We start from the raw sequence: 51,103 nt of genomic DNA on the forward strand, positions 1-51,103 counted from the left end.
AAAACTATTTTTCCTGTATCTTCATTAAGCCATCTTCTTCGGGTGATATGAAGATATACCTGATGCCCGCGGATAGGAAAATCCTGAACCTTTATCTCTTCAAAGAATCCTTTTGAGCTTAATTTTGATTCTCTATGCTCTTTAGGTATAGAATTAATTTCTTTTAAATACAGATGCAGAGTTTCGTCTTCCTTTTTATAAGAAGTAAGTTCAAAGTAATCTACTATTATCTCAGGCAATAATAACTTAAGAAGGTCAATAAAAGAATCTTGCATTAGGGGGAATTTTAAAATACAAATATCTAGGTTTTAATATTTCCCCACAACAATATGTCTTGATCCGAATAAGTTCAGGTAAAAAATCTATTTTATAATTCAATCAACAGAACAAAATAAATGATTTTTTTGCAGTTTTATAGATATCAAGCTTAATATATCGACATCTCCTTTTTGTTAAAAACCTTAATTTAACATTTTAAAGTCCTGAAATATAATCTAGTATCTCATAGCGTTTATAAATTTGCAACTCCAAAATTTTAAATTTAATGCAATGAATGATACTAATATTCAAGATTCTTTACTGGTAAAAAAATATATAGAAGGTGACGAATCAGCGCTAGCGAAATTAATTAAAAGACATGAATCCAGAATATACGGATTTATATATTCTAAGATTAAGGATAAAGATATTTCAAATGATATTTTTCAAGATACATTTGTTAAGGTAATTAAAATACTTAAATATAAAAGCAATTTATACAAAGAAGAAGAAAGATTCCTTTATTGGGTTTTACGTATTTCTCACAATTTAATTGCCGATCATTTTCGAAAAACAAAAAAAATGCGAATGCGCAGGGACACAGAAGAATTTCCCATTTTTTCTCTAATGTCTGACAACTCTTTAAACATTGAAAGTAAAATAATTATAAGCCAGCTTGAAATTGATTTAAAAAAACTGATTGCAGAACTGAGTGATGATCAAAAAGAGATATTGACAATGCGAATATACCAAAACATGAGTTTTAAAGAAATATCTGAGGAAAAAGAAATTAATATAAACACCGCATTGGGAAGAATGCGTTATGCACTAAATAATTTGAGAAAAATTATAGAAAAAAACCAAATTAGTTTAGCTGAATAGTTTGATTATTGATAAATCCAATCAAAAGATTAACTATTGTGATAAAACGTGGAAGGATAAAAACAGTAAAATAAAATCGTTTTTTTTCTGTAGTAAACGAAAACAGTGTGCGTAAGTCTTATTTAATTCATTTTATAGTTTTAATGTTTATCTATTTAAAAAATAGTCATTTTTTATCTATTTTTTTTTAAAATCACAAAAAAACTCCTTAATCTCTTAAGGAGTTTTTGTTACATGAGTTTTTGTTATTTAAAAAACTCATCATAACGTTCTTTTTTTGATTCTTGATACGTTACAATATATATATCCAGAAAACCACTTTGTTTTAAAAATTGCATTGGATCTTTTATATTTAGTATTTCTTCAATCGCTTTTTGCTTGTCTTTTTGTTTGTTGAAATAAGATTCTATTATTTTATAACCAATCCAATATCCTAGATCATTTGGTCTGTCATCTTTTTTGGAAGTTCCGTATAACCAATCCTGATAATCAGCATTTTTTAATCTCCTTACAAATTCCTGACATAATTTATCCTTGTTTTGGTCTCCATATTTATATAAAAACTGATTTATTGATTCTCCCGAAATAAGTTCACCAACAAAGTCGGCGCCTCCTTCAAGCAAACACCATTTCAGCAACATATCTTTGCCTATTATATTTTGTTGATAATGTATAAGTTCGTGTGCTATTAAACCAGAAACACCATCCAGATTTTTAAGCATTTCAATTCCAACAATAATTCCCTCAGGAGATGAAGTTCCTCCAGAATTAAATCTTCCGTAAACAAAATAAATAGGAGGGAATTTAGCCTTTGGATACCAATACTTTAATGCACTATAAATTGCTCTTACTCTCTTTTCCTTAGAAGAAATATTGTCCAAAACATTTCTTGAAAGTTCATAATCAGCTTTTCTTTTCTTCACAACTATATAAAGAGAATCTGCATTGATTATTCTATTTTCAGTAAACCCTTTAACCCCCGGAGAACCTTTTTGCATGTATTCAATAAATGGATTTTGTTTTGATTTATCCATTTTGTCAAATGCTTCCCAAAAGTTTTTTGAGTCTTTGGTTTCAAAAACCGCATCATAAGGATTGTCTGAGAAATTACTTTGTCCAAAAAGAAAGTTGGAGAAAACAATGAAAAGTGTTGTAAGGGTAAGGTTTAACTTCATATTAGATGATTTTCAAAGCTTTTTTATGGAATATCTCACAATGTATTACGGCTTGTTGTTATTCCTTTAACGTTAAATTTCTTAAATTAATACTTCCACAAGGAATTTCTTTATCATTGATTTTATAAAAAAGATTTTGTTCTTTTAGATTAAATCCGGTTCGTAACGTACCATGTGCTCCATCAATAGGAGAGAGCAATACCACATAAAAACCCGTCGATTCTTTTGGTTTGACAGCTCTTTTGAACGAAGACGATTTTTGAATATCATTATCTAAAATACAGCATAAACATATACTTCACCATTAGTATCAGTATATTTCGTTCCCCCTCTGGGAAAGCTATTTTGTATTACTAAACTTGTACCAATAGAATCAGTATACTCATATTTGGTATAAATCAAAGATTTCTGATTTTGAGCTTTTTTTTGACGAATCTAACTTCACTTTATCAAAAGTACCACACTTTGATTTACTGCGTTGCTCACATGAAAAAAGTACTATTACTGTTATAATTAATATTGAAATACTTTTTCTCCTCTTTTTTAAGCTTGTATGCAAATCACTTTTACTTACTTTATATATTTTTTCTCCATCTCAAAATAAATTTACTAAGAAGCCAAATAGGTTTAAGTTGTAAATCTAAATAAAATAAGATTTGGATTATTTTCGATTGCATTGTCAAATTTCTTAAAATTTAATTTCTGAAGAAGTTTAATTGAGCTTTGATTATCTTTATGTGTCTGTGCATCTATCGTTTTTATACCATGTGTTTTAATTGCGTATTCTAAAACCTTATTAACAGCTTCGATCATAATTCCCTGACCTTGATATTGGGTAAGAAGTTCATATCCAATTTCGCATTTTCTGGAATCTTTTAAAAAGTCAAATAGACAAACTGTACCAATTAGGTTATCCTCGTCAGTTTTTGTAATTGCCCAATAAAAAAACTCATCACTTTCATTTTCGATTAAACTGTTGATGAAATTTAGTGCATCTTCTAATGTTTTGCTTGGTTTCCTGTCAAGAAATTTATTTATTTCTATGTCCGAACGCAATTGCAATATTTCATCGGAATCATTTTTTGAAAGTTTCCGAAGTGTAAGCCTTTCGGTAATCAATATTGGGAAGGTTTGCATATTCTTGTTTATTTTATTTTATGACGACTTGAGCAACTAGTTGCTTTTTCTTCAAACGAATATAAGAATATTTAAGTAGCAATCTTTAACTTGACTGAAACTGACATAAAGTGATTTCTTAGAGCGATTTTATTAAGATTTTCTTCAAATCACACCTAAAATGGTTTGCAAACTAGCTTACTCGGAATTTTTTACATCATTTATTTTGCCAGGTGATTTCATTATTTTCATGAAACATAGGGCAAAGAATTTTTACAATTTCACTTTTGTCATTAATCACGTACCAATCAGGACTATTAATTAAGTCAAGAAAATCATTTGCCTCCTCACACATCTTATCATAATTGTCATCATCTCCTTCATCCAAATATTTACTGGCTTTAACTGAATTTTCAATAAGGTTTAATAGACGTCTATTTTCAGAAGTCTCAATCAAAAAAGCAGGATTAAACAAAATATCTCCATAACTTCTCATTTCCCAATTAGTTTCAATCAGCGAACCAATATTATTATTTTTCCAGTAGAGCTCGTATTTTTTCATTTCTATTAATTTAACCGTCTTCTTTACCTACTTATTTATAACGTTACTTTAGCAAATAGTGGTTTTCTTCAAGCTAATATAAGAATATTAAAGTAGCAATCTTTAACTTGATTGAAATGATTTCTTGGACTTTTTTTATTGATTTTTTTTCAAATAGCACTAAAATAGTTTGCAAACAAGCTAAATATAAACCACAAAAAACTCCTTAATTTCTTAAGGAGTTCTTTTATATTTAAACTAAACTATTGAGCATCCCAAGCTGCGCTGGCATAATAAATAGAACTTGTTACCGGAGCTTTCCAATATTCCTGACTACCACCACGGAAGGTGTGCAAACTTACAGCATTAACATTTCGCTTAGAATCGTTAGTCACCCAACGAATTGTTTGATTCAATATCTCTGTACCATTTACATAATATTTGACATATCCGTCAGTATTTGAACCTGTATTTAACTTAACAGATATCTGACAGTTATAGGTAACTCCTTCTTGTATATAGTATTTTTTTCCAAAATCATTACCAAATTGTCCAGGTTGATCTTTATAATAAACGTATGGCTGAAGATAAGCTCCGCTTCCTTTAGCACTATTTGATCCATTTGGACAATACCACATAAATCGGGCACTACCGCCATTACCATCCCATCCTGGGTCGCCACCGGTATTTTGATCACCAATTAAGATGCCGTATCCGCATTTACCGCCTCTGCTCCAATAAAACCCAGAATTAAATTTCATCTGAAACCAAACCGTGTAAACGCCCTCTGACCAAACTCCATACGACGTACATAAACCACCAGGACACGATAATGTATTTGTTTGCAATGTGATCGTTCTGGCTCCGGTACCACCTCCTAACGCAGCTGCTGCTGAGGCAGTGGTCTTGTTCGTATTTTGCGATGCATCTTTCTTAGTACTTTGCAATACGTCTTTGCTGGCACTTTGCGGTTCATTTAAATCTTGTTCCTTTTCACAGGAATTAAATACTAATGCCGTAATAAACAGTAAACTTGCTAATTTTAAGATTTTTTTCATTTTTTAATGGTTAAGAGTTAGTAAATAATTAATAATCAGCAAATAATATTTATATTATTTGAAACTGACACTACAAAGTTGATTAATAACAATTAACACAGGGGGTAATAATGTACGTTTTTAGGCACAAAAAAATACAGTTTGTATATTTTTAAGATTTGAAAAACTCGTTTAATAACAAATAGGATCCAGTAAATTAAAATTGTACTTAAGAATTTAACTGCAATTGTTTTTATATTAGCATAAAATAAAAATGATAATTCATCCGATTCATTCATCCAAATCAGGATAACTAAAGATAATTTTTATCAAACTTTCACACTAGTTGAAACTTATATTAAAGAAGAGAACAAATGAGAATATTACTATTATTGACAATTGTTGTATTAACTTTTAGTTGTACTAAAAAGGATAAAACAAATATTGTCAAGAATATCCGTTTACAGAATCTGCCTAAAAGGCGAGAGGTAAAAATAGCTGCATTAAATGATAATGTCCATTATCTGGGATTTGCAAATAAATTTTATTTCTCAAATAAAAATGAAGCTTACATAGAGCTTTACTTCAATAAAGACGAAATTAATACAGAAGAGTATTATAAATTAGAAAAACTAACAGATTCATTGATTTATCAAGACGATGAGAACAGTAGGAGCAGGTTTCCGGCGAGCTTATCAGCAAAGCATTTTGATTTAAAAGGACTTTCAAAACTTGCAATCTATGACGACAATAATCAATTTGTTTGCAACGCAAATTTTGTTCGTGTAGAATATCTAAATCAAGATATTTCACCCTGTTTTATTGCTGTTTACAAGACTGATAAAAAAATCAAATCAGAAAATTGCTATGCTATTAGTAATTATGAAAAAAACCTTGAAACTGTAAATTATAAAATATCAAATGATACTATATTAACTCAAAAAATACTCACTAAACTTAATGTACCTAAATCTTATAACGGACTTGAGAACAATGGGACACATATTTTATTTGCTAAGGATAGTATCATATCAGTAGTTAATTCAGAGAATTCTGCTTACATAGTTTTGCTTAAAGGTGAAGAATTTAAAGTTCTGTATAAAAGCCCTGAACCCGCGAATATTAATAATTTAACGGTTGTACCAATAATGAAAAACAAGCTTCCTTATCTATTAGCAAGAAATTCAAAACCTGATACTGATATATTATGGGATAATGTATTGTACTACGACGGAACGAAATATACTAATGCCAAACGACAAAGAATAGAATAATTTATAACATAAAACCACTTCAAAAAAAGACTCCTTAGAAAATTAAGGAGTCTTTTTTTATCGAAAATTAAATGAATTAGGCTCATTATGTTCGACCTTTAATAAATTCTTATCTTTAATAAATTGCATCCACTCAGTCGCTCTATCTTTTGAAGAACAGGCATAAATTCTACTTGAATTACATAATTTTTTAGGATAACCTAAAGTTGTTTTATATTGTATCTCGAGAAGCTTTATTAGAGCGTACACTTCATTATTTCTTATTCCACCGCCTCCGCCAACGAAAGCAGTAGCTACATCATATTTCAACAATTCATATATCTTGTCATAGTTTAAAGAATTATCTTCATTCAAATAATCTATTCCTGATTGATTAAGATAATAAGAATAAAAATCATACTCGGAATATTTAGTATACATTTTGATAAATTCGAGCCTCTCATTTAGATCATCAAAATTTTTTATCCAAAAAAAGCCAAAATCGTCTTTTAAAAAGGAATATTTATATTTCCATTTTGTTTTAAATTTCACGTTTTCAATTAATTCCAATGCTTTTCCAATTTGATTATAATTGATCTTACTCAGTAAGTCAATTACCTTATCTTCATACTTTTCTATTGTATCATTCTTTATATTTGAAAAATTTCCTTCTAAATCGAATATTAAAAAATCTTTATTTCCCTCAAATTCTTTCTTTAAAATTTCAGGTTTTATATACGGAATCGTATAATTGTTTTTCACATATTCTCTTTGTTGATTTATGCCTGGATCTGTTTTTTCTAGTTTATTTAATTGGATAATTGTATAATCATTTGAATTTTCAAATTTCCTTAAGTAATTATTACAAATACCAATTATTCCCAACCTTTGAAAAAACAAGGTTTTCTTAATATATAATTTTAAATATTCTTTATTATTTAATAATTCATTCCAATTTTTCGAGTAAAAAACGTCTAAAATCCTTCCTGCTGAATGGGTAAGTTCCCAGTCTTTTTCATCTAATAAACATTGATATTCAAATGCAGTTATTTGATCTAATGTCAAATTCTCTATTAGTTTATTTTCGAATTTTCTTCTGTCTTTAAATGTAAGTTTTGTTTTTAGTAATTCAATATTCATTTTAAGCTCAGGTGAGCTTTCTAAATCAATGTTATTACTTTTGCAATAATCAGTTAACAACACTAATTGTTTTAAAAATCTAAAAGGAAACGTAGGAAGAGAATAATTAACCTTAATATCTGATTTCTCATATTCGCTAGCAATATTGACAACATTTTCTACATTGCAATTTGTTAATTGTTTGAAAGCATATTCCGCAATCGAATCATTTTTATTGCTTAGCAATTCGAAAAGCAATGTTTCTTTGTTCAATTGATTAACCGAAGTTTTTTTATTTTCAAAAATTGTTTTTTTATCATTCCATTTGTAATATTTATAATTATTTAAAAAATAAATTAATAAATTTAAAGAAGCTTTGGGATAAAATTCTTTCTCAATAAACCACGTTAGATGATTTTTTTCATCTTCTGTTGCTATTTCTGTTCCTGTTAATAGTCTAATTAAATCGATGTATTCTAACTGATCAGGAAATTTTTTATCAAATCGATATCTTACTTTATATAATTCTGACGCTATAAGTAAAAGTGCTTTCGGATTTTTTTCTTTTATAAGTAAGTTTATTTTATTTGATTTAACCCAATTTAGATTTAATAATGAATCCTTTTTTAGTATCAATTCTTGTTTTTTGACTTTAGAAATTTCTCTAATTTCAAATTTTACGGTTCTTTTTTCTAAAGGAGTCAAAAAAAATGCTTCAGCATAATTAGAAAATGAAATTTGATCTAAATTTTGATCTAAAAAAACTTTAAACTCATTTGCGGTTGTATTATCTGAAAATGAAACTTCACTATCAAGGAAGATGCAATTTTCTTCCAGAATTCCTTTTGCAACTACTGATTCAGTTGTATTTATGACATGATAACCTAAAAATACCGTCATTTTATTCTTACTATCAAAATAAGGAACCATGTCAAGTAGTGCTTTTTTATTTCCAAGAATTAATTCTTTTTCTATTTTATAAATACGACTTTCATCTCTTTGTATAAAATCACTTCCTTGTTGTGCAAACAAATTTATATTTGACAAAAGGCCTGTGAAAAAGAGGAACGTTAATTTTAATATACGTAATAGCGGCATTTTTTCTTTTTTAATAGTTATTCATTCCGAATTTAATTATCTAAATACTCGTTTCCGTTTAAATCCAGCCATCCTTTTTGTCCGTTTGGGAATTCAAAACGGGCAAAATTCTCTTGAAAATCTTCTAATATCTTATACTTTGGTTCTTTGTTTATGGGAAAATAACCAACCAAACTATTTTTCTTAATCTTGAAAAGTCCCTTATAATTAATCCCCTCTACCGATTCTAAATCTACCGGAAGATTCCTGACATTGTAGTAGGCTAAGTTTTCTGAATTTTTTAAAGGAAGTAAGAAATTTAAATTATAAATATTATACTTGCCGCTTTTCATTTTGCAATACACATAAAAATCATTTTGCCCCCCCCTTGCACTTTTAAACTTATCATTATTTGAGTTCGAATGAAAATATATCGCTTGTATACCAAGATCGTCTTTTAATGCAATTTTTTGATTAGGATCTACATATTGTTCTGCCATAATCGTGTTTTCATCTGAATACACATAAAACCTATCATTTTCTTTTGTCAAAAATATATTGGTAAGCCAATCAGATTCTAAATTGTCCTGACAAACAAAGCTATAGTGTGCAATTTCATCCTGATTCCCACTAATATCAATAGTTCTAAGTTCGTTTCCTTTTATTATTTGCGCTGTATAGTTATATCGATGCTCAATTATTGCTTTTACATTCTCAAAGTCAAACTTTTTGAAAGTAGGATTATATAGGTCTATAAAACCCTTTTTATAGCAAACTATAAACCTGTTAATTTTTATAGAATCATATTCCTTTTTAAAAACGGGTTGTTTTAAACTGTTTATAATTCTAACCTTTTTATTTTTTAAGGTATCAATTTTGTAAAACTCACTATCAAAACCAACTTTATCATAAAACGCATATAATTGCCAGGCATTTACTTTAATTTCTTCGGTAATAATCTTTTGATAATCAAAGGACTTTACTTCACTATAATCTTTATCTAGAAACGGAACCCAAATCATCATTTTATTTTTTATGGGAATTAAAAAACTATTCTCAAAATTTGAAAACGAACATGTAATTTTTTGATTATTACCTAAATCAAGAATGTAATAAGTAAAGCAAGTATTTAAACCAACAGGATAAGCAGTATATTCGAATTTTCTAGCTTTACAAAAAAGAGCAAAATATTCGTTATTAAATTGAAAAAACTCATAATTAATTCCTCCTTTTTCGAGAAGAAACTTCTTGTTTTTCAAATCTTTAAAATCATAATTCACAATTTGATTTGGAAAAATATTGTTTGGATTTTTTAATAACTCAGAAAATTTTAAAAATGAAACTTCGTCTAATTCCTTCCTGAAACCAGTTCCTTTTTTATCTGAATCAATATAAATTTTATAAGAATAATATTTATCCTCTTTCTGGATAACAACGCCAAGATTTGGGTTTATAAAAACAGCTTTTCCTTCAGTAAGTTTAAATACTTTTTGTCCAAAACAAAATTGAACCAATAGAACAAAGACGAAAAATGTTTTTCCTGAGTATTTTATATTCATCAATAATTAAACTTTAAATGGAGAAAGATACATTTTATAACATCTAATAACTATTCTTTTACCGTTAGTTATATGATGCTATTTTATATAATGATGACTATATAATTCAAAAGGTTGGGAGCGCAACGAAAAATAAATTTTCTAAAAAAAACAAGGAAACAATATACTATCAATCTTGTTTATATCTGGTTTTTACATATTGCTCTAACAATCTATTAAACCTGAGGTCTTCTCCAATAGCATAATTAGTTGGCAATCCAAATTTGATCTTGAAATCTATTTTAGGATAGGTATAAATTTGATCGCATCCTATAGAAGAAAACATGTTCCAAAACCAAAATCCGTAAATTCTTTTATTATTTAGAACCATTACAACGGGTAATCCGCTAAGTTGAATTGTTGTTTTCTTTATTTTTTGTTTTCCGGAATCGTTAAGAGTGATTTGTTGATTATCCCAATTAAAGCTTTCGAAATCACTTTCCTCTAAAATGGGCTTTTTAGACAATTCCACCAAATTTACATCAAAACACTTTGTGCAATTCTGAAAGGAACTTTCAAAACTTCCTTTCACACCATATATTTTAAGACCTGATTGATTTGGACCAATCGAGTATCCAAACGTAATAAATGAAAAAAAGATTATTATTAAATATTTCATGTTCTTAAATTCCTGTTTTTCTAATTGATCTAAGATGTTCCCTGTAAACAATTAAAAACTCTGTGATCCTTATTTCAATTCCATTCCATATCGAATCGCAGCTTCAAGTATGTCTATATTAATATCTTTTAGTGTTTTAAATTTGATGCAATATCCTGTAACGCTTGCCTTGCCAATATTTTTTCCAAATGTTTGAGTTAAAAATGTCTTGTCCTCAATACCGAGAATGTAAACGGAGATTCCAGTTGTATTTGCGCTCACACCAATACGAAAAAATTCTTTGATTTTTCCATCAGCGTATTTTAAAACCTGAAATCCATAACCAATAGTAGGGTTACTAACAGTTTTATTTTGGCCGTTTTTACCATCATCATACCATAATTTACATTCCGGACCCACGCGAAGTACAAGTTCGTGTAATTCTTGCATCTCATTGCGTTTTGGCTCAGGCTGACTGGCAATATATTCTTTAATTTGATCTTGTACCATTATTATTTAACTAATAAAACAATAATATTCGGAAATATAAATATTTACTTCAGATTGCGTTCCTTCAGAAGATTTTCCAATTCTACTTTATTGTATTTGGAGTTGTTACTCAATTTGTAAGCAAAAAACAAAGGAATTAAAGTCAAAAATCCTAAAGTATTTTTCACAACACTATAAAACACAACCCCTAGTAAAAATCCAATTAATAAAGCATTAATCATAGAAGTTGATTTCATTTTTTTTGCTTCTTGCAACAACTCTTGATCCGTTAATTGTGATAATTCTTTTTTTTCCATCTCGTTATGTTGATATTTAATTTTATTCTTTTGCTGGTATACAATAAATATCTTTATCGGCTTAATTTAAACTTACAGCCCTTGTTTTCTTATTTTGATAGTAATTTTTTTATTTCCGCAGCAATATTATCTAAATTACCCGGAGCATTTCCGGTCGCAACAAACTTTACAACTCCATCTTTGTCTATTAAAAAATTCTTCGGAATTGAATTCATTCCATACTCATTCCATATTTTTTCATTTGGATCAATTCCAAAATTAAAGTCAATTCCGTCCTTTCTTAGTTTCTCTACTTTAGTCAGTACTTTTTCCTGACTTTCTCCTATTGAAATTGCTAAAAACACAAAATCATTTTCTTTATTGGGTTCAATAATTTTTGATGGTATATCGTAGAACTCCATTAAGCAAGGCGCACACCAGGTTGCCCAAAAATTGATAAGAACAACTTTGCCTTTTAAATCAGAAAGTTTTACTTCCTTACCATCTACAAGCTTTAAAGTAAAATCTTTGGCTACATCATTTACTTTTAAAATATATTGTTCCGGTTTTACAGTGTTTTCACTTACTATGGGTAGAACCTGAGTACTATTTTTTTTGTCTATTTCTTTTTTTTCTTCTTCGGTATAAATCCCTATTGTCATTATAAATTCCTTGTCACCAATTTTATCTCCAAACTTATTGGCTAATTCATCTCTTTCTTTTTGCGAGACTCCCTTATTCATTGATTTAATATAACCTGTAGCCCCGTATTCTTCAAGTTTTTCTCTTGTAGAGATTTCATTATTAATTATAATTGTGTACTGAGGTTTATTGCCAATTTTTACTTGTGCATAAAAGGACTCGGCAATTATTAAAACTGCCAAAAGAAATAAGTTTTTCATGTTTTTTTGATTGATTAATTGATGATTATTTTGTTTAATAGTTAATATAAGAGAATTCTAACTGATGAAATTAAAATTACTATTAGCGAATATAAGAAATATCTTTATTTAAGCACTGTAAAAATCAACTTGTTAGAAAGACTTATTGGCTTTTTATAATTTCTTTTATTTCGTTTACTATTAATTTTGATCCTATAGGAGACCAATGTGTATCATCAAAAAAGTACAGATCTTTTTGACTTTTCAACTTTTGAGATAATATTTCTTTTGAATCAATGTAAATATAATTTTTACTTAATTTTTCAAAATTCTCAAAGAAGACAGGTTTTGTTAAGTTTTTTTTATCAACTATATAATCATAATACATATCATATTTATTTGGTGAGGGCAATACGATCAGTTTTATGTTTTTTTGTTTAAGCTTTCCAGATATAATATTTAAAATATCATTTAGTTTTTTCGAATTTTCAGGTAAATTATTTTTTTTGATTTTTACGAGATCCTGATAATAAAAAAACAACTTATCCGAATGATTACTAAATAAAGATTTTGTGTTTAATTGAACATTGTAAACAAATTTATTTGACAAGTAATTCTTTCGAAGAAAAAAATCAGCAGACGATAACGGAAATTTTAAAGTTGCACTAGAAAAGAATTCATATTTATAATCTTCTTGTTTTGGCATGTGATTATAAACCAAAGTATCTATTTGATTACAGTTCATTTGACTATTAAAATCAATATTCTCGGTATTATCTATAATATAACGCTCAACGTTTTGCAGTATAACGTAGTCTATTTTGTATTTATAGAAAAAATCCCCGTTAATTAAATTAATTAAGGTTTGAATTTGATTCTCTGATATAAATCTATCTACATGAAGAACACTAAAATCATCTGCAAGTATATTTTTATATCCTATACCGTATTGTTCTGAAAATGAATCTCCCACAGTAAGAACTTTAAAATTTCTATGCGAAGATTTTGATAATAATTCAAATTTTTCAGTCTTATTAAAATCAAAAGCTTTCCTGTAATCTTCAAAAATATTTGGTATATATCCCAGTCGCAATAAATCAGGACTCTCTTTTGTACTATAAAACAAATATGTAATACAATATAATGCCAAAAAAGGGACGATAAACATTAGAGTTTTGAAAACCAATTTTCTCATAGTTTAGAATTGAAAATAAATAAATTGAGATTCTTTGCCTCCAAACCAAAATATTGCAATAATAATGGCATAATACATTGCATATCTAAACCTTCTTTTCCATTTTAAACCCAAAGAAGCGATTGCATATTCTCTTTCTCTCCCAAACCATTCTATAAGTACAAATATTAATAATAAAAGAAACAAAAACGTTGGTCTTATTGTAGGAACGGAGAATAAGGATCTCGAGAATATTTTAGAAATGTAATCAATTGCATGATCTATGTTTTCGGCTCTGAAAAAAATCCAGGCAAAAACCGTCAGAGTAAAAGTAATTCCAATCGAAAATAAATCTTTTAAACTTGGCAGATGTCTTCCTTTGGCAACAATCTCAAGATTATTTCTATTCGAATTTAATAGTATTGAAGGCATAATATATAAAGCATTTAGAGCACCCCAAACGATAAATGTCCAATTTGCTCCATGCCACAATCCACTTACAATAAAAATAATAAAAACGTTTCTTACCTTCATCCATGTGCTTCCTTTACTTCCTCCAAGAGGGATATAAAGGTAATCTCTAAACCAGGAGGAAAGTGATATATGCCAACGTCTCCAAAATTCGGCTATATCTCTTGAGAAATATGGAAATGCAAAGTTTCTTAACAACTCAATTCCAAACAGACGGGCTGTTCCCAGAGCAATATCTGAATAGCCGGAGAAATCACCGTAAATTTGGAAAGTAAAAAATACAGCCCCCAATACAAGATCGCTTCCTGAATATCCTGCCGAACCATTAAAAATCTGATTAGCATATTCTGCACATTGATCTGCAATTACAATTTTCTTGAATAAACCCCATAAAATTTGCCTTAAACCATCTACTGCTTTTATATAATCAAAAGTTCTCTTCTCTTTAATTTGAGGCAAAAGATGCGTTGCACGTTCTATTGGTCCCGCAACTAACAATGGAAAAAAACTAACAAAGAGCGAATAATCAATAAAATTTTTCTCTGCTTTTATTCTGTCTTTATAAATGTCAATAACATACGATAAACCATGAAATGTATAAAATGAAATACCAACTGGTAAAATAATTTTTAATGTCCACACATTAAAACTTAAGCCAATTGTATTTAAAACACTAGAAAAAGATTCTATAAAGAAATTATAATATTTAAAAACACCCAGAAAGCCAAGATTAACAGATATACTTAACCAGAACCAGAACTTTTTTATTTTTTCATTTTTTGCATCAGACATCTTAATGCCTGTGTAATAATCTAAAAATGTCGAGAAAATTAGAAGTAATAGAAATCTCCAATCCCAACAAGCATAAAAAAAATAACTTGAAATAAGCAAAAAAATATTCTGAAGTCTTAAATTCTCTTTTGCAACATACCAGTACAATATAAAGACAATTGGTAAAAATATTACGAAGCTTAAAGAATTAAAAAGCATATTTCAGGTCTGTCTTTATTTTATTATTTGTTGGTTTGGTTATAATACCGTGTGTCTAAATTAACGATTAAATTAACTCTGAGAGCTCTGGTTTAGCCATCATTAAACATAAACAATATTGATATTTTTGGCTAATATAAAAAACATTAACCAAGTAATTCAAATACATAAAATAAATAGTAACGACAGAAAATGATTTCACACAAAGTTTCTTAAAAATCCTGCCTGAAATCATTAGTAAACAGACTCCTAAGAGTAAAAAAAAACAAGAGCCTCAAAAATCAACTGATTTCGAAGGCTCTTCGTTGTAGGAGAACACCCTATGATAATTTTCCTGATATTAACTTCTTATTTCTGAACCCTTACTAAATCTAAATCCTGAAAGTCAAAACTAAAATCAATATTTGGCGAGATACCTTTCATTTTAATCGATTGAGCTTTTCCTGTTTCATCAAGTGAAAACATAGCCAAAGCATCACAGTTCATTGCTTGATATTCCCATTTTATGGCAAAAGTATTGGCATTATAAAAAGCCATTGGTCCGTTTAATTTAGGAGAACGAAGCGATCTGAACCATAATTGTTTATCCTTTTCAAATACTTCAATTTCTCCAAACCATTTATCAGCATAAATACCTATAAAATCTTCGTTTTTTACCTTTATATTCTTTGACGCCTTAACTTTTTCCCAAACTTTTGCAGTTACATCATCACCGGTACTTTTATCCTGTTTCATCCATTCGACCATTTTATCTGTCCAGCCAAAATCGTCCAACCCCAAATAACTATCTCCAATCGTATTTCCAATTGCCGAGAAAAGCCCGCCGCCGCCACTTTCTGTATTTGTCAAGATTACAAAACCTAAGTTTTGATCCGGATACATCACAACAAGCGATAACATTCCTGGTAAACCACCTGTATGTGATACTTTTAAGTTTCCTTTTTCATCACCTAATTCCCAACCTAAACCATAACCACTAAAATGAGAATTATATCTCGGATTAGGATTAGCTTCTTCAACAGTGTGTATACGCCACATTTCACTGTAGTTTTTCTCAGAAAACAATGTTGTTTTCAAATCGGCACCATATTTTCCTTTATTCAAACGTACAATCATCCATTTTGCCATATCGGATACATTTGAGATTATTCCGCCTGCAGCACCATTTATCTGATCTCCAAAAGGCGCAATTGTTTTTATAGTTCCTGACGCAGATGAATGTGGTACGGCAATATTACTATTGTCTTTAATCAGACTCTTTCCTGCAAAACTATTATTCATTTGCAAAGGCTCGATAATTCGTTTTTGCACAAATGCCTCATAACTCATACCGCTTGTTCTGGCAATTACTTCGCCTGCAACTATATAAAGTAAATTGTCATAATCAAATTTAGTTCTAAAAGCAGAAACAGGTTTAAAATGCTGAAAACTCGTCACCACATCTTTAATGGTAAAATTTGAACCATCAGGAAAAAACATTAAATCACCAACTCCCAAACCAAGACCACTGCGATGCGTTAATAAATCCTGTATATTAAAATTCTCCGTAACATAATCATTATACATTTTAAACTCCGGAATATAATCTTTTACTTTATCTGTCCATTTCAATTTTCCTTCATCTTCTAAAATAGAAAGTGCCGCTGTTGTAAAAGCTTTACTATTTGATGCAATTTGGAAATTTGTATTTTCGTTTACTGCTTTTTTCGTTTCAATAGAAGCAACGCCATAACCCTTTTGGTGAATTATTTTTCCATCTTTGACAACGGCAATGGCTGCACCGGCAACTTTGAACTTAGTCAAAGCATCTTGCATTAATAAATCAATTTTTTCTGAAGTCAATTGTGCGAAGGCAGGAGTAGAGACTAAGCAAATAAAAAGCAATGACGTCAAAAATGATGTTCTTTTTTTCATAAATGATTGTTTTTTGATTATTCTGAGGTTTTAGGTTTTACAGATAACTTTCAATAGAAATAAAACACCATTAATTTCTCAAATTATGAGATTTTTTTTCCTAATAAATGTTTCATTTTGGCGAATATAAGAAATATCTCTTCGGTAAATAATCAATTCAACACAAGATAATTGTATAACTTATTAACATTTATTATGAGGAAAACCTCAAAATAAATCAAGAATAACTCATTAAACGTTACAGGAATTGAACTCGTTTTTTTCGACATTTAATAGAGTTCGTTTGATTATGCAAAGATTTTCAAGGAGCAAACCAATTCGTTTTTTCAAGACCAGAAGTCCCGCTTTCGCCTATATCTTTGTTCGTCCCTCTCAAAGGATACCGACTCTATCGGGGCTAAATTAGAAATATCAAATTTTCAAGCTTTGCGATCTTAAAAAGAATAAAAATACATAATCAATTTTGCGGTTAATATTGCAAACGACAACCTCGACAGGTTTTTTTAACCTGTAGGGCTTACTAAGCTAACTTAACATCCTTTAGTATAAAATCTCCATTTTTAATTTGCTTAAATAAATATAGAATAACTTATTCTCACCAAAACAATATAAAGTTCTAATATCTCGATTATAAACGGTAATTTGTTCAAATGTATAAATATCATAAGCTTCAATTCTGTCGTAGAAAACGACTAAAATTAGATTAGCATCAGACAAAAATACCTCTTCCGGAGATGAATCTTCTTTTGGATAGGAAATATTAAATTCAATTGCATTCTCAAATTCATTTTGATACAATTCTCTGATTTTAATTTCAATTTCACCAATATCTAAATATTTACAATATGCCATTCTATTTCCGCTTGGGTTAAAGGTGTGATGATCTCCAAATTCATCGATTCTATAGGAGAATATAAGCTTCGGTTTTTTAATATCATTAATTTTAAAAATATTGAAACTTCCTCTAGGAGAATTACCGTCTTTATCGAAAAAAATTAGTCCGAAAAGATTTTCATCAGGCAATGTAAATATTGAATAACTACCGTCATTAATCCACAAATAAAAAAAATCATTTTTCTCAAAAGTCTCATTAAAAAAGTCTCCCAAATCATATTCGACAAAATCATCAAGATCTAAAAAAATAAAATTATCACTTACATGATATTTCTTTAAAAGGGCGTAATTATCCCAAGGATCATGTGAGCCGTTTTCTGTTTTTTTATTAATTAATTTTCCTTCTAAATCAATTTTAAAATGGCAAATTTCGTCAGTAGAGTTTTTTAATCTGGCTTTTAAATAAATGAATTCTAAATCATCAGAGAAATAAAACTCATAAATATGGCTCAAAGAAAACGCTGTTGTTTGATTCAAATACTTGCTGTAATCAACAAAATTATTCTGTTTGAATTTGTGATCATAAATACTGAACTTCTTATATTCCAGAATAATTATTGTTTTTAAATAACTATTAAAATCGATAATTTCAACAAATAATTCCCAAGATGCATTAACTTTAAGCAGCACAAGTTTATTAGAATTCTGGATAAAATGCATCTTCAGAATATTCTCGTAAGATACTTCAATACCTTTTGTTAAATCATAAGTTACCAATTCCATATATTCTATTTTATCTCTTTCTTTAGGGAAACGTTTCTCAAACGAAAATAGAAATTCTAAATTCAATTATCTTCTTATTATTCTATAAAATAACTTACACAGGAAATAAAAAAACTCCATTAATTAAAATGGAGTTCTCGATTAAATACTATTCTAAGCTCAATTAAACTGAAACCGTTTTTCGATCTACAGGTCTAAAATACCATGATATTGCAGTTAAAACGATTAATAATACCGGCCCAAAAAGTTCTTTGGCAGCATCTCCGCTTGCTATGTGCGAGAAAATTGCCCCCGACATAGCAAAGAAAAACCCCGCATAAGCCCATTCTTTTAATAAAGGAAACTTAGGAACGAGAATTGCTATAACACCAAGAAATTTCCAAATAGCCAACAGCGTTAAAAAATAAAGCGGATATCCTAAATGAACCATCATTGTTGTTTCTTCTTTCAACTTAATAAATTGTACAATTCCCGTTGCAGTCATTCCTAATGCTAGCCAAAGTGTTGCAACCCAATAGATAATTTTATTTCTCTTAGTCATAATTAATTATTTTAGTTATTAGTAGTCGTTTTATTTATTTTAGTTTATTTACAAAATCCTGCAAGCGATTATGCGCCATATTAATGCCTTGAGCAAAAGGGAGTTTCAGCATCTGATCTCTCATTTCAACAGATTTGTAGACAATTTGCATAGTAAGTTTACTTGTTTGATCTGATACTTTTTCGAACTCTAAAAACTCCAGCTGAGCAGGAAAAGGAGTATTTTCCATTTCGAAAGTTCTGGTGATTTTTTGATTTTCAATTATTTCATGAATTACGCCATTTGCCTGAAAAACAACATTCCCTTTGGGATCTGTAGTTTCAAATTGCCAACCGCCATGTTTTACATTTTCAAGTTTTAGCACTTTTGTACCCATCCATTGTTCTACAATTTCAGATTCTACATAAGCTTTAAAAAGTAATTCCAGTGGCAAATCAAATTCTCTCGTAATTACAATTTCCTGTTTGCCATTTTCAGCAGCAATTTTTGTTTTTTGTTCCATGATTTCTATTTTTTGGGTTGATAGTTCTTCATTATGGCCTCGAGTTTATTGAATTTTTCATCCCACATTTTTCTAAAAGGCTCAATAAAATGGTCTATTTCCTTGATCTTTTCGGGATTTAAATGATAAAAAATCTCCCTGCCATTTTGTGTTTGATGTAATAATTCACATTCACTTAAAATCTGAATGTGTTTTGAAATAGTTTGTCGTGACGAACTAAAATTCTCCGCTATTGTACCTGGGGTCATGGCCTGAAGCGCGACCAAACTCAATATAGCTCTACGAGTTGGGTCAGCAATTGCCTGAAAAACATCTCTTCTAATTTCCATTGTGCAGTTATTTGACTGCAAATATAATGCAGTTATTTGACTGCGCAAATTATTTTGAAGTTTTTTTTCAGAAAATTCCCTTTTTTCTAAAAAACATTAAAAACTAAATCACTGAAATAGAGTAGAGTGGAAGCTTAATTTAATAAGTAGCATTTATCCTGATGCTTGCTTTAATTAAGGCTAATCCTTTAATAGTAGTGATGTGAAGATCTTTTGACTGGTGGTGTTTATTCTCTGACACGAGTTTTACAAATTCGTCTCCTTTTTCAGATTTCTGAATCCATTTTACCATCACAAAATCATCACCTTCATCATTAATTAGAGACAACAAATACATTTCGCCCCAATAAATGTTCTCGATTGTATTGGCAACTTTCTTGTATGCAATGATATCTCCCGATTTTAAAAGCGGATACATGCTGTCGCTGCTTACATAAACGGCACCATCGCATTTTGGTAAGCCGGGAATTGTAATTTGATCAATGACTCTTTCTAAATTTTCGTCGTTGAATAAAGTCGATGGTGATGCCTGAATATCGTAAAGAGGAATATATTGTTTTTGATATCCGTCGCCTTTGGATTCATTTAAAAAATTTTGGTCATCCGGGCTTAAATTTTCAGTATAAACATTAATTTTTGTCATACTTTGCTTCCCCGTCAACAACCAGACCGGATTGATGTCTAAACAATTGTCTATTATCTTATTTAGGATATCTTCTCCTAAATTTCCATTTCTCTTTAATTGCGTACCTAAATAGCCATTTGACAAGCCATTGTCTTTTTCAAAACGAGTTGGCTTAATCCCTTTAAAATCAAGGTATTCGTAAAATCTTTCAATTGCTTTCATAAAATATAAGAAAATATTTACTAAACCTTGTTGTTTTATAGACTATTGTTTATATATTTGTTCCCATAACAGGAACAGTCAAGGCAATGGACAAAGAAACGAAAAAGAAAAACATATACAACACAGAAATCCTTAATCGTATAAAAGAAAAATATGGTTTGTCGAAAAGATTCATCACAATGAGCCTTTCCGGAGACCGTAAAAGTGAGATGACGGACACAGTTAGAAAAGATTATAAAAAGATGGAAACGGCAATAGCGGCTCTTTTAAAAACACTATAAACCAAAGAATTCTTTACCTATAACATCGAACTGATCACAATGAGCTGGCAACACAATTAAAAACGAACTTAAACCATAATACTATGACGGTAGAAATTACATCTATTGAAAATAACAAGGAATATGAAATTAATGGAAAGTTAGTATTTATGGACCAATCCGGTAATTGGCAGTGCGATGTTGAGCTTTCGCAAATAGAAAAAACAGCTTTAAAAAGTTACACTCAATTAATTTTGAATAATCCGAGACTTACTAAACATGCTAAAGCAACTTATAGGACATAAATTAGTTTCCCTTCTTGATTTAGAAGATTAACCACTAATCTCTAAATCAAAGCCTCCAGAATCTGTGTGTGAATCTGGAGGCTATTTTTTTTAATTATCTGATGAGTCAATTTTAAAACCAAATCTTGAAAATTTAGAACGAAATGACTTGCTCAATTTTAATTTGCTCCAAAAAATATTCGTCATGTGAAACCACAACTAGTGAACCTTGATATTCATTGATTGCTTTTGTCAAAATTTCGATATTCTGAATATCCAGATTGTTTGTTGGCTCATCTAAAACAATAAGATCCGGAGATTCGTTGTTAATTGTAAGGCAACAAAGCATTAGACGCATTTTTTCGCCTCCGCTTAAAGCGGAACAAGGTTTATCCCAATCTTGCTTTGAGAACAGGAAACGATTAAGCCTCATTTTTATATCATGTTCCTCAAGTCCCGAATTGTTGAAGTATTGTGCCTGATCGTAAACTTTTAACTCATTTTGAATCAAAGAATAATCCTGATCAATATATACTGATTTGTTTTCGGCTCTGTAAACTGTTCCAATCTGCGGATCTAGTTTTCCGAGTATAATTTTAATTAAAGTCGTTTTACCCGAACCATTTGTGCCTTTTACTGCAATTCGGTTTCCGCTTGTGATTTCAATATTCAAATTCTTCTCCCAAAGAAGTTGCTCTTTGTACTTAAAATTGATTTCGTTGGTGCTAAAAAGTATTTTTCCTTTATGCAGCGCCGAATTATCAAAACCTATCTTCATTTGATCAATATCCGGAACCGAAGAACGTAATTCTCTTAATTCCTGCGAAATACCATCGATTTTTTCTGCATGGACTCCTTTCAACTTCGAACTGCTGTTTTCGGCATTATTGCGCAGCGTATTCATCATAATTCTTGCAACACCAGATTTCTCTTGTTTCTTTTTGCCTCGAGCGTCCAGTTTTTGTTGTCTTTCTAATGTTTCCCGTTCTTTCTCGCGGGCTTTTCGCAAAGCCTTTTCTTTGGCATGCAGATCCTGATTTAAAGCGTTTATTTCTATTTGTTTTTGCTCCGTATAGAAATCGTAATTTCCGCCATAAACAGCAATACCATGTTTGCTTAATTCGTAAACCGTATTTAGTGTATTTAGCAAACTTCTGTCGTGACTTACAATAAGCAAAGTGCTGGTTGTAGACGCTATAAAATCATACAATAATTTTCTCGAATCCGCATCAAGATGATTACTAGGTTCATCCATCAAAACCAGTTCCGGCTGATGGATTAAAATTCCGGCAAGAAAGATTTTTGTCTTCTGCCCACCACTTAAAGTGTTCATTTTCTGAGTCAAATCTAATACCTCTAATTTCCAGTAGCTTAAAGCATTATTACAACGCTCTTCAATTGTCCAGTCATCGTTTAGAATATTCAGATTTTCCTCGGTAACATTACCGTCCAGAATCTCTTTAAACGCATTTAGTTTATCACTAATACGCAATGCTTCAGCAATAGAAAGATCATTATATTGCCCAAAAATCTGCGGAATATAATAAGGTTCAGAATTTAATTTAAGTTCACCATTTAAAGGCTCTAATTCGCCTGCAATAATTTTGAGCAAAGTCGATTTTCCTGCGCCATTATTACCAATAAGCGCTATTTTATCGTGATTGTTTACAGTAAAACTGATGTTATCAAACAGCAATTCTTTGTTATTGTGTTTATATGAAATGTTTTGTAGAATAAGCATAATTTCTTTCTCTAAAAATGAATAAATTGAGCCACCACAATTGTGGTTACTCTCTAAATTGCCTGAAAGAAATTATTTTTCACATAAATTAATTGACTTCGTTTTTTAAGTTCTGCAAAGATATAATTTTATATGAGAGCCTGCAAAGAGTGACAAGTAAGTTTTTTTTGCCACGAATTACTTGAATTTTCTCTAATTTTTATTGGAGGACTTTTTTTTTGCCACGAATTTTCTCTAATTTTCTCTAATTTTTATTCTGATTGCACATAATAAAAAATCTGTGCGAATCTGTGTAATTCGTGGCAAACTTTTAAAGCGGTTTCACGATAAAAATTAGAGAAAATTCGTGAAATTCGTGGCAAACCTTTTTTTTTAAATCAACAAAAAAACCATATTGCTTTTGGGGACAATATGGTTTCGTTAAAATACTTTGAGTTCATAAACAGTGAACTTTTATGGTTATATTTTTGTAAGCGTAAGTTTCATTTCTTTACTGTCTAATACCAGTTTGTCATCCGTTATAGTACTTTCACAAGGGTATGGAGTACCAGTTTCATCTTTAATTACTAAACTTTTTCCTCCTTTTGTCAAAGCATAAGTACCATTATTGATTTCGCTTTGCAAATATCCAGTTACATGCCCGTCTTTAGTAAACGTTAATGTTCCTTGAGTTAGAATTACATTTTTTAAAGAATCAGAGAGAGGCATTTTAGGCTCAACAGCGGTAACTTTCCAAGAGTCCACCAATTCATTTCTACTCTTATGACATGAAATCATTAATACTGCCACCATTGCAATTCCGAAGATAAATAATTTAGATTTTTTCATGATTTTGTGATTAAAGTTAAACTACAGAAAATTACAAAATTTTTTCTAATTAAAAATCTAAAAATCAATTATTTATAAAGAAGCTGTTTTAAATTCCAATATTTATCCCGAAGCCTCGGGACCAAATTCCAATATAAGAACTTACATGTAAAGCCTTATAGTATTTGTGTTTTGCAGATATAGATTAACGTAGAGATGCACAACAGTGCATCTTAGCAACGATTAGAGATACAAATAGATACAAATATAAACGACAAACAGATTAGACGCACAGCAGTGCGTCTCCGCAGAAAAACCTTTGTCACTTTGCTCCTCAGAACCTTTGCACCTCAAAAAAACTAATTAAGAGTTAAAGCTCCCAAAATTTCTTCGTACAAAAATGGCCCGCCAGGATATGTTGCTGTATAATCCAGATTCATCCAAATCTGACCGCGATCATCAACGTGGTAATGTATTTTTTTGCCATAACTTTCTTTGACAAAAAGCACGTTTTTAATCAAATAATTGACTTTTTCTAAATCGATCAAAGAACCTATTAATATTTCGGGGTAAATATGTCCTTTGGTATGAATTAATCTTGGAGTTCCACCAATAGAACGTACTGCGGCAGCCATCAGAATAGAATGATCGTCGCAATCTCCTGAAAAATATTCTAATGATTCACTCGCCGTTGCAATATAATCCCCTTCTTTTGGATCGTTAACATAATTCCAGCGGCTGTTAATCTCTTTAAAGACCGCAAAACACTGAATAATGGTTCTGTAATCAGAGTATCCTTTTATTCCTTTAAAATGCTTTGTAGTCGCCATAATAGCAAAATTGCGCACTTTTGGATTCTGATATTCGATAGCATTTATAATTTTTGATTTATTTGGAAAAGGAAGCAGCTTCGCCACAATAATATCTTGCGGAAAAGGATTGTCTGACATCGTATAAATCATCGAATTATAATCTTCAGAAATTTCGCTGAAACCATAATTCCCAATGACACTTCCATAAACTAAAGTCAATAAATAAACAGCTATACACAATATTATAATCGTTCGCAGCAACATCAAAAGAAAGAAAATTGCAGCAAAAACAAATATAAATATGAAAACCCGATCTAAATTAAAAGCCCAGTTTAAATCAATTAGATTCTGGTGTAAAATGATAAAAATCGGAATTGTGATCAAAAGACTCAATATCATAATAATGACCCTATCCCAAGGTGATTTCACCTGTAACTTGGATTTTAATTGCGGAAAGTCAATTTTAGGGAATTTTATCATAAGAATCAAAAGCAGTATTTTACAGCGCTTTTACCGTTTCAACAAAAGTACTTTTTTTATCAATAATACCGAGATCAAATAATTGATTTTGAATTTTAATAAAGGCTTTTTCGCTCAAATGTTTCTGAGACCATTGTGTAAGCTTTAACCATTCCTGAATATCTTCCAGTTTTTGATTGAAAAGCTCTGACAAAGTTTTGTCAATATCTGGGATTTGGGTAAAATCATGTGTAGTTTTGTTTATAATTTCAAGGATTTTCTCGACTGTTTTAGGATTCTTTTTTAAGAATTCGTCGCGAACCGTAATCACAAATGAAGGCCATGGAGTAGGGCAGTCGCCAACACGTCTGAAAATTCCCTGATCAACAAGAGGTTTAGTCATAAAACGCTCCCACATAAAATAATCAGCAGTTCCGTTTGTCAGTGCTTCAACAGCTCCGTCAATGGTATTGATGATTTCAAATTGCAGATTATCAGTTTTCCAGCCTTGTTCATGCGCATTTACATATGCCATTAATTGCGATCCTGAGCCAATTCTTGAAATCGCAACTTTTTTGTCTTTAAGATCACTTATACTATGAAAATCTGATTTTGCGTCTACATGAATCCCCCAAATTAAAGGTGATTGCACATAGATCTGAACAATTTTACTTGGATTTCCGGCAACAATATCTTTTACAATTCCTTCCGTCAAAATAACCGCTATATCAGCCTCGCCGTCGCGCAGCATCTGACACATTTTACCGGTACCTTCGGGAATATTTTTCCATTGCAAATCAATGTTTTCAGCTTCAAATTCGCCATTTTCAATACATAGATGCCATGGCAAATTGAAGTGCTCAGGAACACCTACAATTTTTACAGTTTTCATTATAGTTTAAGTTTAAGTTTGGTATGCCTATTATTAGTTGGTTTGTTTGTTTATGTTTTGATTTAGTTTTTTAATAAATCAGTCCGATGTTTTTCAGAAAGACAAGGTTCAGCAAACTCAATCACAGAGTTTGATTCGTACTCGTTTAACAAACTTTTTACAATCGAATAATCTACTTCTTTTGCTATTTCAGCAGCAAGAAATGTGTCATTCAAAGCTTCTGACAAACAGTTAATTACTTTCAATTTTTCTCTGATAATTTCCTTATCGAAACCTCCTTCCAAAATTAAAATCTGAACAATCGAATTTCCGGAACTTTCTATAGTTTCTCTGTGAATAAAACATTTCTCGGTCTCATCATATTCTGCACGAAAAATGTCATCCGTAGCAATCAATGGTCCAAAAAAAGGAATATTATCCAGTTTAAAATATCCTTTTTCCAAATCTATAATTTCTGCCCACATGGTTTCAGAAACTACTTCTTCCAGATAAGTACTATAGTATTTAAACAGGATTTTCTTGTGTGTATCTTGCATTATTAAATTTTCTATTATTTTTATTAAGCATTAAAATGAATTATCTAATTTGCGCTTAATTAATCTCATTTATTATGGCTTTCAATGGTGATAAAACAATACGATAACCATCGGGATCCATAAACATTACTCCATTTTCATTCCAGAAAGGGTTATTTGCAGTTAAGATTGGAATATTGCCATGTATTACGTTGCTTACCAGCACATCATAATCTATAATTGATTTAGGGTAAAGTACTATAACATCGTCCTGATCAAAGGTATGATTGGCATCTTCATGAGATTTTGTAAACTCAAAATGCCAGTCTAAACCGGATTTTCCAATAAAAACGCCATCATAATTATTATGATTTTGAAAGTCTCCCAAAAGTTCAAAGCTCAGAATATTAACGTAGAAATCTACAATTCGTTCTAAATCATTGGTATGGCGGGCTACTCTCAAAAACATAATTTAAGCTTTTATCTGGTTTATATGATGTTCTAAATGCTCTACATAATCTGTCATTAAAAACTTTAAATCGATTACAGCACCATCACTCAACACGATTTCATAATCTAAAGCCTTCTCATCAACAGACTTCATTAGTCTGACAATCTGTTTATTCAACACAAACCACAACTGCGTTAACTCTTCAATATCCATCGTCTGATATTGGTTTAAATTTACCAAATCTATTTGACTATACGGTCTGTGTTGATACGGTTTTTCTACATAATTAATTTCGGTAAACCGAACCTGATTATGAATCGCCGAATCTACTAAATGCCCTAAAATTTCTTTTTTAGACCATTTTCCGGGTTTTCTTTCTTCCAGAATATTTTGATCTATTGTTGGAATATAATTTACATTTTCCAACAATAGTTTTTCAAATTTAAGAATAGCGTCTTGCATTGAACTATCTAATTTTTAAAATGAGTACTATTTAAATGACTTGCAATAAATGATCAAATTGACAAACAAAACAAAAACAACACCATCAACTTCAACGCCTTACAAGAATTATCTAATTATCAAATTGACTAATTATCTAATTTATTTCTGAGCTAATTTATTCAAAGTATAAGTAATCAATTCATCGACAGCTTTATAAGGATCCTCACTAAAAGTTCCGGATGCACGATTGGCAATAATTGCATTCAATGACAACGCATTATGTCCTAAAAGCGCCGAAAGTCCGTAGATCGCAGCAGTTTCCATTTCTAAATTAGTAACTCTTTGGTTGTCAAAATTAAAATTATCCATTTTATTGTTTAATTCTTCATCCTGAATATTCAAACGCAAAACACGTCCTTGTGGTCCATAGAACCCTCCGGCTGTAGCGGTAATTCCTTTAAAAATCTTGTCAGATTCTATAATTTTTTCCAATTTTTCAGAACATGCAATTGCATACGGTCTTCCTTTTCTAATATCCCAATTGGTGTGTGCAATAAAAGCATCCTCGATAGCTGCATTCGAAACTTCGTCGATCAGGTAGGAGCGAAGCATATTGTCTAATCCTAATCCAAATTTAGACATTACAAAACTATCCACAGGAATATCTGCCTGCAAAGAACCCGAAGTCCCAATTCTGATAATATTAAGAGAAGTCAGATTTTCTTTTGGCAAACGAGTTTCTAAATCGATGTTTACCAAAGCGTCTAATTCATTCAAAACAATATCAATATTGTCAGGACCAATTCCTGTTGACATTACAGATATTCTTTTTCCTTTATAGATTCCGGTTTGGGTTTTAAATTCTCTTTTTTGAGTCGAATACTCAATTGAATCAAAAAACTGAGTAATTTTTTCAACTCTGTTTTGATCTCCAACAAAAATTATATCGTGAGCAATATGTTCAGGACGAAGGTTTAAGTGGTAAACACTTCCGTCTGGATTTAGTATTAATTCTGAGTTTTTTATCATTTCTTTTAAGGTTCAAAGGTTCTGAGTAACAAAGCTTCAAAGGTTTTCTGTAGAAGCGCACATTAATGCGTCTTTTTATGTCCACAGATTTAACGGATTTAACGGATTGTCACAGATTTTTATTTTTTTTCTTTTAAGGTTCTAAGGTTTTCTGTAGAGGCGCACAGCATTGCGTCTTCTTTTATACCCAAAGCTTTGCGATCTTTGTGTTTTTACTAAACAATGTTCCCGCATCAAATTATAATTCTTAGCGAACTTTGCGGTTAAATTTTACAATGATTAAAGAAATCTAAATTCTAAAATCATTACCCTCCAACACGTTTTGTTTTAAATCCTTTTGTTTTTAGGATTTCCATGATTTTATCACGATAATCGCCTTGAATGATTATTGAGCTGTCTTTAAAAGTTCCGCCAACGCTAAGTTTGGTTTTGATTTCTTTGGCAAGAACTTTAAAATCTTCATCAGATCCTTCGTAGCCTTCGATAATCGTGGTAGCTTTTCCTTTTCGTTTTTCAAATTTGCAAATCATAGGCTCTTTTTGAATGTAAAGCACATGATCCTGCTCCTGAACTTCTTCTGGTTCATTTGATTCGACGTGATCCGGAAATAAATTTTTTAATTGATCTTTAAAATCCATAATCTTTTATTCTAAAAAATAAATTTCAATAAATATAGTTTGTAAAAATTAAATTCCAAATCCCAATTTGATAGTTTTTGGAATTTGGAATTTAAAAAAATTGAAGATTTAAAAGTTTACTTTTTTATCAACCCTAAATCTACTAAACGTTCGTATAAATAATCTCCCGCTGTAATATCTTCAAATTTCTTAGGATTCTCGGCATCGATACATTTTTCAAGACAATCCAGACGCATATCGCTTACAGGATGCATAAAAAACGGAACCGAATAACGAGAAGTTCCCCATAATTCTCTAGGCGGATTAACTACCTGGTGAATCGTTGATTTTAGTTTATTATTTGTATGTCTTGACAACATATCTCCAACATTAATTACTAATTCATCATCAGCAGCAATAGCATCAATCCATTCGCCGTCGTGATTTTGAACTTGTAATCCTTTACCCTGAGCTCCCATCAAAAGCGTAATCAGGTTAATATCACCGTGAGCAGCTGCACGAATTGCATTTTCTGGCTCAGAAGTAATTGGTGGATAGTGAATTGGTCTCAAAATAGAGTTTCCTTCTTTTGCATATTGGTCAAAATAAAACTCATCTAAACCTAAATGCAAAGCTAAAGCTCTTAACACATAAACACCTGTTTTCTCAAGCATTTGATAGGCTTCTTTACCCACAACATTAAAACGTGGTAATTCTTTTACTTCAACATTGTCCGGATATTCCGAAGCATATTTTGAAGAAGCATCAACATATTGGCCAAAATGCCAAAATTCCTTCAAATCTCCCTCTTTACGACCTTTGGCATGTTCTTTTCCAAAAGACACATAACCTCTTTGTCCGCCAATACCGGGAATTTCATAATTATGCTTAGTTTCTACTGGCAAAGCGAAAAATTTTCTAATTTCGCTATAAAGCTCGTCTACTAACTGGTCGTCTAAAAAGTGACCTTTTAGGGCTACGAAGCCAATGTTTTCAAATGCACTGCCGATTTCATTTACAAATTTTTGTTTACGTTTCGGGTCGTCCGAAAGGAAATCACGTAAGTCTACACTAGGGATGTTTTGCATACTTTACATTTTTATTTAAAGATAAAAGGTCTGTTAAACCTTTCAATAACAAAGGTAGAGAATATTTTATATTTGAATTTTAAAAGTTATAATAAAATTAAAATTATCTAACAAAAATAAATAAAATTGTTATAATTTTCTATATTTGAAATACTTAAACAGCGAATCAAATGATTTTTTACAAACAAGACCTTTCTGATATTCAATTATTAGATTTATACAAAAAAATTCTAAAACCTCGTTTGATCGAAGAAAAAATGCTAATCCTGATTCGGCAGGGAAAAGTCTCAAAATGGTTCTCCGGAATCGGACAGGAAGCAATCGCAGTAGGAGTTACAGCAGCTTTAGACCACACAGAATATGTATTACCAATGCATCGAAATCTGGGTGTTTTTACCACCAGAGACATTCCATTACACCGCTTATTTTCGCAATGGCAGGGAAAAGCAAATGGTTTTACAAAAGGCAGAGACCGCAGTTTTCATTTTGGAACTCAGGAATATAATATCATCGGAATGATTTCGCATCTTGGCCCGCAATTAGGAATCGCAGATGGAATCGCTCTTGCCGATAAACTTCAGAATAATAAAAAAGTTACAGCCGTTTTTACCGGAGAAGGAGCAACAAGTGAAGGTGATTTTCATGAAGCTTTAAATATTGCTGCCGTTTGGAAATTACCTGTATTATTTATCATCGAAAATAATGGCTACGGACTTTCAACACCAACAAACGAGCAATATTCCTGCGAAAATCTAGCAGATAAAGGCATTGGTTACGGAATTGACAGTTATATTATTGATGGAAATAATATTCTGGAAGTTTATCACAAAATAAAACAGTTAAAAGAAAAAATTCAAAAAGATCCGCATCCGGTTTTATTAGAGTTTAAAACCTTTAGAATGCGCGGACATGAAGAGGCGAGTGGCACAAAATATGTTCCCGAAGATTTAATGAGAATTTGGGCGACGCAAGATCCTGTAGACAATTACAGAATGTTTTTATTAGATCAGGGAATCCTGACAGAAGAACACGACGCAATTTTACGAGAAGAAATTAAACATGAAATCGAAGAAAATTGGGCTATTGCAAATGCTGAACCTGAAATAATTCCTTCTTATAGTGAAGAGTTAAACGATGTATACAAACCTTTTCAATACGAAGAAGTTACCACAAAATCAGAATCTAAAAATATTAGATTTATAGATGCTATCAGAAACAGTTTAGACCAATCCATGCAACGTCACCAAAACCTGATTATTATGGGTCAGGATATTGCCGAATATGGTGGTGCTTTTAAGATTACAGAAGGCTTTGTAGAAACCTATGGAAAGGAACGCGTACGAAATACTCCGATTTGCGAAAGCGCTGTTGTGTCGACCGGAATGGGATTATCGATTAACGGATATAAAGCCATTGTCGAAATGCAATTTGCAGACTTTGTTTCCACAGGATTTAATCCAATTGTGAATTTATTAGCAAAATCACATTATCGATGGGGCGAAAAGGCCGATGTTGTCGTTAGAATGCCTTGCGGCGGAGGGACTCAGGCAGGACCATTTCATTCGCAGACAAATGAAGCCTGGTTTACTAAAACTCCGGGTTTAAAAGTAGTTTATCCTGCATTTCCTTATGATGCAAAAGGACTTTTAAATACTTCGATAAACGACCCCAATCCTGTTTTATTTTTTGAACACAAACAATTGTATAGAAGTGTTTATCAAGATGTTCCAACAGATTATTACACTATTCCTTTAGGAAAAGCGGCTTTATTAAAAGAAGGAACTTCCATAACTATTATTGCTTTTGGTGCTCCGGTACATTGGGCTCTGGAAACATTGGCAAAATATCCTGAAATACAAGCCGATTTAATCGATTTAAGAACTTTACAGCCTCTAGATACCGAAACTATTTTTGCATCTGTTAGAAAAACCGGAAAAGTAATTATTTATCAGGAAGACACACTTTTTGGCGGAATTGCAAGCGATATTTCGGCTTTAATTATGGAAGAATGCTTTGAACATCTCGATGCACCGGTAATGAGAGTTGCCAGTTTAGATTCTCCAATTCCGTTTACAAAAGCTCTTGAAGATCAGTTTTTACCAAAAGACCGTTTTGAAGAAGTTTTATTAGATTTATTGAAATATTAATCACAAATAGTAAATTGTTTTGCATAAAGGACATTTTTTTTATCTTTAAACCATAAAAAAATTAATTTATGAAAAAACTAGTTGTTTCTTTTTTTGCAATCACTTTACTTTTTTCTTGTAATAAAAGTACTAAGTCTAACGAAGATAAAGCGTTAGACAAAAAATTTGACTCTTATAAAGATGTTTTTGTAACCTCTTTATGGAAAATTAGTCCAAATTGGGCTTCAAGTGTTGGATATCATAAACTAGATAGTGTTTTAATTGTCCCAAATGAGAACCAAAGAAAAGTAGAGCTTGACTTTGCGAATGCACAATTAGATTCTTTGAAAAAATTCAATATTGATGAATTGTCGGACAACAACAAAACCGATTTTCATTTGATAAAAAACCAACTTGAAAGTACTATTTTCAGCGTTAAGGAATTAAAATCAGGTGAATGGGATCCTTCAAGCTATAATGTTTGTAGTTCTTTTGCCGAAATTTTAAACGGTTCATACGATACTCCTGAAATTCGTTTACATGCTTTTAATGCAAAAATGAATAATATTCCTGCTTATTATGAAGCAGCCAAAAAGAATATTAAAAATCCAACAGTTGAACATACCGAATTAGCCATAGCTCAAAATCTTGGTGGATCATCTGTATTTGAAGGAGAATTGACTGAAGCATTAGCGAACAGCAAATTAAGCGATACAGAGAAAAAAGAAATTCTGGCAAAAGCTAAAGTTTCTGTCAAAGCAATTGCAGATTATGCAAATTGGTTGAAAAATTTACCAAACAAAACACCTCGCTCTTTTAGATTAGGCGCAGCATTATATGCTAAAAAGTTCAATTTTGAGATTCAATCCAGCTACACTTCCGATGAAATTTTTAAAATTGCAATCGATCACAAAAAAGATTTACACGATAAAATGTTTGTTCTGGCAGATAAACTTTGGACAAAATACAAAGGCGATGCACCAAAACCTACTGACAAACTGGATTTAATCAAACAAGTAATTGATAAAATCTCATTACAACATACTACGCCAGAAAAATTTCAGTCTGAAATTGAGAAACAAATTCCAGAATTGGCGGCTTATGTAAAAGCAAAGGATTTATTGTACATCGATCCTTCAAAACCACTTGTAGTACGTAAGGAACCGGCTTATATGGCTGGAGTTGCTGGCGCTTCTATTTCTTCGCCTGGCCCTTATGATAAAAACGCAAACACGTATTACAACGTAGGAAGCATGTCTGGCTGGACTGCAGAAAATGCAGAAAGCTATTTGCGTGAATACAACGATTACATCCTTCAAATATTAAATATTCACGAAGCAATTCCCGGACATTATACGCAATTAGTTTACAGCAATCAATCGCCAAGTATTATTAAATCTATTTTAGGAAATGGTGCAATGGTAGAAGGTTGGGCAGTTTATGCCGAAAGAATGATGCTGGAAAGCGGTTATAAAAACTCTGATGAAATGTGGTTGATGTACTTCAAATGGAATTTAAGAGCCACTTGCAACACTATTCTTGATATTAGCGTTCATACCAAAAACATGTCTAAAGAAGCTGCACTCGAATTATTGACCAAAGAAGCTTTTCAACAACAAGCAGAAGCCGACGGAAAATGGAAACGTGTAACATTGTCTCAAGTTCAATTGTGTTCTTATTTTACCGGATATACCGAAATCTACAACCTGAGAGAAGAACTTAAAAAACAAGAAGGAGCTAAATTTAACCTGAAACAATTTCACGAAAAGTTCCTGAGTTTTGGAAGCGCTCCAGTGAAATACATAAAAGAATTAATGCTTTCTAAAGAATAAATTCAAAAAGCCTATCAAGTAACAACCTGATAGGCTTTTTTTTTGAACTTCTCAACAAAACAAGTTTGGACTTTTAAACAAAGTTTGCAATTGATATAATGATGAAATTTGCATTATTAATTCGTATCAAAATGACAAATTTAAATAAAGACAAAATAGTTTTAGTCACTGGCGGCTCTGGTTTCGTTGGCATTCATTGCACTTTGCAATTACTACAGCAAGGCTACACGGTAAAAACAACACTTCGCTCAATGAACCGACAAGACGAAGTGAAAGATATGTTGAAAGTAGGCGGTATTACTTCTTTCGAAAATTTATCGTTTATAGAAACCAATCTCTCTAAAGACGATAATTGGAACGAAGCAGTAAAAGATTGTGATTATGTGTTACATATTGCAACACCAATTTCTCTTGAAGTTCCAAAACACGAAAATGAGGTTATTTTACCCGCTGTCGAAGGAACTCTAAGAGTTTTGAAAGCAGCAAAAGAAGCAGGTGTAAAAAGAGTCGTTTTAACTTCATCATTCGCTGCCGTTGGTTACAGTCACAATGATCCAAAAACTTTAATTACCGAGGAATCCTGGACAGATCCAACCGACAAAACACTTTCGGCCTATTTAAAATCTAAAACGCTGGCAGAAAAAGCGGCTTGGAATTATATTGCAAACGAAGGAAAAGGATTAGAACTTTCTGTAATTAATCCAATGGGGATTTTTGGACCATCCTTAGGACCTGATATTTCGAGTGGTTTTGAACTTCTAAAACAAATGCTTGACGGATCAATGAAAGCAATTCCTAAAATATCGTTCGGGATTGTAGATGTTCGTGATGTTGCCGATTTGCATTTACGCGCCATGACAAATCCCGCTGCAAATGGAGAACGTTTTTTAGCCTTTACAGGAGAAATAATTTCCTTGCCACAAATTGCTCAGCTTTTAAGGAATAAATTAGGCGCTAAAGCCAACAATGTTTCTACAACAATTTTACCCAATTGGGCAGTGCGAAGTATTGCTTTATTTAATGATAAAGCCAAAAATATTGTGCCACAACTAAATCGGGTTAAGAATGCGAGCAATCAAAAAGCAAAAACAATTTTAGACTGGAAACCCAGAACTAGTGAAGAAGCTTTATTGGCTTCTGCCGAAAGTTTATTTCAATTTGGAGGATTAAAAAATTAAATTTAAAAGATATGAAAGTAATTGTAACAGGTGCAACAGGAATGGTTGGTGAAGGCGTTTTATTGGAATGTTTAGAAAACAACACGGTAAAAAAAGTCTTAATGATTAATAGAAAACCATCGCCTGTAAAACACCCAAAATTAATCGAATTGATTGTGCCAAATTTTATGGATTTAGAAGCTTTTGACGCACAACTTACCGGTTATGATGCTTGTTTTTATTGCGCCGGAATAAGTTCTGTTGGCATGGACGAAGTAAAATATACCCAGATTACATACGATACAACAATGAGTCTTGCTAGCAAACTGGCTTCATTAAACCCTAATATGGTTTTCACATACGTTTCCGGAAGTCATACAGACAGTTCAGAAAAGGGCAGAGTTATGTGGGCAAGAGTAAAAGGAAAAACCGAAAATGATTTGATAAAATTACCTTTTAAAGGAGTATATAATTTCAGACCCGGTTTCATGAAACCATTCAAAGGGCAGAAAAATGTAAAAACATTCTTAAAACCGTTGATTTTCTTATTTCCTATTTTACTTCCAACCAAATCACTGACTTTAAAACAAGTTGGGCAAGCAATGATTAATGTTGTCGAAAAAGAATATTCGAAAAATATACTTGAAATTGACGACATAAAGATCGCTGCAAAATAATATTCAATGAAAAAATCCTTACGAATACTTAAAAGAATTATGATCACTTTATTTATTGTTTTATTACTGTTGGCAACTGTAACTTTTGTTTACTTGCAACGACCTCAATTTGGCGAAAATCCCTCAGGAAAACGTCTTGCAGAAATTGAAAAATCAGCTCATTTTAAGAATGACAGATTTCAGAATATTGTCGAAAGACCAACATTATCAGAAGGATATACTATGTTGGGAGAAATGTATAATGTTGTTTTTAAAAATCATCCAAGAAGAGAACCTTCAGATTCATTGCCATCGGTAAAAACCAATTTAAAAAATATTCCCGCCAATTCTGATGCATTGGTTTGGTTTGGACATTCGTCGGTTTTTATGCAGCTCGAAGGCAAAAAGATTCTGATTGATCCTGTTTTTAGCGGAAAAGCATCGCCATTGCCTTGGGGAGTTCGCGCTTATAAAGGGAGCGATATTTATTCCGTTACCGATATGCCTGAAATTGATTATTTATTCATTTCCCACGATCATTACGATCATTTAGATTATGAAACTATTATTGGTTTAAAAAACAAAGTAAAACACGTTGTTTGCGGACTTGGAGTAGGAGCGCATTTTGAACGTTGGGGTTATAAACCGGATCAAATTATAGAGAAAGACTGGAATGAAAGGATTGAACTGGACCATAACTTTATTATTTTTACAGAAACATCACATCATGAATCGGGTAGGGGTTTATTGCGTGGTAAAACCTTGTGGATGTCGTATTTGATTCAAACTCCAGATTTAAAAATCTACATTAGCGGAGATGGTGGTTATGATGACCGATTTAAAAAAATTGGAGAAAAATTTGGACCAATTGATTGGGCAATTTTAGAATGCGGACAATACGATAAAGCGTGGCAATCTGTACACAATTTACCCGAAGAAGTTGCACAGGCAGCTGTAGATTTACAGGCACAAAACATGATTCCGGTGCATAATTCAAAATTCACCTTAGGAAAACATGCCTGGGATGAACCTTTAAGAAAAATTACACAATTATCTGTAAATAAACCGTATCGACTGGTTACGCCAATGATTGGTGAAGAAGTAGATTTTAAGAACAAGCATCAGCAATTTAAGCGTTGGTGGGAAAATGTCAATTAATTTTATTGAGCAGAATGAAAATTACAGAAATAAAATCATGTTATATCGGACCTGAGATCTCGCCGGAACAATTCATTGCAGAGCATTTCTTTTTGTATCTCACAAAAGGTACAATCAACGGTTATGATGGTAATAAAAATTACACCTTAAAGTCAGGAGATTATTGCATTGTGCGCAAAAACTATCTTGCCAGATACAACAAAGAAAAAGAGAATGATGAATTTGAAAAAGTGGTGATTACTCTGGACGAACAGTTTCTAAAAAAGATCAAAGACAGGCATCAAATACCGATTTCAAGTTCTAAACCAACAGAGGCTTTTATAATCCTGGAGAAGAATGATTTGATCCCAAATTTTGTTCAGTCATTATCTCCTTATTACAACCAAACCGGAGCAATAGACGATACATTTTCAGACATAAAACGGGAAGAATTAGTTTTCATTTTACTGAAGTTAAAACCAGAACTGGCAACTATTTTCTTTGATTTTACTATTCCGGAAAAGATCAATTTGGAGAAATTCATGCTTCACAATTACAAATTCAATGTAACTCTGGAGCGTTTTGCCTATTTAACCGGAAGAAGTTTATCGTCTTTTAAACGAGATTTCGTTAAAATATTCAATGCCACACCAAGCCATTGGCTCACGCAAAAACGATTGGAAGAAGCTTATTTTCTGATTGAGAAAAAAGACAAAAAACCATCCGATATTTATCTCGATCTGGGTTTTGAAGATCTGTCGCATTTTTCGTTTGCCTTCAAAAAATTATTTGGTTTTGCACCGAAGAAATTAATGGAACAGAAATGATAAAATCCAATTTGAAATCGATGAAATTTTGCCACGAATTACACAAATTTTCACGAATATAATTTGCGCAAATTCGTGTAATTCGTGGCAGAAAAAAAGGGATTGAATTATATAATAACAACCAATCGCTGACCATCAAGAGCTTCTTTGCTCCATATTTCTTCAATATCAATTAGTTTAACTTCTTGGATATTGACTTTTAATTTGTTTTGCGCTGCCAAAAGAAACATTTCGGGAAGAATTTCTGAGAATAACAATCTCACTTCAGCTTTAGACCAGCTTCCTAAACCTGAACCTGATAATTGTAAATCTACACTTCTTAGAATACCTGATGACAATTGAATAGAATCGCCCGCCATTCCGCCAATTGTAACATATCTAACTTTGTTGGTAAAGGAACCGTTTCCTTTTATAGCGGCAAGAATCAATTCAGCAGGATGTCCCCACAAATAATCCAGAATAATGTCTATAGGAGTTTTGGAGTTAATCTCTTTTAGTTGTGCGATAAAAGTTTCGTCATCTTGTTTAAGCGAAATAATTTCGTCAGCGCCCAATTCTAAAAGACTTTGAAGTGTTTTTTCATTTCTTCCGGTAACGATTATTTTCTTTGCACCATAATGTTTTGCTATCTGAATCGCCATTTGTCCCGTAAAACCTGTCGCTCCGTTAATTAAAACAGTTTCTCCCTTTTGAATATTTGCTCTAAACCTAAGCGCCATCGCAGAACCCGCAACTGCATTTGGCAACGAAGCTGCAACAGCATCGCTAATTCTGTCTGGTAATGGAACAAGGATATTTTTATCGATAATTGCTTTTTCGGCCATTGTACCGTTGATTCCACGGGCATAAACTCTGGTTCCGTTTTCCAGTAAACCAACGCCGTCGCTGCCAACAACAAAACCGTTTTGAGTATCTTTCTCTGAAGAATAATGTTTACCGCTGGCTTTTCCTTTGTCCAGATTTGTAATCGCCACCGCTTTAACCGAAACTAAAATCTCATTTTCATTTTGCACAATTGGATCTGCAAAATCGGCATATTTTGGCATTTCTCCTTTTTTATAAACTACTGCTGCTTTCATAATTATTTAATTTTATGATGCAAAGTTCTATCATCGTTTATGGCTGAACGATAACATTTGTTATCAAATTTTTTTTTACCATATAAGTTATATAAGTTCATTTAAACTTGCCTTACAATAACTTATATGATGAAATATTATAGCGAAATCCGACTATTTCTTTTGTGATAATTTGCTTTTTATCCGGCTTAAATGAACGGTGCTTACGCCAAGGTAGGATGCTATATAATGTTGCGGAACTCGCTGTGTGATTTGAGGTCTTTCTTTAATTAAATTAAGATAACGTTGAGTAGGAGAGTCCTTTATAAAAGAAACAAAATGCTTCATGTAATCAAATGTACGTTCAAAAAGCATATTGATAAAACGATCTCTCAACTCTGGAATTTCTTTGATTTCTTCCAGAACTTTATCCAGATCATTTTTAGAAATCCACCAAACAACAGACGGTTCAATAGTTTCAATAACAACCGGACTTGGTAACTTTTTCATGAAACTTTCAATAGAAGCCACACTTTGATTTTCGAAAAAAAACTGAGTCGTTAGATCTTTTCCGTTATTATTAAACCAAACCCTGATGCCACCTTTTTCGATTATAAAAAGTCTTTTCGAAACTTCGCCTTCTTCTAAAAGAATTGTTTTTGCAGGAACTTCAAGCCGATTAAAACATCTCGTATATTCGTTCCATTTTGAATCGTCGATTGGGAATTTATTTCGGAATTGACTGAACATTTATTATATAATTAAGTTATTCCATTGTTACTGTACGCCATTCCTTAACCATTTCTCCATTTCCTCGCATATCAGATATCTCTAGAAATTTAAACTTATTCTTTGAAATTTTCTTGTACAACTTATCGAAATCCTTGAATACTTCATACTTACCATTATTATAAAAGAATCCAAATTGCTCTATAAACTTCCATTTATTATCTTTCAATGTCCAAATTCTAAAAGACTTGAAATTACTTGTACAAGAGGAGTAATATTCTGCTATTTCATTCCCGCCATCTTCATCTATATCACCAATACTAAATATACTTTCCGGATGACAACAATAGGATTCAGTCTGTATTCGCGGTATATCATTATCAGTAAAATAATACGAATCACCTTCTTCACAAGAATTTAAATTTTGTAAAACAAAAACGGAATCTTCTTTTTTATCTCCATTCAGATCGCCTAAATTTTTAAATCCATCACTATAAAACTCTGAGATAATCTTCTTGCTAAATCTAATTGGATAACATTTGTTTTTCTTATCCTCGTGTTGGTATTTAGAAATATCTAGTTTGAATTTTCCTTTTAAAATGGAATCATTAATGTATGAAATATCATTTGAAGTTATAGAATCCTTCGTAGTATTATCTTTTATACTTTTAACTTGTTCTTCAAATGACATGCTTTCCCAAATATTTATTTTTTGGGTCTTATGTTCTTGTTTTATTTCTATCCCGGTTTCTTTTGACTCTTTTTTACAAGACAAAACACTTAAAAATAGTAGCAGAAAGACTAGTTTCTTCATTAATTATATTCTTTATTTAATCCGAATTATATCCTGCTCTAATTGCTAAAATATGTAAGATCACGGGATGTAAAAACTCAAGATTTTCGTCGTTTATATTCAATAACATCTTCGGTTTAGAAACCCATGTTTTCTGTTTTACTTGGGAGATTTTAGTTTCTTTAAAATAGTAAGAAAAATTTCCGTCAAGCGAAATAAAATAATCTTGTTTTATATATAACCTTTTACCGAAACCAAAGATTATTCTTGTATCTGTTATTTCTGATATATTTTTCGTAAACAATTCATTCTGGAATAATATATTATAATAACTATTAAAAAAAGACATTTTATATTTTACCTCTAAAAGTAAAATATTATTATCATTGTAAATCGTTATAATTCTGTTGGTCCAGTTGAATTTTACCTTCGAATAAAATAAAAGTTCATCATCTCTATAAACATACAAACTTTGCTTTTTATCTTGAACTATTTCAATTTCCATTTAAAAAATCTAATTCGAATTCGACTCCAACTCAAACAATTGCACTTGACTTTTCAAACGATCGATTAATAAATTCATCATTCTTTTGTTTAGACTTGACGAGTTCTGAATATAAGTTTCATATTCTTCGATTGTAAAAAGTGCCATGACAATTCCTTTAAGGGAATTTCGGAACTTAATATCTTTCTGAATGGAATTTTCGATGGTTTGAAGTTTCTTTTCGACCGTATAAGAATAAAAGTCTGCCTTGTTTTTATTTACATAATTAACAAAAACAGCGATAAACAAATCATTTTGAAGTTTTAAAATGGGCCTAATAGTCTGATTTTGAAACAACTCATCTGGTGAAGATTGAGCGCTTACAGTTCCTAAAGTTTCGCCTCTGAATTCTCTTAAAAAAGCATCTCTATCTTCCATGTTTTTTCTTTAAATTTAGAAAAAATTCCAATACAAAAATTTTTATTTAAACTAAAATTATGCGATTTCATACCAGAAAATGGGTTAAACCCGAAGACTTAAATCCAAACGGAACTTTATTTGGCGGAAAATTATTAGCCTGGATCGACGAAGAGCTGGCATTATACACCATTATTCAGTTAGAAAACACCAGAGTTGTAACCAAATACATGTCTGAAATCAATTTTAAGAGTTCAGCCCGACAAGGTGATATTGTAGAAATTGGAATTGATGTCGTGAAATTCGGAAATACTTCTTTAGTTTTAACCTGTGCCGTTCGAAATATGATGACGCGTGAAATCATTATCACAATCGACCAAACCACTATGGTTAATCTGGACGAAAATGGTAAACCAAAAGCCCACGGAAAAACCCAAATCGAATTCGTAAAAGATCGTTTGTAATAATAGAAATGATACGTTTTATCAGGAAATTACTAACGATTATAAAAAATGACCATGAATAAACTAATTATTTTATTTGCGTTTTTTACTTCAATAACTTTTGGTCAAAAAATCAAAATAGGAAATCAGGAAAATCAAATAAAAACATATCAGTACGTTTTAGAAAATTTTGATTTAATAAAAAAGAATAACCCTGAAGAAATGATTTATGTAAATTTAATTTTTAATAAACATCGATTCATTGATCGGGTAACGTATTATTCTTGTGCAATAGCAAATGATGATGAAAAGAAAACAGAAACTCAAGTTCCTGCCGCATTAGATGAATTTATTAAAAATTCATTCTCCTTTTTTTTAAATAATATTTTTTTTAATAAAAGTGAGGGCGAAGGCGGTTATTCATTTTATATCCCTTTGAATAAAAAAAATCTTAAACTTGCTATCAATAATATCAATGAAGAAACAGAAAGATTAGCAAAAGAAACCGATAGGGTTGGAGTAATTCCAAATTCTAAATTTAATTTCCAAATCAATAGTTTGTATTTTAACAGAGAAAAAATTGAGAACAAAAAAATTGAAAGTCAATTAAACGAGCTGAATTCTGAACTAATAGAAATTGCTCCGGATCTATATTTAGTCTTTAGAATAATAAAAACAAATCAATTTAAAACAAATATGTCACGAGATTATTTTGAGTACAAAATTATGTATTTGAAAGGTACATCATCAAAATTGTATACTCTGAATCGAAGTGAAATGTTTGATAAAAATGGAATTGAAATTGATGAAGTGCCAACATCCGGAGGAAATGACAATCTCGCAGATTCTATTTGCTCTGATGAAGATGGAGATAATAGTTCTGATTTTATATTTCAAGAATTTAAATTTAATCTGAAAATTCAATTTACAAACTCACCAAAATAGATGCAAAAAAAACCTTTGTTACTTCTCGTCGTCGTTGTTTTTAGCTTTATAATTTCCTGTAATAATAAGGAAGATAAAAGTCAGTATAATCAAGTTATGTATCGCGCTGTACATAATAAAGATACTGCCGTTTTGAGCCTGAATATAAACAACAAACGCTTTTACGGACGTTATGAAATCTCCTATTATAAAACTGGTAAAGATTCCGGAGATGTTAGGGGAGATATAAAAGGCGATACGTTACGAGGTGATTTTCATTATATCTCAAATGGAGGAAGCTGGAAAAGGACTCCGATTGCAATCTTGAAAAAAGAAAACAAACTTTTTCTGGGAACAGGAGTAATTGGAACTTATTTTAATCTTCCGCTTTTTATGCCTGATCAACCAATTGAATATGATAAATCAGAGTTTGTTTTTGAAGAGGTGAAAAAATAAAAAAATAGTTTCAAGTTTTTTTTGTTTCAGGTTTCAAGTTGTATTGTGTACTTAAACACAAAAGTCGCTAAGATTTATGCTATGAACGCAAAGCTATTCCTTGTGAACTTTGCGAAAAAACTTTGCGACCTTTGCGGTAAAATTATGTTCAAAGTAAATCAACCTGAAACCTGAAACAAAAAACAACTTGAAACAAGAGCCTTAATCAAATCTTCCAATTTTCGACGGCAATTCGAATATTTCAAGATCAAAATATTCTACAGAAGCCATAATATGATCAAAAATATCGGCCATGATATATTCGTAGTTTGCCCAGCGTTTATCGCTCGAGAAAGCATAAATCTCTAACGGAACTCCGTGCGCAGTAGATTGTAACTGACGACACATCATATGCATATCTTTATTTAAACCAGGATGTGTAATTAAATATTGCATTATATATTTTCTAAACAATCCCAGATTAGTCATATTTCGGCCATTAAGCGCCAAGGTTTTATCTACGCCACGAAGATCATTGTATTTTATAATTTCAGATTGTCTTGTTTCGATGTAATTGCTTAGAAGCTGGACTTTTTTCATCTGATCCAAATCTTCATCCGTTAAGAAACGAATACTGCTGCTTTTGATCAAAACGTGTCTTTTAATACGTCTTCCGGCAGATTTTTGCATTCCACGCCAGTTCTGAAATGAATCTGAACTTAAGGCATACGTTGGAATCGTGGTAATCGTATTATCAAAATTTCGAACTTTTACCGTTGTGAGGTTAATTTCGATTACATCACCATCGGCACCAAATTTATCCATCGTAATCCAGTCACCAATACGAACCATATCGTTTATGGCAACCTGAACACTCGAAACAAATCCAAGAATAGTATCTCTGAAAATCAAGATAATAATCGCCGAAAGCGTTCCTAAAATCGTCAGTAATTCCCCTTGTTTGATTCCGAATAACTTTGAAATAATGATTGCAACACCAAAAATCCAAAGCACGATCATAATAACCTGAACGAAACTATCGATTGGTTTGTCGCTGTATTCCGGCTTTTGTTTTAGGTAATCGCGTAAAGCATTAAAAATCGTTCTGACAATCCATAAGGTTATCAATACGATATAAACGCCAACGATTTTTCCAAAAACACTTTCCCAATATTCGTATTTATCCAAAATAATTGGAACCGCTTTATAAATAAAGAAAAACGGAATTAAATAAGCAGTGTATTTTGTGGTTTTATTGTGAATTAAATAATCGTCAAATTTTGTTTTGGTCTTCTGTGCAAAAATTGCAGTAAGTGTTACCAAAACAAATTTGGCCATATAATAAATAGCATAAGCCAATGCCACCATAATGGCAATATTAAAGACCAGGCTGACATAAGACGCAAAGTTGCGGCTCATTCCCCAATCTCTAAAAAGAGGGTATAAAAAGTTAAATATTTTATCCAAAAGATTAGGCATTATTTTCTAAATATTTTTTCTCGATATAAAACGTTCCAAAAGGAATAAGAGAAGCTATTTGAATAATTCCGAAAGTTTTTAAATCCCAATTTTGAGGTTTTCTAAGCAAAAATGCCAACAATACGTATCCTATAAATAAAACACCGTGCGTCATTCCTAACGGACGCAATAGGGCATGGTAAAGTTCCGGATTATTGGTTTTAACGAAAAGCATATTGGTAAATAACACTAAATAAGAGATTCCCTCTAAAATTGCAGTAACTTTGAAAATCTTGAGCATGTATATATTTTTTGAGTTTATTCCAGCAAAATTAAGTATTATCGTTGGTTTTTGCGACATGAATCAGGAAAGTAATTTACTTTTGTATTCTTAAACTTTGATAATGAGTAAACGCGATTTAAAAAAATATTTGACCGAATTGACTAAAGAACAGCTCGAAGAACAAATAATCGAGTTGTACGAAAAATTTAGTCCTGTAAAAACCTATTACGATTTTGTCTTTAATCCAAAAGAAGATAAACTGCTTCAGGAATGCAAAGTCAAAATCTCCCACGAATATTTTCCAATCAAGAAACCCAATGCAAAACGACGTCCAAAAGCCAAAATGCGTCGTTCGGTAGCTCAGAAATATATCAAACATTTCATTTTGTTAGGTGTTGATCCATTTGTAATTGCCGATATTATGCTTTACAACATCGAAATTGCGCAAACGTATTCGTCACAAAATTTTATAAAGCAGGAATTATTCTACAAAAGTATATTTAATTCGTTTGAACAAGCCGTAAATTTTTCTATTTCGAACGGAATTTTAGCTGATTTCAAAGAAAGAATTATCGCAATCGAACAGGAAACTATTCAACAAAAATGGAAAAATAAGTATGATTTTGAAGCAATTCTAGACAAAATCCACTTATAAAAGCACTTCTCATAAAAAATCTTATTTAAAAAAAACATTTATTTTAGGTTAAAATAAGATGAATAACTGTTTTTTCGGTGTATTTTTGCAAAAATCCAAAAATAAACAATGTCTCAAAACACTTTAGAAATAGAAAGAGAAGAGAAAAAAGAACTTTATGCATACCAAAAAGGCGATATCGATGCCATTTTTGAACGTTTAGACAATGCTCCTTCGAAACATCATTTATTATATCAATTGCCTACAGGTGGCGGAAAAACAGTGATTTTTTCCGAAATCGTGCGTCGTTATTTGGCTAATAATGATAAAAAAGTGGTTGTTTTAACACACCGTATCGAACTTTGTAAACAAACCTCAAAAATGTTAAAAGGGTTTGGCGTTTCTAATAAAATTATCAATAGTAAAGTAAAAGAATTGCCTGATCAAAACGATTTTTCTTGTTTTGTTGCGATGGTTGAGACTTTGAAAAACCGTATCAATGATGAGAAATTACATCTTGACAACATCGGTTTGGTTATTATTGATGAGGCACATTATAATTCATTCAGAAAATTATTAAACTCATTCAAAAATGCTTTTATTCTTGGAGTAACAGCAACACCTTTGAGTTCGAATATAAAATTACCAATGCACCAGAGTTACGATGAACTTATTGTGGGAGACACCATTAGTTCATTGATCGACAAAGGTTTCCTTGCACGTGCTACCACTTATAGTTATGATGTTGGATTAACATCACTAAAAGTAGGTATCAACGGAGATTATACTGTAAAATCATCAGACGATTTGTATACAAATACCATCATGCAGGAAAAACTTTTGCATGCGTATACAGAACGTTCATTAGGAAAGAAAACCTTAATTTTTAACAACGGTATCCATACTTCATTATATGTATATGAAACGTTTAGAGAAGCCGGTTACGATATTAGACACCTTGATAATACAAGTAGTTCTGAAGAGCGTAAAGACATCTTACAATGGTTTAAAAAGACTCCGGATGCGATTTTAACTTCGGTAGGAATCTTAACCACAGGTTTTGATGAGCCAACAGTTGAAACTATTATCCTGAACAGAGCAACAAAATCGCTAACTTTATACTACCAAATGATTGGTCGTGGTTCTCGTAAATTACCCGGTAAAGACGAGTTTACCGTTATCGATCTAGGTAATAATGCAGCACGTTTTGGTTTATGGAGCGAGCCTGTAAACTGGCAGCATATCTTTAAATCACCTGAGTTTTATTTAGAGAACTTACGTGATGATACTGAGATTGAGTTGTATTTCAAATACAGCATGCCACCGGAATTACGTGCTAAATTCAGTAAAACTGTCGATGTAACTTTTGATGTTGATGAAGAGCATAAACTAATCATCAAACAAAATTTGCGTTCTAAAGTCGTATTAGACAAATCATTAGAACAACACGCCGCAATGTGTGTCGATAATACCGAAACATTACAAGAAGCAAAATCATTAGGAAAAGAGCTTGATGACGATATCGAATGCCGTATCAAACGTTATGCAAAATGTTTGAGCCAATGTAGTAAAAACTATCGCGAATGGCTGGTTGACGATTACAAACTAAAACTAGTTTTGTTAATTGGTAAAAAGTATCGTGAAAAAATCATGAACGAGCCGGATTGATCTGAAAGGGTTGAAAAAGTTTCAGGTTTTAGGTTTCAAGTTGTTTTCTTTGAACATAATTTAACCGCAAAGTTCGCAACGTTTTTTCGCAAAGTACACAAAGTATAACTTGCGTTCATAGCATAAACCTTGCGAACTTTGCGGTTAAGTACACAAATCAAACTTGAAACCTGAAACAAAAAAAAACAAAAATAAACAAAACAAAAAAATGTCTAAACAATTCTCATCATTAGGAATTTCAGCACCAATTTTAAAAGCGTTAAGCGAATTGAATATTGTTGAACCAACAGAAATTCAGCAAAAAACAATTCCGTTACTTTTATCTGAAAGTCATGATGTTGTAGGTTTAGCTAAAACCGGAACTGGTAAAACAGCCGCTTTCGGATTGCCATTATTGCAATTAATCAACACAGAATCTTCTGTTGTTCAAGCCATTATTTTGGTCCCAACCAGAGAACTTGGACAACAAATATTCAGAAATTTAGAGGATTTTGGAAAACATATTCCAAATATCTCTATAGCTTCAACTTGTGGAGGAATCCCCATTAAGCCACAAATTGAACGTCTTACATCTCCAACACATATTGTTGTAGCAACGCCAGGACGTTTAATCGATTTAATTCAGCGTAAAGCAATTGACTTAAAACAAGCCGAATATTTAGTGTTGGACGAAGCCGATGAAATGGTTTCGATCCTAAAAGAAAGTTTAGACGAAATTGTTGCTGAACTTCCTAAAAAACACCGCACATTATTGTTCTCTGCAACTTTACCGGGAACAATCAAACAATTGATTCAGAATTACTTAAACAAAAATGTAGTTCAAGTAAGTGCCAACATGGAAACTGTTGGTAACCAAGGAATTGATCACGAATATATTGTAGTTGATCCAATTGAAAAATTGGACGTTTTAATGCATTTTTTGAATTCAAAAGAAGGAGAGCGCGGAATTATTTTCTGCAAAACTAAAGCTGCGGTCAACAAGTTGGCTAAAAATCTGGCTATAAACCGTTTTTCTTCTGGAGCACTTCATGGAAGTTTATCTCAGGGGATTCGTGACAGAATCATGGAACAATTCCGCGAAGGACATATTAATATTCTGGTTGCTACAGATTTAGCTGCAAGAGGAATCGACGTAAAAGAAATCTCTTATGTTGTAAATTATCACTTGCCGGATACTTACGAAACTTATGTTCACCGTAGCGGAAGAACCGCAAGAGCAGGAGCAAAAGGGCTTTCATTAACCGTTTTACAAGAGGAAGAAGTAGCTGAAATCCCTGAATTTGAAAAAGAATTAGGTATTAAATTTACTAAATTCCAAAAACCTTCGGCTGTAAGTTTAGAAGAAAACAACACGCTTTTATGGGCAAAACAAATCTTTAAAACAAAACCAAATCACGATATTTCTACAGATTTAAAAACTAAGGTAAAAACTGTTTTTCATCATCTTACTAAAGACGAATTGATTGAAAAACTACTTGCAAATTACGTTTTACAAAACAAAGTCGAAGTAGCGGAGAAGCCTGTTAAAAAATTCAAAAAGTAATATTTACTGTTACTCTTTTCCCGATTTATATCGTAATTTTATAGAGTACAAACATTCTATAAAAGTAAATTATGATGCCTGATATTGAAGTAAAAAGAATAACAATAAATGAGCTTGCACAATTGCAAAAAATTGGCAGACAAACTTTTCAGGAAACTTTTTCGGACTCAAATTCCGAAGAGAACATGAAAAATTATTTAGACGAAGGGTTTTCAACCGAGAAACTAACTGCTGAACTTAATAATAAAGATTCCGAATTTTATTTTGCCACTCTTGAAAATAACGTAATAGGTTATTTAAAAGTGAACTTCGGAGAATCTCAAACCGAATTAAAAGACAATAAAGCACTGGAAATTGAACGAATCTATGTTTCAAAAGATTTTCATGGCAAAAAAGTTGGACAATTACTGTACGACAAAGCTATAGAAGTTGCCAGACAAAAAAACAATGAATATGTATGGCTAGGCGTTTGGGAAGAAAACCTGAGAGCAATCAATTTTTACACAAAAAATGGATTTGTTGAATTTGACAAGCACGTTTTTAAATTAGGAAATGACGAGCAAACAGACATTATGATGAAACTTAAATTAACAAATTAATTCTACAAGAATCTAAAAGAAAACTCAAATTGGGTTTCGTATGTAGAATTATAATGTTAAATTTATACAACTGCAAAAGCAGAATAGTTTTACTCATGAATCCTATTTAAATAGACAACATAATATGAAAATAGTCATTATAGGAGGTGGTTTTGCAGGAATCAATCTTGCAAAAGAACTTGTAAACCATCCTCAAATACAAGTAACACTTGTAGACAAAAACAATTATAACTTTTTTCCACCACTTATATACCAGGTTGCGACCGCATTTTTAGAACCCTCAAGTATTAGTTATCCCTTTAGAAAATTCTTTGCAGGCAAAAAGAACCTGCAATTTCGTTTAGGAGAATTACTTTCTGTAGTTCCTGCCGAGAATAAAATAATTCTGAATAACGGTGAATTAACATACGATTATCTGGTTTTTGCTACTGGAGCCGAAACAAGTTATTTTGGCATGGAAAACGTAATGAAAAACGCCATTCCGATGAAAACCTTAAATGATGCCATCGAAATGCGTAATGCATTGCTTAAAAACCTTGAAAAAGCCGCAATTACCAAAGACATGCGCAAACGTCGTAAATTATTGACGATTGTTGTTGCCGGTGGAGGACCAACAGGAGTAGAGGTTTCAGGAATGTTTGCCGAAATGCGAAAAAATATTCTGCTTAAGGAATATCCGGAATTAGAAACATCAGCCAGTAATGTTTATTTGGTCGATGGGGGAGACGCACTCCTCTCGCCTATGAGCGAAGCTTCTCAAAAAGATACTTTAGAGGCGCTTACAAAACTTGGGGTTGTTGTTAAACTGCATACCCGAGTTACAGATTATGTTGATGATACTGTATTTTTTGAAAACGGAGAAACTATCCAAACCAAAAACTTAATTTGGGCAGCCGGAGTTTCTGCCAAACTATTTGACGGAATTCCAAAAGAAAGTTACGGCCGTGGAAGACGTATGGCAACAGATCAATATAATAAAGTAAATGGTTTTGAAAATATTTATGCTATTGGCGATACTTCAATTTTAGCTGGCGATAAGAACTTTCCTGACGGACATCCACAAGTGGCTCAGGTTGCTATTCAGCAAGGATTGAATCTAGCTAAAAACTTTAAAGCTTTAACTCAAAACAAACCTCTTAAGCCATTCGCATACAACGACAAAGGCTCTATGGCAATTATCGGAAAAAATAAAGCTGTAGTTGATTTACCAAGTCCAAAGTGGCATTTTAAAGGTTTTTTTGCCTGGATTATTTGGCTGTTTATTCACTTAATTTCTTTGATAACATATAGAAACAGATTGAATACTTTCTGGAACTGGATGGTCGCCTATTTTGCCAGAGATCAATCTTTGAGAATGATTATCAGACCAGAAAAAAGATCTTTAGAAGATAAAGTTTAATTCTAAATACCAATTCTCAAATTGCAAATTCCAATTGCAATTGCAGATATAAAACATAAAAAAGCCAGAATCATAATAGACTGCACCCAAAAGTTTAGACAAATTTATAATTAAGTTTGATAATAATGAGCTCGATATTTTATCGGGCTCATTTTGTTTAAATTTGATTTAATTCTTTCGTTATTGTAATATATTATATACTTATTAATTTCTTTTTTTAATTGTTCTATTGATTTAAATTTTTGGGTATAAAACATTTCAGATTTTAATATTCCAAAGAAGTTTTCAATAATTGCATTATCTAGGCAGTTTCCTTTTCTTGACATGCTTTGTTTGATTCCTTTTTGTTTTAATAAAAGTTGGTAATGATTCATTTGGTATTGCCAGCCTTGGTCTG

At 31.5% G+C, this 51,103-nt stretch carries 54 protein-coding genes and 1 pseudogene; 18 read left to right on the forward strand and 37 right to left on the reverse strand.

Annotated elements, in window-relative coordinates:
* Nucleotides 1–275: pseudogene (locus tag CHB81_RS23855) on the reverse strand (DDE transposase); the annotation flags it as partial.
* A 274-nt stretch (nt 276–549) separates the two neighbouring features.
* Between CHB81_RS23855 and CHB81_RS23860 the strand changes: the two are divergent.
* A complete protein-coding gene (locus tag CHB81_RS23860) occupies nt 550–1,140 on the forward strand; it encodes an RNA polymerase sigma factor (RefSeq protein ID WP_089354332.1) in 591 nt (196 codons plus the stop codon).
* A 245-nt stretch (nt 1,141–1,385) separates the two neighbouring features.
* Here CHB81_RS23860 and CHB81_RS23865 read toward each other — a convergent pair whose 3' ends face one another.
* The 4 genes from CHB81_RS23865 to CHB81_RS23880 all read right to left on the reverse strand — a co-directional run bounded on the left by CHB81_RS23865 (nt 1,386) and on the right by CHB81_RS23880 (nt 5,030).
* The gene (locus tag CHB81_RS23865) at nt 1,386–2,315 is read right to left on the reverse strand and encodes a DUF2268 domain-containing putative Zn-dependent protease (protein WP_089354333.1); all 930 of its coding nucleotides are present in this window, start codon (nt 2,313–2,315) and stop codon (nt 1,386–1,388) included.
* Between the two features lie 627 nt (nt 2,316–2,942).
* Nucleotides 2,943–3,452 carry a GNAT family N-acetyltransferase gene (locus tag CHB81_RS23870; RefSeq protein ID WP_089354334.1) on the reverse strand — a complete coding sequence of 170 codons (510 nt, stop codon included), beginning with the start codon at nt 3,450–3,452 and terminating at the stop codon, nt 2,943–2,945.
* Nucleotides 3,453–3,648: 196 nt separating this feature from the next.
* A complete protein-coding gene (locus tag CHB81_RS23875; RefSeq protein WP_089354335.1) occupies nt 3,649–3,993 on the reverse strand; it encodes a hypothetical protein in 345 nt (114 codons plus the stop codon).
* A gap of 242 nt (nt 3,994–4,235) precedes the next feature.
* Entirely contained in the window at nt 4,236–5,030 is a 795-nt protein-coding gene (locus CHB81_RS23880; protein WP_089354336.1) for a polysaccharide lyase, read from the reverse strand.
* 353 nt (nt 5,031–5,383) lie between these two features.
* Between CHB81_RS23880 and CHB81_RS23885 the strand changes: the two genes are divergently transcribed.
* A complete protein-coding gene (locus tag CHB81_RS23885; RefSeq protein WP_089354337.1) occupies nt 5,384–6,283 on the forward strand; it encodes a hypothetical protein in 900 nt (299 codons plus the stop codon).
* A 57-nt stretch (nt 6,284–6,340) separates the two neighbouring features.
* Here CHB81_RS23885 and CHB81_RS23890 read toward each other — a convergent pair whose 3' ends face one another.
* The 14 genes from CHB81_RS23890 to CHB81_RS23955 all read right to left on the reverse strand — a co-directional run bounded on the left by CHB81_RS23890 (nt 6,341) and on the right by CHB81_RS23955 (nt 20,705).
* Nucleotides 6,341–8,086 carry a hypothetical protein gene (locus CHB81_RS23890; protein WP_141130452.1) on the reverse strand — a complete coding sequence of 582 codons (1,746 nt, stop codon included), beginning with the start codon at nt 8,084–8,086 and terminating at the stop codon, nt 6,341–6,343.
* A gap of 425 nt (nt 8,087–8,511) precedes the next feature.
* The gene (locus CHB81_RS23895) at nt 8,512–10,017 is read right to left on the reverse strand and encodes a hypothetical protein (protein ID WP_089354339.1); all 1,506 of its coding nucleotides are present in this window, start codon (nt 10,015–10,017) and stop codon (nt 8,512–8,514) included.
* Nucleotides 10,018–10,186: 169 nt separating this feature from the next.
* A complete protein-coding gene (locus CHB81_RS23900; protein ID WP_141130453.1) occupies nt 10,187–10,675 on the reverse strand; it encodes a hypothetical protein in 489 nt (162 codons plus the stop codon).
* 69 nt (nt 10,676–10,744) lie between these two features.
* A complete protein-coding gene (locus tag CHB81_RS23905; protein ID WP_254921272.1) occupies nt 10,745–11,164 on the reverse strand; it encodes a DUF1801 domain-containing protein in 420 nt (139 codons plus the stop codon).
* A gap of 44 nt (nt 11,165–11,208) precedes the next feature.
* A complete protein-coding gene (locus CHB81_RS23910; RefSeq protein ID WP_089354342.1) occupies nt 11,209–11,460 on the reverse strand; it encodes an FUSC family protein in 252 nt (83 codons plus the stop codon).
* A gap of 89 nt (nt 11,461–11,549) precedes the next feature.
* Nucleotides 11,550–12,341 (reverse strand): TlpA disulfide reductase family protein, encoded by a 792-nt coding sequence (locus CHB81_RS23915; protein WP_089354343.1) that lies wholly within the window; start codon nt 12,339–12,341, stop codon nt 11,550–11,552.
* A gap of 142 nt (nt 12,342–12,483) precedes the next feature.
* Nucleotides 12,484–13,506, reverse strand: coding sequence for a hypothetical protein (locus CHB81_RS23920; protein WP_217899739.1), 1,023 nt, complete (start codon nt 13,504–13,506; stop codon nt 12,484–12,486).
* Nucleotides 13,507–13,518: 12 nt separating this feature from the next.
* Nucleotides 13,519–14,955, reverse strand: a complete 1,437-nt coding sequence (locus CHB81_RS23925) for an MBOAT family protein (protein WP_089354345.1) — start codon at nt 14,953–14,955, stop codon at nt 13,519–13,521.
* A gap of 348 nt (nt 14,956–15,303) precedes the next feature.
* Nucleotides 15,304–16,869 carry a serine hydrolase gene (locus tag CHB81_RS23930; protein ID WP_089354346.1) on the reverse strand — a complete coding sequence of 522 codons (1,566 nt, stop codon included), beginning with the start codon at nt 16,867–16,869 and terminating at the stop codon, nt 15,304–15,306.
* A gap of 540 nt (nt 16,870–17,409) precedes the next feature.
* Nucleotides 17,410–18,552 (reverse strand): hypothetical protein, encoded by a 1,143-nt coding sequence (locus CHB81_RS23935; RefSeq protein ID WP_089354347.1) that lies wholly within the window; start codon nt 18,550–18,552, stop codon nt 17,410–17,412.
* Between the two features lie 97 nt (nt 18,553–18,649).
* Nucleotides 18,650–19,027, reverse strand: a complete 378-nt coding sequence (locus CHB81_RS23940) for a DoxX family protein (protein ID WP_089354348.1) — start codon at nt 19,025–19,027, stop codon at nt 18,650–18,652.
* A 34-nt stretch (nt 19,028–19,061) separates the two neighbouring features.
* Nucleotides 19,062–19,529 carry an SRPBCC domain-containing protein gene (locus tag CHB81_RS23945; RefSeq protein WP_089354349.1) on the reverse strand — a complete coding sequence of 156 codons (468 nt, stop codon included), beginning with the start codon at nt 19,527–19,529 and terminating at the stop codon, nt 19,062–19,064.
* Nucleotides 19,530–19,534: 5 nt separating this feature from the next.
* Nucleotides 19,535–19,858, reverse strand: a complete 324-nt coding sequence (locus CHB81_RS23950; RefSeq protein WP_089354350.1) for a helix-turn-helix transcriptional regulator — start codon at nt 19,856–19,858, stop codon at nt 19,535–19,537.
* Nucleotides 19,859–19,997: 139 nt separating this feature from the next.
* Nucleotides 19,998–20,705 carry a S24 family peptidase gene (locus CHB81_RS23955; protein WP_089354351.1) on the reverse strand — a complete coding sequence of 236 codons (708 nt, stop codon included), beginning with the start codon at nt 20,703–20,705 and terminating at the stop codon, nt 19,998–20,000.
* Nucleotides 20,706–20,791: 86 nt separating this feature from the next.
* Here CHB81_RS23955 and CHB81_RS23960 point away from each other — a divergent pair, with 86 nt between their 5' ends.
* Both CHB81_RS23960 and CHB81_RS23965 read left to right on the forward strand, forming a co-directional pair.
* Nucleotides 20,792–20,986, forward strand: coding sequence for a hypothetical protein (locus CHB81_RS23960; RefSeq protein ID WP_089354352.1), 195 nt, complete (start codon nt 20,792–20,794; stop codon nt 20,984–20,986).
* Nucleotides 20,987–21,069: 83 nt separating this feature from the next.
* On the forward strand, nt 21,070–21,270 hold the full coding sequence (locus tag CHB81_RS23965; protein ID WP_089354353.1) for a hypothetical protein: 201 nt from the start codon (nt 21,070–21,072) through the stop codon (nt 21,268–21,270).
* A gap of 133 nt (nt 21,271–21,403) precedes the next feature.
* On the opposite strand, the gene abc-f is transcribed toward CHB81_RS23965, so the two are convergent.
* The 10 genes from abc-f to CHB81_RS24015 all read right to left on the reverse strand — a co-directional run bounded on the left by abc-f (nt 21,404) and on the right by CHB81_RS24015 (nt 30,104).
* On the reverse strand, nt 21,404–22,990 hold the full coding sequence (gene abc-f / locus CHB81_RS23970; RefSeq protein WP_089354354.1) for a ribosomal protection-like ABC-F family protein: 1,587 nt from the start codon (nt 22,988–22,990) through the stop codon (nt 21,404–21,406).
* Nucleotides 22,991–23,449: 459 nt separating this feature from the next.
* Nucleotides 23,450–23,818 carry a hypothetical protein gene (locus tag CHB81_RS23975; RefSeq protein ID WP_089354355.1) on the reverse strand — a complete coding sequence of 123 codons (369 nt, stop codon included), beginning with the start codon at nt 23,816–23,818 and terminating at the stop codon, nt 23,450–23,452.
* Between the two features lie 338 nt (nt 23,819–24,156).
* Nucleotides 24,157–25,089 carry a transglutaminase gene (locus tag CHB81_RS23980; RefSeq protein WP_089354356.1) on the reverse strand — a complete coding sequence of 311 codons (933 nt, stop codon included), beginning with the start codon at nt 25,087–25,089 and terminating at the stop codon, nt 24,157–24,159.
* 19 nt (nt 25,090–25,108) lie between these two features.
* Nucleotides 25,109–25,960 (reverse strand): substrate-binding domain-containing protein, encoded by an 852-nt coding sequence (locus tag CHB81_RS23985; protein ID WP_089354357.1) that lies wholly within the window; start codon nt 25,958–25,960, stop codon nt 25,109–25,111.
* 62 nt (nt 25,961–26,022) lie between these two features.
* Nucleotides 26,023–26,496, reverse strand: a complete 474-nt coding sequence (locus CHB81_RS23990; RefSeq protein WP_089354358.1) for a DUF4265 domain-containing protein — start codon at nt 26,494–26,496, stop codon at nt 26,023–26,025.
* 55 nt (nt 26,497–26,551) lie between these two features.
* Nucleotides 26,552–26,944 (reverse strand): VOC family protein, encoded by a 393-nt coding sequence (locus CHB81_RS23995; protein ID WP_089354359.1) that lies wholly within the window; start codon nt 26,942–26,944, stop codon nt 26,552–26,554.
* A 3-nt stretch (nt 26,945–26,947) separates the two neighbouring features.
* Nucleotides 26,948–27,388, reverse strand: a complete 441-nt coding sequence (locus CHB81_RS24000; RefSeq protein ID WP_089354360.1) for a DinB family protein — start codon at nt 27,386–27,388, stop codon at nt 26,948–26,950.
* Nucleotides 27,389–27,529: 141 nt separating this feature from the next.
* Complete coding sequence (locus CHB81_RS24005; RefSeq protein ID WP_089354361.1) at nt 27,530–28,399, reverse strand: nucleoside phosphorylase; 870 nt, start codon at nt 28,397–28,399, stop codon at nt 27,530–27,532.
* Between the two features lie 305 nt (nt 28,400–28,704).
* The gene (locus CHB81_RS24010) at nt 28,705–29,037 is read right to left on the reverse strand and encodes a translation initiation factor (RefSeq protein WP_089354362.1); all 333 of its coding nucleotides are present in this window, start codon (nt 29,035–29,037) and stop codon (nt 28,705–28,707) included.
* 116 nt (nt 29,038–29,153) lie between these two features.
* Complete coding sequence (locus tag CHB81_RS24015) at nt 29,154–30,104, reverse strand: isopenicillin N synthase family oxygenase (protein ID WP_089354363.1); 951 nt, start codon at nt 30,102–30,104, stop codon at nt 29,154–29,156.
* Between the two features lie 170 nt (nt 30,105–30,274).
* Here CHB81_RS24015 and CHB81_RS24020 point away from each other — a divergent pair, with 170 nt between their 5' ends.
* From CHB81_RS24020 to CHB81_RS24045, 6 genes are all read left to right on the forward strand, one after another.
* On the forward strand, nt 30,275–32,251 hold the full coding sequence (locus CHB81_RS24020) for a thiamine pyrophosphate-dependent enzyme (protein ID WP_089354364.1): 1,977 nt from the start codon (nt 30,275–30,277) through the stop codon (nt 32,249–32,251).
* 68 nt (nt 32,252–32,319) lie between these two features.
* Complete coding sequence (locus CHB81_RS24025) at nt 32,320–34,062, forward strand: DUF885 domain-containing protein (protein ID WP_089354365.1); 1,743 nt, start codon at nt 32,320–32,322, stop codon at nt 34,060–34,062.
* Between the two features lie 131 nt (nt 34,063–34,193).
* On the forward strand, nt 34,194–35,240 hold the full coding sequence (locus CHB81_RS24030; protein ID WP_089354381.1) for an aldehyde reductase: 1,047 nt from the start codon (nt 34,194–34,196) through the stop codon (nt 35,238–35,240).
* 11 nt (nt 35,241–35,251) lie between these two features.
* Complete coding sequence (locus CHB81_RS24035) at nt 35,252–35,896, forward strand: NAD-dependent epimerase/dehydratase family protein (RefSeq protein ID WP_089354366.1); 645 nt, start codon at nt 35,252–35,254, stop codon at nt 35,894–35,896.
* A 6-nt stretch (nt 35,897–35,902) separates the two neighbouring features.
* Nucleotides 35,903–37,033: an MBL fold metallo-hydrolase gene (locus CHB81_RS24040; RefSeq protein WP_254921273.1), complete on the forward strand. Its 1,131-nt coding sequence runs from the start codon at nt 35,903–35,905 to the stop codon at nt 37,031–37,033.
* Between the two features lie 14 nt (nt 37,034–37,047).
* Nucleotides 37,048–37,839 carry an AraC family transcriptional regulator gene (locus CHB81_RS24045; RefSeq protein ID WP_089354382.1) on the forward strand — a complete coding sequence of 264 codons (792 nt, stop codon included), beginning with the start codon at nt 37,048–37,050 and terminating at the stop codon, nt 37,837–37,839.
* Nucleotides 37,840–37,946: 107 nt separating this feature from the next.
* Here CHB81_RS24045 and CHB81_RS24050 read toward each other — a convergent pair whose 3' ends face one another.
* The 5 genes from CHB81_RS24050 to CHB81_RS24070 all read right to left on the reverse strand — a co-directional run bounded on the left by CHB81_RS24050 (nt 37,947) and on the right by CHB81_RS24070 (nt 41,341).
* Nucleotides 37,947–38,918, reverse strand: coding sequence for a zinc-binding alcohol dehydrogenase family protein (locus CHB81_RS24050; RefSeq protein ID WP_089354368.1), 972 nt, complete (start codon nt 38,916–38,918; stop codon nt 37,947–37,949).
* A 153-nt stretch (nt 38,919–39,071) separates the two neighbouring features.
* The gene (locus CHB81_RS24055; protein WP_089354369.1) at nt 39,072–39,647 is read right to left on the reverse strand and encodes a Crp/Fnr family transcriptional regulator; all 576 of its coding nucleotides are present in this window, start codon (nt 39,645–39,647) and stop codon (nt 39,072–39,074) included.
* A 16-nt stretch (nt 39,648–39,663) separates the two neighbouring features.
* The gene (locus CHB81_RS24060; protein ID WP_089354370.1) at nt 39,664–40,440 is read right to left on the reverse strand and encodes a hypothetical protein; all 777 of its coding nucleotides are present in this window, start codon (nt 40,438–40,440) and stop codon (nt 39,664–39,666) included.
* A gap of 16 nt (nt 40,441–40,456) precedes the next feature.
* Nucleotides 40,457–40,924 carry a hypothetical protein gene (locus CHB81_RS24065; RefSeq protein WP_089354371.1) on the reverse strand — a complete coding sequence of 156 codons (468 nt, stop codon included), beginning with the start codon at nt 40,922–40,924 and terminating at the stop codon, nt 40,457–40,459.
* Between the two features lie 9 nt (nt 40,925–40,933).
* The gene (locus CHB81_RS24070) at nt 40,934–41,341 is read right to left on the reverse strand and encodes a glyoxalase (RefSeq protein WP_089354372.1); all 408 of its coding nucleotides are present in this window, start codon (nt 41,339–41,341) and stop codon (nt 40,934–40,936) included.
* 59 nt (nt 41,342–41,400) lie between these two features.
* Between CHB81_RS24070 and CHB81_RS24075 the strand changes: the two genes are divergently transcribed.
* The 3 genes from CHB81_RS24075 to CHB81_RS24085 are packed head-to-tail and all read left to right on the forward strand — an operon-like array spanning nt 41,401 to nt 43,143.
* On the forward strand, nt 41,401–41,784 hold the full coding sequence (locus CHB81_RS24075) for an acyl-CoA thioesterase (RefSeq protein ID WP_041516175.1): 384 nt from the start codon (nt 41,401–41,403) through the stop codon (nt 41,782–41,784).
* A gap of 54 nt (nt 41,785–41,838) precedes the next feature.
* Nucleotides 41,839–42,708: a hypothetical protein gene (locus CHB81_RS24080; RefSeq protein WP_089354373.1), complete on the forward strand. Its 870-nt coding sequence runs from the start codon at nt 41,839–41,841 to the stop codon at nt 42,706–42,708.
* Nucleotides 42,709–43,143 carry a hypothetical protein gene (locus CHB81_RS24085; RefSeq protein WP_089354374.1) on the forward strand — a complete coding sequence of 145 codons (435 nt, stop codon included), beginning with the start codon at nt 42,709–42,711 and terminating at the stop codon, nt 43,141–43,143.
* Nucleotides 43,144–43,344: 201 nt separating this feature from the next.
* On the opposite strand, the gene CHB81_RS24090 is transcribed toward CHB81_RS24085, so the two are convergent.
* Nucleotides 43,345–44,601, reverse strand: a complete 1,257-nt coding sequence (locus tag CHB81_RS24090; RefSeq protein ID WP_089354375.1) for a mechanosensitive ion channel family protein — start codon at nt 44,599–44,601, stop codon at nt 43,345–43,347.
* Nucleotides 44,594–44,881 (reverse strand): DUF3817 domain-containing protein, encoded by a 288-nt coding sequence (locus CHB81_RS24095; RefSeq protein WP_089354376.1) that lies wholly within the window; start codon nt 44,879–44,881, stop codon nt 44,594–44,596. Before CHB81_RS24095 ends, CHB81_RS24090 begins: the two co-directional genes overlap by 8 nt.
* Nucleotides 44,882–44,984: 103 nt before the next feature.
* On the opposite strand from CHB81_RS24095, the gene CHB81_RS24100 reads away from it, so the two are divergent.
* The 5 genes from CHB81_RS24100 to CHB81_RS24120 all read left to right on the forward strand — a co-directional run bounded on the left by CHB81_RS24100 (nt 44,985) and on the right by CHB81_RS24120 (nt 50,706).
* Nucleotides 44,985–45,518, forward strand: a complete 534-nt coding sequence (locus CHB81_RS24100; protein WP_089354377.1) for a DUF6155 family protein — start codon at nt 44,985–44,987, stop codon at nt 45,516–45,518.
* Nucleotides 45,519–45,626: 108 nt separating this feature from the next.
* The gene (locus tag CHB81_RS24105; RefSeq protein WP_089354378.1) at nt 45,627–47,165 is read left to right on the forward strand and encodes a DEAD/DEAH box helicase; all 1,539 of its coding nucleotides are present in this window, start codon (nt 45,627–45,629) and stop codon (nt 47,163–47,165) included.
* Between the two features lie 208 nt (nt 47,166–47,373).
* A complete protein-coding gene (locus CHB81_RS24110) occupies nt 47,374–48,708 on the forward strand; it encodes a DEAD/DEAH box helicase (protein WP_089354384.1) in 1,335 nt (444 codons plus the stop codon).
* A 74-nt stretch (nt 48,709–48,782) separates the two neighbouring features.
* A complete protein-coding gene (locus CHB81_RS24115; protein WP_089354383.1) occupies nt 48,783–49,307 on the forward strand; it encodes a GNAT family N-acetyltransferase in 525 nt (174 codons plus the stop codon).
* Nucleotides 49,308–49,431: 124 nt separating this feature from the next.
* A complete protein-coding gene (locus CHB81_RS24120) occupies nt 49,432–50,706 on the forward strand; it encodes an NAD(P)/FAD-dependent oxidoreductase (RefSeq protein ID WP_089354379.1) in 1,275 nt (424 codons plus the stop codon).
* 110 nt (nt 50,707–50,816) lie between these two features.
* Here the strand turns inward: CHB81_RS24120 and CHB81_RS24125 are convergent.
* The coding region (locus CHB81_RS24125; protein ID WP_141130429.1) for an IS3 family transposase at nt 50,817–51,103 on the reverse strand (287 nt) is incomplete at its 5' end.

The sequence above is a fragment of the Flavobacterium sp. ov086 genome, assembly GCF_900187965.1.
Lineage (GTDB): Bacteria > Bacteroidota > Bacteroidia > Flavobacteriales > Flavobacteriaceae > Flavobacterium.

Excerpts from the sequence above, each read along its gene's own strand:
- CHB81_RS23910 (WP_089354342.1), bottom strand. The coding sequence starts at position 11,460 with ATGGAAAAAAAAGAATTATCACAATTAACGGATCAAGAGTTGTTGCAA.
- CHB81_RS24090 (WP_089354375.1), bottom strand. The coding sequence starts at position 44,601 with ATGCCTAATCTTTTGGATAAAATATTTAACTTTTTATACCCTCTTTTT.
- CHB81_RS24070 (WP_089354372.1), bottom strand. The coding sequence starts at position 41,341 with ATGGAAGATAGAGATGCTTTTTTAAGAGAATTCAGAGGCGAAACTTTA.
- CHB81_RS23975 (WP_089354355.1), bottom strand. The coding sequence starts at position 23,818 with ATGAAAAAATCTAAATTATTTATCTTCGGAATTGCAATGGTGGCAGTA.
- CHB81_RS23900 (WP_141130453.1), bottom strand. The coding sequence starts at position 10,675 with ATGAAATATTTAATAATAATCTTTTTTTCATTTATTACGTTTGGATAC.
- CHB81_RS24025 (WP_089354365.1), top strand. The coding sequence starts at position 32,320 with ATGAAAAAACTAGTTGTTTCTTTTTTTGCAATCACTTTACTTTTTTCT.
- CHB81_RS23940 (WP_089354348.1), bottom strand. The coding sequence starts at position 19,027 with ATGACTAAGAGAAATAAAATTATCTATTGGGTTGCAACACTTTGGCTA.
- CHB81_RS24080 (WP_089354373.1), top strand. The coding sequence starts at position 41,839 with ATGAATAAACTAATTATTTTATTTGCGTTTTTTACTTCAATAACTTTT.
- CHB81_RS24105 (WP_089354378.1), top strand. The coding sequence starts at position 45,627 with ATGTCTCAAAACACTTTAGAAATAGAAAGAGAAGAGAAAAAAGAACTT.
- CHB81_RS23990 (WP_089354358.1), bottom strand. The coding sequence starts at position 26,496 with ATGCAAGATACACACAAGAAAATCCTGTTTAAATACTATAGTACTTAT.
- CHB81_RS24115 (WP_089354383.1), top strand. The coding sequence starts at position 48,783 with ATGCCTGATATTGAAGTAAAAAGAATAACAATAAATGAGCTTGCACAA.
- CHB81_RS23905 (WP_254921272.1), bottom strand. The coding sequence starts at position 11,164 with ATGGTACAAGATCAAATTAAAGAATATATTGCCAGTCAGCCTGAGCCA.
- CHB81_RS24110 (WP_089354384.1), top strand. The coding sequence starts at position 47,374 with ATGTCTAAACAATTCTCATCATTAGGAATTTCAGCACCAATTTTAAAA.
- CHB81_RS23985 (WP_089354357.1), bottom strand. The coding sequence starts at position 25,960 with ATGAAAACTGTAAAAATTGTAGGTGTTCCTGAGCACTTCAATTTGCCA.
- CHB81_RS24020 (WP_089354364.1), top strand. The coding sequence starts at position 30,275 with ATGATTTTTTACAAACAAGACCTTTCTGATATTCAATTATTAGATTTA.
- CHB81_RS23965 (WP_089354353.1), top strand. The coding sequence starts at position 21,070 with ATGACGGTAGAAATTACATCTATTGAAAATAACAAGGAATATGAAATT.
- CHB81_RS24000 (WP_089354360.1), bottom strand. The coding sequence starts at position 27,388 with ATGCAAGACGCTATTCTTAAATTTGAAAAACTATTGTTGGAAAATGTA.
- CHB81_RS24085 (WP_089354374.1), top strand. The coding sequence starts at position 42,709 with ATGCAAAAAAAACCTTTGTTACTTCTCGTCGTCGTTGTTTTTAGCTTT.
- CHB81_RS24060 (WP_089354370.1), bottom strand. The coding sequence starts at position 40,440 with ATGAAGAAACTAGTCTTTCTGCTACTATTTTTAAGTGTTTTGTCTTGT.
- CHB81_RS23870 (WP_089354334.1), bottom strand. The coding sequence starts at position 3,452 with ATGCAAACCTTCCCAATATTGATTACCGAAAGGCTTACACTTCGGAAA.
- CHB81_RS23945 (WP_089354349.1), bottom strand. The coding sequence starts at position 19,529 with ATGGAACAAAAAACAAAAATTGCTGCTGAAAATGGCAAACAGGAAATT.
- CHB81_RS24035 (WP_089354366.1), top strand. The coding sequence starts at position 35,252 with ATGAAAGTAATTGTAACAGGTGCAACAGGAATGGTTGGTGAAGGCGTT.
- CHB81_RS23960 (WP_089354352.1), top strand. The coding sequence starts at position 20,792 with ATGGACAAAGAAACGAAAAAGAAAAACATATACAACACAGAAATCCTT.
- CHB81_RS24015 (WP_089354363.1), bottom strand. The coding sequence starts at position 30,104 with ATGCAAAACATCCCTAGTGTAGACTTACGTGATTTCCTTTCGGACGAC.
- CHB81_RS23980 (WP_089354356.1), bottom strand. The coding sequence starts at position 25,089 with ATGATAAAATTCCCTAAAATTGACTTTCCGCAATTAAAATCCAAGTTA.
- CHB81_RS23930 (WP_089354346.1), bottom strand. The coding sequence starts at position 16,869 with ATGAAAAAAAGAACATCATTTTTGACGTCATTGCTTTTTATTTGCTTA.
- CHB81_RS24075 (WP_041516175.1), top strand. The coding sequence starts at position 41,401 with ATGCGATTTCATACCAGAAAATGGGTTAAACCCGAAGACTTAAATCCA.
- CHB81_RS24055 (WP_089354369.1), bottom strand. The coding sequence starts at position 39,647 with ATGTTCAGTCAATTCCGAAATAAATTCCCAATCGACGATTCAAAATGG.
- CHB81_RS23925 (WP_089354345.1), bottom strand. The coding sequence starts at position 14,955 with ATGCTTTTTAATTCTTTAAGCTTCGTAATATTTTTACCAATTGTCTTT.
- CHB81_RS23915 (WP_089354343.1), bottom strand. The coding sequence starts at position 12,341 with ATGAAAAACTTATTTCTTTTGGCAGTTTTAATAATTGCCGAGTCCTTT.
- CHB81_RS23955 (WP_089354351.1), bottom strand. The coding sequence starts at position 20,705 with ATGAAAGCAATTGAAAGATTTTACGAATACCTTGATTTTAAAGGGATT.
- CHB81_RS24100 (WP_089354377.1), top strand. The coding sequence starts at position 44,985 with ATGAGTAAACGCGATTTAAAAAAATATTTGACCGAATTGACTAAAGAA.
- CHB81_RS23880 (WP_089354336.1), bottom strand. The coding sequence starts at position 5,030 with ATGAAAAAAATCTTAAAATTAGCAAGTTTACTGTTTATTACGGCATTA.
- CHB81_RS24045 (WP_089354382.1), top strand. The coding sequence starts at position 37,048 with ATGAAAATTACAGAAATAAAATCATGTTATATCGGACCTGAGATCTCG.
- CHB81_RS23885 (WP_089354337.1), top strand. The coding sequence starts at position 5,384 with ATGAGAATATTACTATTATTGACAATTGTTGTATTAACTTTTAGTTGT.
- CHB81_RS23875 (WP_089354335.1), bottom strand. The coding sequence starts at position 3,993 with ATGAAAAAATACGAGCTCTACTGGAAAAATAATAATATTGGTTCGCTG.
- CHB81_RS23950 (WP_089354350.1), bottom strand. The coding sequence starts at position 19,858 with ATGGAAATTAGAAGAGATGTTTTTCAGGCAATTGCTGACCCAACTCGT.
- CHB81_RS23895 (WP_089354339.1), bottom strand. The coding sequence starts at position 10,017 with ATGAATATAAAATACTCAGGAAAAACATTTTTCGTCTTTGTTCTATTG.
- CHB81_RS24005 (WP_089354361.1), bottom strand. The coding sequence starts at position 28,399 with ATGATAAAAAACTCAGAATTAATACTAAATCCAGACGGAAGTGTTTAC.
- CHB81_RS24120 (WP_089354379.1), top strand. The coding sequence starts at position 49,432 with ATGAAAATAGTCATTATAGGAGGTGGTTTTGCAGGAATCAATCTTGCA.
- CHB81_RS24050 (WP_089354368.1), bottom strand. The coding sequence starts at position 38,918 with ATGAAAGCAGCAGTAGTTTATAAAAAAGGAGAAATGCCAAAATATGCC.
- CHB81_RS24030 (WP_089354381.1), top strand. The coding sequence starts at position 34,194 with ATGACAAATTTAAATAAAGACAAAATAGTTTTAGTCACTGGCGGCTCT.
- CHB81_RS24040 (WP_254921273.1), top strand. The coding sequence starts at position 35,903 with ATGAAAAAATCCTTACGAATACTTAAAAGAATTATGATCACTTTATTT.
- CHB81_RS23865 (WP_089354333.1), bottom strand. The coding sequence starts at position 2,315 with ATGAAGTTAAACCTTACCCTTACAACACTTTTCATTGTTTTCTCCAAC.
- CHB81_RS24010 (WP_089354362.1), bottom strand. The coding sequence starts at position 29,037 with ATGGATTTTAAAGATCAATTAAAAAATTTATTTCCGGATCACGTCGAA.
- abc-f (WP_089354354.1), bottom strand. The coding sequence starts at position 22,990 with ATGCTTATTCTACAAAACATTTCATATAAACACAATAACAAAGAATTG.
- CHB81_RS23995 (WP_089354359.1), bottom strand. The coding sequence starts at position 26,944 with ATGTTTTTGAGAGTAGCCCGCCATACCAATGATTTAGAACGAATTGTA.
- CHB81_RS23860 (WP_089354332.1), top strand. The coding sequence starts at position 550 with ATGAATGATACTAATATTCAAGATTCTTTACTGGTAAAAAAATATATA.
- CHB81_RS24065 (WP_089354371.1), bottom strand. The coding sequence starts at position 40,924 with ATGGAAATTGAAATAGTTCAAGATAAAAAGCAAAGTTTGTATGTTTAT.
- CHB81_RS24095 (WP_089354376.1), bottom strand. The coding sequence starts at position 44,881 with ATGCTCAAGATTTTCAAAGTTACTGCAATTTTAGAGGGAATCTCTTAT.